At 56.2% G+C, this 50,522-nt stretch carries 55 protein-coding genes, 2 tRNA genes and 1 pseudogene; 22 read left to right on the top strand and 36 right to left on the bottom strand.

Annotation, left to right across the window (positions count from 1 at the left end):
• Positions 1-184, top strand: a 184-nt coding sequence (locus V6N04_RS17505; RefSeq protein ID WP_371171483.1) for a hypothetical protein, incomplete at its 5' end; no start/stop codon positions are given.
• A 61-nt stretch (positions 185-245) separates the two neighbouring features.
• On the opposite strand, the gene V6N04_RS17500 is transcribed toward V6N04_RS17505, so the two are convergent.
• The 18 genes from V6N04_RS17500 to V6N04_RS17415 form a co-directional block, all read right to left on the bottom strand.
• A complete protein-coding gene (locus V6N04_RS17500; protein WP_371171482.1) occupies positions 246-686 on the bottom strand; it encodes a hypothetical protein in 441 nt (146 codons plus the stop codon).
• 24 nt (positions 687-710) lie between these two features.
• Complete coding sequence (locus tag V6N04_RS17495) at positions 711-1,355, bottom strand: SMI1/KNR4 family protein (protein WP_371171481.1); 645 nt, start codon at positions 1,353-1,355, stop codon at positions 711-713.
• Positions 1,356-1,554: 199 nt separating this feature from the next.
• Complete coding sequence (locus tag V6N04_RS17490) at positions 1,555-1,875, bottom strand: hypothetical protein (RefSeq protein ID WP_371171480.1); 321 nt, start codon at positions 1,873-1,875, stop codon at positions 1,555-1,557.
• Between the two features lie 3 nt (positions 1,876-1,878).
• On the bottom strand, positions 1,879-3,618 hold the full coding sequence (locus V6N04_RS17485) for a relaxase/mobilization nuclease domain-containing protein (protein ID WP_371171479.1): 1,740 nt from the start codon (positions 3,616-3,618) through the stop codon (positions 1,879-1,881).
• A complete protein-coding gene (locus V6N04_RS17480; protein WP_371171478.1) occupies positions 3,615-3,977 on the bottom strand; it encodes a plasmid mobilization protein in 363 nt (120 codons plus the stop codon). The genes V6N04_RS17485 and V6N04_RS17480 overlap by 4 nt, the downstream gene beginning before the upstream one ends.
• Positions 3,978-4,065: 88 nt before the next feature.
• Complete coding sequence (locus tag V6N04_RS17475; protein ID WP_371171477.1) at positions 4,066-5,544, bottom strand: type IV secretion system DNA-binding domain-containing protein; 1,479 nt, start codon at positions 5,542-5,544, stop codon at positions 4,066-4,068.
• Between the two features lie 12 nt (positions 5,545-5,556).
• Positions 5,557-6,267 (bottom strand): helix-turn-helix domain-containing protein, encoded by a 711-nt coding sequence (locus tag V6N04_RS17470; protein ID WP_371171476.1) that lies wholly within the window; start codon positions 6,265-6,267, stop codon positions 5,557-5,559.
• A gap of 615 nt (positions 6,268-6,882) precedes the next feature.
• A tRNA-Phe gene (locus V6N04_RS17465) sits at positions 6,883-6,957 on the bottom strand.
• An 80-nt stretch (positions 6,958-7,037) separates the two neighbouring features.
• Entirely contained in the window at positions 7,038-7,232 is a 195-nt protein-coding gene (locus V6N04_RS17460; protein WP_371171475.1) for a DNA gyrase inhibitor YacG, read from the bottom strand.
• Positions 7,229-8,272 carry a ribonuclease E/G gene (locus V6N04_RS17455; RefSeq protein ID WP_371171474.1) on the bottom strand — a complete coding sequence of 348 codons (1,044 nt, stop codon included), beginning with the start codon at positions 8,270-8,272 and terminating at the stop codon, positions 7,229-7,231. The genes V6N04_RS17460 and V6N04_RS17455 overlap by 4 nt, the downstream gene beginning before the upstream one ends.
• Positions 8,269-8,856: a Maf family protein gene (locus V6N04_RS17450; protein WP_371171473.1), complete on the bottom strand. Its 588-nt coding sequence runs from the start codon at positions 8,854-8,856 to the stop codon at positions 8,269-8,271. Before V6N04_RS17450 ends, V6N04_RS17455 begins: the two co-directional genes overlap by 4 nt.
• A 12-nt stretch (positions 8,857-8,868) precedes the next feature.
• Entirely contained in the window at positions 8,869-9,087 is a 219-nt protein-coding gene (infA, locus tag V6N04_RS17445) for a translation initiation factor IF-1 (RefSeq protein WP_108856989.1), read from the bottom strand.
• A 105-nt stretch (positions 9,088-9,192) separates the two neighbouring features.
• On the bottom strand, positions 9,193-9,657 hold the full coding sequence (locus V6N04_RS17440; RefSeq protein WP_371171472.1) for an arsenate-mycothiol transferase ArsC: 465 nt from the start codon (positions 9,655-9,657) through the stop codon (positions 9,193-9,195).
• A 3-nt stretch (positions 9,658-9,660) separates the two neighbouring features.
• Positions 9,661-10,143, bottom strand: coding sequence for a UPF0262 family protein (locus V6N04_RS17435; protein WP_371171487.1), 483 nt, complete (start codon positions 10,141-10,143; stop codon positions 9,661-9,663).
• A gap of 16 nt (positions 10,144-10,159) precedes the next feature.
• Positions 10,160-11,461, bottom strand: coding sequence for a histidinol dehydrogenase (gene hisD / locus V6N04_RS17430; RefSeq protein WP_371171471.1), 1,302 nt, complete (start codon positions 11,459-11,461; stop codon positions 10,160-10,162).
• Positions 11,462-11,464: 3 nt separating this feature from the next.
• The gene (locus V6N04_RS17425; protein WP_371171470.1) at positions 11,465-11,953 is read right to left on the bottom strand and encodes a DUF2948 family protein; all 489 of its coding nucleotides are present in this window, start codon (positions 11,951-11,953) and stop codon (positions 11,465-11,467) included.
• Positions 11,950-13,215, bottom strand: a complete 1,266-nt coding sequence (gene murA / locus V6N04_RS17420; protein ID WP_371171469.1) for a UDP-N-acetylglucosamine 1-carboxyvinyltransferase — start codon at positions 13,213-13,215, stop codon at positions 11,950-11,952. Before murA ends, V6N04_RS17425 begins: the two co-directional genes overlap by 4 nt.
• Positions 13,216-13,228: 13 nt before the next feature.
• A complete protein-coding gene (locus tag V6N04_RS17415; protein ID WP_371171468.1) occupies positions 13,229-13,390 on the bottom strand; it encodes a hypothetical protein in 162 nt (53 codons plus the stop codon).
• A gap of 91 nt (positions 13,391-13,481) precedes the next feature.
• On the opposite strand from V6N04_RS17415, the gene V6N04_RS17410 reads away from it, so the two are divergent.
• A tRNA-Thr gene (locus V6N04_RS17410) sits at positions 13,482-13,556 on the top strand.
• Between the two features lie 145 nt (positions 13,557-13,701).
• Here the strand turns inward: V6N04_RS17410 and V6N04_RS17405 are convergent.
• Positions 13,702-14,502: a hypothetical protein gene (locus V6N04_RS17405; protein ID WP_371171467.1), complete on the bottom strand. Its 801-nt coding sequence runs from the start codon at positions 14,500-14,502 to the stop codon at positions 13,702-13,704.
• A gap of 302 nt (positions 14,503-14,804) precedes the next feature.
• Between V6N04_RS17405 and infC the strand changes: the two genes are divergently transcribed.
• Positions 14,805-15,350: a translation initiation factor IF-3 gene (infC, locus tag V6N04_RS17400; protein WP_371171486.1), complete on the top strand. Its 546-nt coding sequence runs from the start codon at positions 14,805-14,807 to the stop codon at positions 15,348-15,350.
• Positions 15,351-15,447: 97 nt separating this feature from the next.
• Here infC and V6N04_RS17395 read toward each other — a convergent pair whose 3' ends face one another.
• A complete protein-coding gene (locus V6N04_RS17395) occupies positions 15,448-16,089 on the bottom strand; it encodes a class I SAM-dependent methyltransferase (protein WP_371171466.1) in 642 nt (213 codons plus the stop codon).
• Positions 16,090-16,185: 96 nt separating this feature from the next.
• Between V6N04_RS17395 and V6N04_RS17390 the strand changes: the two genes are divergently transcribed.
• The 11 genes from V6N04_RS17390 to V6N04_RS17340 all read left to right on the top strand — a co-directional run bounded on the left by V6N04_RS17390 (position 16,186) and on the right by V6N04_RS17340 (position 27,631).
• A complete protein-coding gene (locus tag V6N04_RS17390; RefSeq protein ID WP_371171465.1) occupies positions 16,186-17,085 on the top strand; it encodes a LysR family transcriptional regulator in 900 nt (299 codons plus the stop codon).
• A gap of 410 nt (positions 17,086-17,495) precedes the next feature.
• Positions 17,496-18,584: a glycosyltransferase family 2 protein gene (locus V6N04_RS17385; protein ID WP_371171464.1), complete on the top strand. Its 1,089-nt coding sequence runs from the start codon at positions 17,496-17,498 to the stop codon at positions 18,582-18,584.
• 131 nt (positions 18,585-18,715) lie between these two features.
• Positions 18,716-19,660 (top strand): phosphoadenosine phosphosulfate reductase, encoded by a 945-nt coding sequence (locus V6N04_RS17380; protein WP_371171463.1) that lies wholly within the window; start codon positions 18,716-18,718, stop codon positions 19,658-19,660.
• Between the two features lie 68 nt (positions 19,661-19,728).
• Entirely contained in the window at positions 19,729-20,103 is a 375-nt protein-coding gene (locus tag V6N04_RS17375; protein WP_371171462.1) for a hypothetical protein, read from the top strand.
• Between the two features lie 51 nt (positions 20,104-20,154).
• Complete coding sequence (gene pyrC / locus V6N04_RS17370) at positions 20,155-21,198, top strand: dihydroorotase (RefSeq protein WP_371171461.1); 1,044 nt, start codon at positions 20,155-20,157, stop codon at positions 21,196-21,198.
• An 18-nt stretch (positions 21,199-21,216) separates the two neighbouring features.
• Complete coding sequence (locus V6N04_RS17365) at positions 21,217-21,897, top strand: orotate phosphoribosyltransferase (protein ID WP_371171460.1); 681 nt, start codon at positions 21,217-21,219, stop codon at positions 21,895-21,897.
• A gap of 155 nt (positions 21,898-22,052) precedes the next feature.
• Positions 22,053-23,546, top strand: coding sequence for a replicative DNA helicase (locus V6N04_RS17360; RefSeq protein ID WP_371171459.1), 1,494 nt, complete (start codon positions 22,053-22,055; stop codon positions 23,544-23,546).
• 10 nt (positions 23,547-23,556) lie between these two features.
• Positions 23,557-23,964 carry a VOC family protein gene (locus V6N04_RS17355; protein WP_371171458.1) on the top strand — a complete coding sequence of 136 codons (408 nt, stop codon included), beginning with the start codon at positions 23,557-23,559 and terminating at the stop codon, positions 23,962-23,964.
• A 157-nt stretch (positions 23,965-24,121) separates the two neighbouring features.
• Complete coding sequence (purB, locus tag V6N04_RS17350) at positions 24,122-25,429, top strand: adenylosuccinate lyase (RefSeq protein WP_371171457.1); 1,308 nt, start codon at positions 24,122-24,124, stop codon at positions 25,427-25,429.
• A 90-nt stretch (positions 25,430-25,519) separates the two neighbouring features.
• Positions 25,520-26,620 (top strand): flagellar motor switch protein FliG, encoded by a 1,101-nt coding sequence (locus V6N04_RS17345; RefSeq protein WP_371171456.1) that lies wholly within the window; start codon positions 25,520-25,522, stop codon positions 26,618-26,620.
• Between the two features lie 129 nt (positions 26,621-26,749).
• Positions 26,750-27,631, top strand: a complete 882-nt coding sequence (locus tag V6N04_RS17340; RefSeq protein WP_371171455.1) for a lysophospholipid acyltransferase family protein — start codon at positions 26,750-26,752, stop codon at positions 27,629-27,631.
• A 16-nt stretch (positions 27,632-27,647) separates the two neighbouring features.
• Here V6N04_RS17340 and V6N04_RS17335 read toward each other — a convergent pair whose 3' ends face one another.
• On the bottom strand, positions 27,648-28,379 hold the full coding sequence (locus tag V6N04_RS17335) for a DUF1223 domain-containing protein (protein WP_371171454.1): 732 nt from the start codon (positions 28,377-28,379) through the stop codon (positions 27,648-27,650).
• A 229-nt stretch (positions 28,380-28,608) separates the two neighbouring features.
• Between V6N04_RS17335 and acnA the strand changes: the two genes are divergently transcribed.
• Positions 28,609-31,299 (top strand): aconitate hydratase AcnA, encoded by a 2,691-nt coding sequence (acnA, locus tag V6N04_RS17330; protein ID WP_371171453.1) that lies wholly within the window; start codon positions 28,609-28,611, stop codon positions 31,297-31,299.
• A gap of 106 nt (positions 31,300-31,405) precedes the next feature.
• Entirely contained in the window at positions 31,406-32,116 is a 711-nt protein-coding gene (locus V6N04_RS17325) for an SDR family NAD(P)-dependent oxidoreductase (protein WP_371171452.1), read from the top strand.
• 290 nt (positions 32,117-32,406) lie between these two features.
• Here the strand turns inward: V6N04_RS17325 and V6N04_RS17320 are convergent, their stop codons facing one another.
• The 9 genes from V6N04_RS17320 to yajC form a co-directional block, all read right to left on the bottom strand.
• On the bottom strand, positions 32,407-32,961 hold the full coding sequence (locus V6N04_RS17320) for a DsbE family thiol:disulfide interchange protein (RefSeq protein ID WP_371171451.1): 555 nt from the start codon (positions 32,959-32,961) through the stop codon (positions 32,407-32,409).
• A complete protein-coding gene (gene ccmD / locus V6N04_RS17315) occupies positions 32,954-33,112 on the bottom strand; it encodes a heme exporter protein CcmD (RefSeq protein WP_371171450.1) in 159 nt (52 codons plus the stop codon). The genes V6N04_RS17320 and ccmD overlap by 8 nt, the downstream gene beginning before the upstream one ends.
• Positions 33,102-33,836, bottom strand: coding sequence for a heme ABC transporter permease (locus tag V6N04_RS17310; RefSeq protein WP_371171449.1), 735 nt, complete (start codon positions 33,834-33,836; stop codon positions 33,102-33,104). The genes ccmD and V6N04_RS17310 overlap by 11 nt, the downstream gene beginning before the upstream one ends.
• A 67-nt stretch (positions 33,837-33,903) precedes the next feature.
• Positions 33,904-34,560 (bottom strand): heme exporter protein CcmB, encoded by a 657-nt coding sequence (gene ccmB / locus V6N04_RS17305; RefSeq protein ID WP_371171448.1) that lies wholly within the window; start codon positions 34,558-34,560, stop codon positions 33,904-33,906.
• Positions 34,557-35,198 (bottom strand): heme ABC exporter ATP-binding protein CcmA, encoded by a 642-nt coding sequence (ccmA, locus tag V6N04_RS17300; protein ID WP_371171447.1) that lies wholly within the window; start codon positions 35,196-35,198, stop codon positions 34,557-34,559. Before ccmA ends, ccmB begins: the two co-directional genes overlap by 4 nt.
• Positions 35,199-35,207: 9 nt before the next feature.
• Positions 35,208-35,561: an Mth938-like domain-containing protein gene (locus V6N04_RS17295; protein ID WP_371171446.1), complete on the bottom strand. Its 354-nt coding sequence runs from the start codon at positions 35,559-35,561 to the stop codon at positions 35,208-35,210.
• 21 nt (positions 35,562-35,582) lie between these two features.
• Positions 35,583-36,338: a sulfite exporter TauE/SafE family protein gene (locus V6N04_RS17290; protein ID WP_371171445.1), complete on the bottom strand. Its 756-nt coding sequence runs from the start codon at positions 36,336-36,338 to the stop codon at positions 35,583-35,585.
• Complete coding sequence (secD, locus tag V6N04_RS17285; protein ID WP_371171444.1) at positions 36,331-38,961, bottom strand: protein translocase subunit SecD; 2,631 nt, start codon at positions 38,959-38,961, stop codon at positions 36,331-36,333. The genes V6N04_RS17290 and secD overlap by 8 nt, the downstream gene beginning before the upstream one ends.
• Positions 38,962-39,019: 58 nt before the next feature.
• The gene (yajC, locus tag V6N04_RS17280) at positions 39,020-39,349 is read right to left on the bottom strand and encodes a preprotein translocase subunit YajC (protein WP_371171443.1); all 330 of its coding nucleotides are present in this window, start codon (positions 39,347-39,349) and stop codon (positions 39,020-39,022) included.
• 156 nt (positions 39,350-39,505) lie between these two features.
• On the opposite strand from yajC, the gene serS reads away from it, so the two are divergent.
• Positions 39,506-40,798 (top strand): serine--tRNA ligase, encoded by a 1,293-nt coding sequence (gene serS / locus V6N04_RS17275; protein ID WP_371171442.1) that lies wholly within the window; start codon positions 39,506-39,508, stop codon positions 40,796-40,798.
• A gap of 47 nt (positions 40,799-40,845) precedes the next feature.
• On the opposite strand, the gene V6N04_RS17270 is transcribed toward serS, so the two are convergent.
• The 5 genes from V6N04_RS17270 to V6N04_RS17250 all read right to left on the bottom strand — a co-directional run bounded on the left by V6N04_RS17270 (position 40,846) and on the right by V6N04_RS17250 (position 44,809).
• Entirely contained in the window at positions 40,846-41,640 is a 795-nt protein-coding gene (locus V6N04_RS17270) for an ATP-binding protein (protein ID WP_371171485.1), read from the bottom strand.
• A gap of 44 nt (positions 41,641-41,684) precedes the next feature.
• Complete coding sequence (tatC, locus tag V6N04_RS17265; RefSeq protein ID WP_371171441.1) at positions 41,685-42,587, bottom strand: twin-arginine translocase subunit TatC; 903 nt, start codon at positions 42,585-42,587, stop codon at positions 41,685-41,687.
• Positions 42,584-43,213: a Sec-independent protein translocase protein TatB gene (gene tatB / locus V6N04_RS17260; RefSeq protein ID WP_371171440.1), complete on the bottom strand. Its 630-nt coding sequence runs from the start codon at positions 43,211-43,213 to the stop codon at positions 42,584-42,586. The genes tatC and tatB overlap by 4 nt, the downstream gene beginning before the upstream one ends.
• A 27-nt stretch (positions 43,214-43,240) precedes the next feature.
• The gene (locus V6N04_RS17255) at positions 43,241-43,465 is read right to left on the bottom strand and encodes a twin-arginine translocase TatA/TatE family subunit (RefSeq protein ID WP_371171439.1); all 225 of its coding nucleotides are present in this window, start codon (positions 43,463-43,465) and stop codon (positions 43,241-43,243) included.
• 222 nt (positions 43,466-43,687) lie between these two features.
• Positions 43,688-44,809, bottom strand: coding sequence for an ABC transporter ATP-binding protein (locus V6N04_RS17250; RefSeq protein WP_371171484.1), 1,122 nt, complete (start codon positions 44,807-44,809; stop codon positions 43,688-43,690).
• Between the two features lie 205 nt (positions 44,810-45,014).
• Here V6N04_RS17250 and V6N04_RS17245 point away from each other — a divergent pair, with 205 nt between their 5' ends.
• From V6N04_RS17245 to V6N04_RS17225, 5 genes are all read left to right on the top strand, one after another.
• A complete protein-coding gene (locus V6N04_RS17245) occupies positions 45,015-46,286 on the top strand; it encodes an MFS transporter (protein ID WP_371171438.1) in 1,272 nt (423 codons plus the stop codon).
• A 35-nt stretch (positions 46,287-46,321) separates the two neighbouring features.
• A complete protein-coding gene (locus V6N04_RS17240) occupies positions 46,322-47,566 on the top strand; it encodes an Hsp70 family protein (protein WP_371171437.1) in 1,245 nt (414 codons plus the stop codon).
• An 85-nt stretch (positions 47,567-47,651) separates the two neighbouring features.
• Positions 47,652-49,370, top strand: coding sequence for a methionine--tRNA ligase (gene metG, locus V6N04_RS17235; protein WP_371171436.1), 1,719 nt, complete (start codon positions 47,652-47,654; stop codon positions 49,368-49,370).
• An 80-nt stretch (positions 49,371-49,450) separates the two neighbouring features.
• Entirely contained in the window at positions 49,451-49,861 is a 411-nt protein-coding gene (locus V6N04_RS17230) for an NUDIX hydrolase (RefSeq protein ID WP_371171435.1), read from the top strand.
• A gap of 84 nt (positions 49,862-49,945) precedes the next feature.
• On the top strand, positions 49,946-50,407 hold the full coding sequence (locus tag V6N04_RS17225) for a DUF1178 family protein (RefSeq protein ID WP_371171434.1): 462 nt from the start codon (positions 49,946-49,948) through the stop codon (positions 50,405-50,407).
• 6 nt (positions 50,408-50,413) lie between these two features.
• Here the strand turns inward: V6N04_RS17225 and V6N04_RS17220 are convergent.
• Positions 50,414-50,522: pseudogene (locus tag V6N04_RS17220) on the bottom strand (IS5-like element ISCARN85 family transposase); the annotation flags it as partial.

Below are 50,522 nucleotides of genomic sequence, written 5' to 3'. Positions count from 1 at the left end.
CGGCGGCGTCTTTCGATGTAGTCGGCTTCTTCGTCATCTCGATCTCCTAATCGATAAGATGAACCAGAAATCCTCCTCTATTCAAATCCTCAAATCTGTCCAACGGGTGCTGACGTCAGACACTGTTCATGTTACCTTCGCTGCATCGCCGAGCCTGCAGGAAGGTGATGAAGTAGGCGGTTGAAACTGTCGCAAAGCCGAAATTGCCTGGCGCATAGAAAAGCAGACGGACCGTCTCAACGCGCTCAGCGATTTCGCAAGAACGTTCGACCAATGCTAATGCTGACCAAGACGCTCCCGGCAACCAAGCTCGGAATGTCGACCGTAGGAACGAGCGACAGTGGGAAATCCCCTGCTGCTTCGCCTTCGAACTGGGTGTAGAACTGCGCTGTGACCCCAAGATAGGCCAGACCAATGCCGCAAATAATTGCGATGAGATCGATTGGCAGCAGTACGTGACCAATTGCCTGATCTTGTGCCTGATCAGCCTGCCCATTTATCCATTTTTGCGACAAGCCTCTGAATGCAAACAACAAGTATAAACCCACCGGCAATATGAAGAGTGATTGCACCACAACGTCTGGAACCAAAATGATCGCCGCCAAGATGCTGGCCGAAAGAAACGCCAAGAGCGCGGCTATTGCGAGTAACAGAATGAAAGTGCCTCCTTGCCAGGCGTCAAGCATGCCGACGCGAGATTGATCTGCAGGTTATTTCAGCGGCTTGATCGGACCGGATGCATTGAAAGACACGTCCAACGCCGGCAGAAACTCGTCGATCTCGTGAAACTCGTCCATCTGCTCCAACGGCGTGGTATCATGATAGCTGAGTGCTGCCTGAAGAAAGGTCTCAAGGTCTCGTGCGATGATCGGTCGATACTCCCAATCGTGGTAGACTCTCAGAATCTGATTGGCGTCACCGGTATGAACACCCTGAAGGTCGATCACCAGATAATCACCGCCACCATTGTGAAACAAAGGCAACCAAGCCGGATTCCACCAGTTTTCCAGTGTAAAGTCGTATCCAATCATTCCGTCCAGTTCGGCTTTCGTCTCGAAAACTTCTGACAATGGCTGGAGCGTCATGTTGTTTACAAACGTCTCAAAGCGAACAGGATCCTGACCGTCATGCCAGAGGTAAAGCGCCTTCACCGCATCCGGCAGAACGATCCGATACTTGTTTTCCAGACTTGCGATCTCGTCAACTGAAACTGGAGGACGAAAACTTTCCATGAGGGCTGGTCGCTTAGCCTCCAAGAGCAGCTCAAGCTCTGACAAAAGATTGGGGACAGTTGTTTCGGCCAATGTGGGTGATGGGCCAAGAAGCGCGGCAAAGAGTGCTAACAGCTTGTTCATTGCAAACGACGCTTCTCACTTGTGGACTAAGAGGGCATCTGGTTTGCCGACCTTCGCAGCGTTACCAAAAAAATGCAAGATGGGCTCACTGAAGACCTTCTCTGCATGTTGTCCGAACGGCCGATCCGGCGCTGGCGTACTATTTCGCCCTCAGCCGTAAGCGACCCCTAGAACATGACAGCGGAATTCGAGAAGTCGGTTATCGGCGCTTGCTAGAAGCCAAGGTCTGGCGAACCCAATGGACAGTGGACTGATCGCCGTGATCTTCGGCATCACTGACCTGCTCGACAAGCTCCGCAAACGCCCAAAGAGCATTGACTTGCGCCTCTGGCATACCGCGTGTTTCCAAACTGACGCTCAAATACTCGTATTTCTTGTGGCATTGCGCGCTGCCGCCACATGCCTTGGCCAGAGTTTCAATTGTATTGGCAAGCACGTCCCAGCCCGGACGGTCTGGCCATCGATCCTTGATTTTATCTTCCCTGACTTTGCCTTTGCTTCCGCAGATTTCGTCGTCCATCGTTCAACGCTCCCTGTCTTGTGTTTTCGCTTTTGCCACAGAAGGCCTCTGAGATCGCAGTCCCGCTAGTGCATCCTTGGCCTTAGACTGTGCCAAGGATTTGTCCTGAAGCGAACGCTTCTCGGCTGCCCCCCGGTCCTTGGCCGCTGCTTTCTCTTTCGCGTGTTGCTGTCGTGCCTTTTGTGTGGCTTGGGCGGCCCGGCTTTGAGCCTTTGCTTGCGCATCGACTCTTTGCTCCAACTGGGTCTTGGCCGCGTTTCTGTCTTGCTCGCCTTGTTTTCGGGTAGCTTCGCGGAACTTGGCGTTCCTTTCCTCTAACTGGTTATCCCGCTGTTCCGCCTGCATCTTGGCCGACGGGCCTTGTGACGGTGATAGTTGAGTAGCTGGTTTCGACTTGTTTTCAGTGCCTTGCACGTCATTGTTCATTATTCTTCCCTCCATACCATCTCTAAGCGTTTGCAAAGGTCGGGCTTCGCCGTCACCGGTGGCTCTCGTTTCCTGCCGCATACCTCGATCATTCCGCCGCTCGGCGTTTCGCCACTGAGATTGAAGCTCGCCGCGTTCCACTTTCTGCCGTGTGATGAGGTCGGCGCGTTCTTCCTGGAACCGAGCATAAAGATCGCGGTGATCCTGCGCCCGCGCCTCACTCAACTTGTCGAGGCGTCGGCGTAAAGGGCGGTCGTACCAATCCTTGAAATTTGCCAAGTTTTGCTTCTCAAGACCAAGGATCGTCGCATTTCGCAGCCGCGCGTTTTGGAGGTTAACCCAAGTGAGTTTGGCCAACCCGATATCCTTAAACGCTGGATCGCCTGACGCACGTTGCAACCGCGCTGTTTGAATCGAAAGCGACAACCGACCGTAGAACGTGCTGTCAAGCTTGTCGAATTCACGTTTACGCCGCCACTTGTCGCGGCCGTATTGCTTCCACAGGCCTTTGTTTGCCGCGTTATATACCTTCCGCTCATTCCGTATCCGTGCCTTCCATCGGTCGCGCAGATGCCCTTTCCTCGCTTGATATCTTATGCTCAGATCAGCCCATTCCTGTTTGTGCTTCGCAGTCTGCTCCTTTGAGCGCTTGCGAAGGTCTTGGCGCGCGCTTGAACGCGCTCTTTCAGACTTCTTCTGCCGAACATGGTTGCGCCGCTCGTCTGCACTATACCGCTTCTTCATGCAGTCCTGCCGCTCGTGCTTCTCGGCGCGGTTATGGCTCACGATGTTGCCCCGGTCGCGCTCGTATTCGTAGGCCCAGCGATCCAAGGCGCGGGTTTGATTTGGTCCGCACGTTGCCAGTTTTCCGTTCTCAGGGTTCACCCGGTTCACTACGATATGGACATGGGGATGACGGGTGTCGTTGTGGCAGATAATGATCGCTTGATGCTTCTCCATACCGATGGTCTTGAGGGCTTGATTAGCGGCGCGCTCCATCTCGGCGCGGTCGAGCGATGCAGCCTCCTTCGGGTGCCATGATAAGGCAAAGGTCTTGACCGGCAACTTAGCCTTACGGCCAGTCGCCTTCTCTCCCGCCTGGCGTTTAAGACGGTTGGCGTCCCTCGCTGTCGAAATCATGATCGCTGTTGCGACGTCGGTTCGGTCGGTCGCAAGGTTGCGCATGGATGTCCATTCGACGCGGTCCGCGCTTGTGCGATGCTCCGTTTCGCCAAGCTCTTTTCGGTCGTGCAGGTAGTAATCCATTGCCCCCTTGAAGCTCATGCCGGGGGCGTGATCCGCGAAACTACAATTCATGGATCATGACCCGCAGCAAGCCGCTCCACAGCCGCAAGAACAGCGCTGAGAGTTTCGGGGAATGACCGCGGCAACGGCTCGCCTCGATTGGCAACACGGGCGATCTGGTTGAGATTGACTCCTACGCGGTTCAACTCGACCAGCGCTGTGGTGTTAACCTGCTGGGGTTCGGTCGATGCAGTGACCCGATGACCAAGGATCGCGCGGCGGCAATAGTCAGACAGAGAAAGCCCAGACCGCGCCGCCTTGGCCTCCACACCCGCCCGCTCGAAGGTTGTCAGCCGCACACCGACCACCGCCACACGACCCTCCCCCGGCGCGGCCTTCGGGCGACCAATTGGCTTGCCCAAATCACTCATGCCCGGCCTCTGATCGTGGCTCGCGTCGCGCAGCGACAAGCGTTTTTGTTTACAAAAACTATGCTTGCTACCCTAAGTCCAAAACCGGTCATGGCTGGTAAACCGGTATGGGCGTCAGGTAGGTCGTTTCCTCACCGGCCAATTTGACGAAGCCTTGAAGGGTGGGCAGCGCGGTGATTTCAGAAGCCAGAACAACGCGCACGACTTCTTCTTTAACCGACTGCGTTGTCGAACGTTTTCCATCGGTGCCGGAAGATTGGCCGAGCGACATGACCTGATAGCGCGCATCGCCGATTAGCTTGGATTGCCGCTCTGCAGAGTTCGCATCAGTGGCCCGTAGGATCACTTTGTTAGACAGGCTATTGGTGATCGTGATGGCACCGTTCCGACCGTAGAGAAGCTCCACTTGTTCGAAGTTCTGGATACCTGCGACGACGCGAAAACCAGTCTTTCGTAGCTCGGTAACAGCGGTTTTCAGAGACGGAATTTCGCCGAGGCCTGATAGCTCATCAATGATGATCCAGACCCGATTGTCGCGGTCTTCGCCAAGGTCGCAGGCGGTGGTAATGATCTGATCCAACCAGCACGAGATCAGATTCTTGGCCTCTGGTAGTTCCCGCTTCCGATACGGAATGAAGATCGACGGGCGGTCTTTGCCTTGCTCAACCCATTCGCGGACGGAGAAGCCACCTGGGCGCAGATGCTCCCAGAATTTCAAGGTCTCAAAGTACGTCATTCTGACGTTGTTCAAAGCCTTATCATTGATCCCAAGCGATGCCGCTGCTGTTCCATGAATGAAAGGGGCCAATGCCTCGGCCTCTGCCCCCGTCAGAAGGTGGAAGAGTTCTGAGTGATCGAAGGTGTCACCTGCCTCCTCGACAATCCGCTGGTAGCCGCGTGCAGTCGCCGAAAACATCGCCTTCGCCATTTGGTGCCACTGTGCGGCCTCGCCCACGCCGTCGCCAATGAACGACTGGGCAAGCGCCGACCAATCCGACGGCGCGCGCACCTCGTTCATCGGCAACCAACCTGGAAACGCTGGATCAAAGGGCGACAAGATCACATCGTCTGGCTGATTGAAGGCGGTCCACATATCGTAGTTGGTATCGACCACAACAACGGTATCTCCGCGTGCTCTGAGATGAGCCACCATGTTCTTGAGTAGCTGGGTTTTACCAGTACCCGTCGCCCCTTCGATCAGCATGTGCAACGATTCCAAATGCTCTGGGAGGCGCACGTTACCAAGCGGAACCCCTTCGGCTTCCATGGGTGCGTCCAAACGGCTCACCTGCGCTCCGCCCTTGTGGCGACGCTGGATGGCAGGTCTGCCGGGGCTCGCTGTTAGGCAGATCAGCCCAGCGATCCCGCCGAACACAACGCCAAGCGCCATGAGAAATACTCCCGGCCAGCCGCTATGATCGTTGGCACCGGTTAGCCCCATCAAGAAGCCCAGACCGGCAAGCCCTGCAAACGGCATGACCCCAAACTTGAGCATGAATTTGCGAAACTGAGCTTGCGCTTCAAGCCCTGCACGGTGGGCTGTAACATCATCTTCTCTGGTAATCATTGTCTGCCCTCCTCAAGCCGCGACAGCGAGTTCAGAAGCATTGCGATGAACTTCCATCAGTTGTTTGACCAACAGGATTTGCTGGTCCCTTAGCGAGCTTCCTCGCCTTGCCGGACAGCGGTCAGGGAGAAGGTAGCCTTTCTGTCCATCATTGATGATTTGAGGCAGCGCCCTGTGCAGCGAAGACAAGCCGTAGGACCGCAGCGCATCGTCCCATTCGCGCTCGAAGTACCCCCCGCCGCCTGGCACAAACCGCAAGGCTTCGCCGGGCTGCCCTTCATGGGGCAAGTCCGGCGACGGCGAAAGCCGCGCCTTTTGTTCTTTTGATTGTTCTTTATAGGAAAGCTCATGAGTGGACACTTTCTGAGCCACCTGTGAACCCTTTTCCTTGGCAGAAAGGCTCGCTTTTGAACCCTTTTTCTTGGGGCGAAACGGAACGATCTTGCACGGTGCCAAGAGCTTGTAGTACGTGTAGTTGCCCGCACCGCGCCCTTCGCTGCGTGACAACCAGCCCGCATCGATCAACTGCCTTATGGCGCGTTTCAGGGTTGATAGCGGCAGACCAAGAAACTCCATCAAGGTTGCCAAACCAGGACTAAGCTGGCCGGTTTCGTCGTTGGCGAACTGGACAGACAGGGCAGAAGCGACAAGCTTGGCTGTCGAATTCAGGTTTCTGACTTGCAGGACGGCCTTCTGCCATTCAAAGCGGTTTAGCCTAGACATTGGCACCTCCCGCGATTGCGTTGAGGGCCGCGAACGGGTAGAAGGTGAATGTAGATTGAAGACCAAAGCCGTTGAGGTGGGTGGCCGCCCCCTCGACGGTTTTTCCCTTTTTGGGGCTTGCATCAGCCCGGAAACCGTTTACCGTCTCCTTGTAAGTTGTTGATTTCTCGTCGTGAACAAACGGGGTCCGTTTACAGAAAAATCGTTGAAAAACAGTCCGCACATGCGGATTGCAAATCCGTGTACACCGGTTCGATTCCGGTACTCGCCTCCATTTATTTTCAAGCATCTCACGTTCACCCAACATGAGTAGAAATCCAGTTTTCACCCAACTTCCACGAACTCATGCTCACTTCATGTTCTGATCTTCTGCCTTATGTGCCAGTTGGCTTGCCAGAAACTGATCCCAAGTAGTCCCTATGTGTTTCCATCATTTGAACACGACGAATGAGTACAGTAACTGACAAACTTGCCACGAAACGCACGAAAGTCGGCTGAAATGGAGGGGGATTTGATGGGTTCATATGTGGCAACAAGTGAGTGGAATAAATGTAGCCACACCAACTCCTCTAAGCACAATATTCAATATGTGATTAGCTACTTGAAAAGCAAGAGTGGTGCCCGGGGGCGGAATCGAACCACCGACACGAGGATTTTCAATCCACTGCTCTACCCCTGAGCTACCCGGGCACGGGTGAACGGTTCATCGTTCGGGTGGGCGGGTTGTAGACGCGGGGTCGGGCGGTGTCCAGAGGGAAAATGCAGGTTTTTCAGTGCGGACGTCGAGTTTGTTTCTGCTCCTGCTGAGACAGTGCATCAGCCGCTTCATTCAGGTCCTCAGGGGCCTCGGCTGGGACGGCGTAAGAGCCATTCAACCAGCGCCCCAGATCTACGTCCGAGCAGCGGCGTGAGCAGAAGGGGCGATACTTTGGGTCAGCTTCCTTTTGGCAAACTGGGCAGCTCACGACACGCCCTCCAAACAACTGCTCAGGCTCATACGCTCGCGCTTTCTTTGCAGCTCGAAGTGGCCCAGAGTGGTCCAGCCGACCAGCGACGTCTCGATGCCATCTGCGCGAAACGCGGTGCGGAGGGCTTGCTCGATCTGTCGGCGGTCTTTCTTTGGGCTGGGGGCGAAATCGACAACGATTTGTCCACCCAATCCGCGACATCTGAGCGCACGTGGCAGGGCCTTCGCCGTTGCAATGTTCGCTTTCAGTCCTGCGGCAGGGGTGGTGTCACTTCCCGTATTCACGTCGACAGCGACAAGCGCCCGCGTGGGTTCAACGAACGCAAATGCACCACCAGACAATCGCACGAACGGGCCTTTCGCAAGATCGACCAGATCAGCGACACCGTGGCGCATAAATGCTCCTTCGGCATCATCCAAACGATCGGGTTTGGGCCACTCTCGCCAAGCCTGATGATGCGGATCAGCCCCGTCAATCAACAGCTCCGGCGTCGTCCCGTCGGCGTCCTGCCTTACAGTACGCGACAGCTCGAGCATCTGGGCAATGTCATTCGCAATCTCGTCATCTGAGCCGGTGATGGAAACTGATCGCAGGATGAGCCCTTCTTGAGCGTCGCCCATAACCTCATGCGCGATTTCCAGCAAACGGACGCGCTCATCATCATCTTTGATCGAGCGGCTGACGTTAATGCCCGGTGCATCCGGCGTGACGATGGCAAATCGGCTTTTGAACAGAAGCTTTTGCGTCACCGGCGTCGCTTTACCATCCTCGGCAAAACCAGTCACCTGTACCAAAATGGGTTGGCCGGGTTTCAGCCCCTTGCCTTGACGCAGGAACCCAGTCTCTTTCCCTGGCAGGCGCAACATCATACCGCCCTGCCCTTTCAGTGGCCGGTCACAGATCGCGCGGAAAGTTGCTCCGGGCAGAGTCACATTGTCGGGCGGTTCGATCAGTAAGTCCTCTAATTGACCATCAACGATATGAGCCGCGGCCATGCGACCTTGATAGTGATCGAGTGCAATCACACTGCCTTTCATGAGCCTTCTCCGTAAAGCGGGTATCCTGCGGCAACCAATAGCGATGCCGTTTCGGCGACCGGCAAACCAACCACGCCGGTATAGCTGCCTTGCAGCCAAGTAACGAATGCACCTGCCGGGCCTTGAATGGCATAGCCGCCTGCCTTCCCACGCCAATCATCCGAGGCAAGGTAGGCATTAAGCTCTGCATCAGAAAGCCGCTTAAACTTAACTGTAGTCACAACATCACGCGCCCACGTTTGGTCTGTATTGCGGACAACCGCTGACGTGATAACCCTGTGGCGCCTTCCAGAAAGGGCCAGCAGAAACTCGGCCGCCTGCCCAACATCTTCCGGCTTTCCCATAATGCGACGGCCCAGCGCGACGGTGGTGTCCGCACAAAGAACAACCTCGTCCGAAGCGACGGACATCGCGTCGGCTTTAGCCGCAGCGATTCGGCGGCAGTAGTTCAGCGGTATTTCGCCCTTCAATGGCGTCTCATCCACATCGGGCGGGCGGACGTCATCTGCGACAAGGCCGAGTTGCTCCAGCAACTCGGCCCGTCTTGGGCTGCCTGAGCCCAGAATCAGTTTAGGACGCGTCATGCGCGGCCGCGCTTACTTAAAGCGGTAGTTGATCCGACCTTTGGTCAGATCATAGGGGGTCATTTCGACCTGCACCTTGTCGCCTGCCAGAACACGAATGCGGTTTTTACGCATCTTTCCTGCCGTATGAGCGATAATCTTATGGCCGTTTTCCAGCTCGACCAGAAATGTCGCATTCGGCAGGAGTTCCTTAACGACACCGGGGAATTCGAGCAGTTCTTCCTTGGCCATGTTCACTCCTGTATTTTCGCCCACCCTTCGTAGGCGCCACCTAAATGGGGCTAAACCGCTCGGTTTTCAAGGGTAATTCGGTCCGCAACGGGTTTAGGTCGCGGTTTAGGCACCTGCACTGGTCGGGGGGCCGAACCGACCAAGGATTTTTTCGCGTATTTGGTCACGTGTTTGCCGGTAAGCTGCAAGCTTTTCGTCCCGGCGTGTACCCAACCCGGTTGGGTCCAAGATGGGCCAATACTCAACTTCCAGATGGAACACCCGTGTCAGTTCCAAAGCGCGCCGCTGGCTGGCTGGAGACAGCGCGATCACAAGATCAAAGCTCGACAAATCGTCGCCCCATTGCTCCATCTGGTCAAAACTGCGCACACGGTGGTTTGACAGCACAATATCCAGCTCTCCACAGACCGAGATCGAGAAGCCATCAATCTCCATATCACTATGGACGCCAGCAGATTGAATATAGATGTCATGGCCATAGAAAGCCTTCATCATCCCCTCGGCCATCGGTGAGCGTACTGCGTTGTGATCACAGCAAAAAAGCACCGATTGGGGACGATCAGCTACCATTCATTATCCCCAGTGCAACACACAGATCAGGGTGAACAGGCGACGCGCCGTATCAATGTCGATATCTGCTTTGCCCTCAAGCCGTTCCTGCAGCACCCTCGCGCCTTCGTTATGTATACCGCGACGCGCCATATCGATAGCCTCGATTTGGCTGGGTGGCAGTTTCTTAACCGCATCGAAGTAACTTTCACAGATCGCAAAATAGTCCTTTACGACCTGGCGAAATGGGCCGAGCGACAGGTGGAACTCGGCGGCCGGATCGCCTGTTTCGGTCTTGGTATCAACCACAAGACGCTTGTCGCGTATCGCAAGCCCAAGATGGTATGGGCCGTCGGGCGGCGTTTGGCCATCACGCCCTGTCAGCTCGAAGCTGTTATCCTCAAGCAAATCAAATATCGCCACTTTGCGTTCTTGTTCGATCGCAGGTGTTGGGGCGGCCAGCCCCGTATCATCAATTTGGATGTCGGTAATTCGGTGTGTTGTCATTGGAGCCATCAGAGGGTCAATCGTTTAAGGCGTCAAGTCGGGCCCGCACGGATAATCCGTGCGCTTCCAAACTTTCGGAAATAGCGAGGGTCTCGGCGGCTGGTCCCACAGCCGACAGTGCGGCTGGCGTCATGCGCGCCAATGTCGTGCGTTTCAGAAAATCCATGACCGACAGGCCGGAACTGAACCGGGCAGATCGCGCGGTGGGAAGAACGTGGTTAGGACCGCCAACGTAATCACCGATGGCTTCTGGGGTCCATTGACCCAAGAAAATCGCGCCTGCGTGGACGCATTTGACGGACAGCGCTTCTGGGTCGGACACGCAAAGTTCCAAATGCTCAGGTGCGATCCGGTTGGACAAGGCTGCCGCTTCGTCCAGATCAGAAACCGTGATGACGGCTCCAAAATCGCGCCAGCTCGCGCCTGCGATCTTTCGCCGGTCGAGTGTCTTTAGGCGTGCGTCGACGGCCTGCGCCACTTTTCGGCCAAAAGCTTCATCCGTCGTGATCAACAAGGATTGCGCGCTTTCGTCATGCTCCGCCTGACTCATCAAATCCAAAGCGAGCCAATCGGGGTCATTGTCTGCATCGGCGATCACAAGAATTTCCGAGGGGCCCGCGATCATATCAATCCCAACCTTACCAAACACGCGGCGCTTTGCGGCCGCAACGAAAGCGTTCCCCGGACCAGTGATCTTGTCGACGGGCGCGATGGTGTCGGTCCCATAGGCCAAAGCGGCCACTGCCTGCGCGCCGCCGATCCGGTAAACCTCGTCCACGCCCGCGATTTTTGCCGCCAGCAACACCAATGGATTTGCGATCCCGTCAGGCGTAGGCACAGTGATCGCCAGACGATCGACGCCAGCAACCTTCGCCGGAATGGCATTCATCAATACCGAAGACGGATAGCTCGCCAGTCCACCAGGAACATATAGACCGGCAGCAGAAACCGGCGTCCAGCGCCAGCCAAGCTCTGCCCCTGCTTCGTCTGTCCAGCGTTGGTCATCCGGCATTTGGCGCGCGTGATAGGCGCGAATACGGTCAGCGGCCAATTCAAGTGCCGCCCGATCCGGATCCGAGACTTTAGCGCATTCTGCCTCGATCTCTTGGGCGGAATACCGCAATGTCTTGGGGGTTAGATCCAAACGATCAAATTTCGACGTCAGCTCAATCACCGCTGCGTCACCCCGCGCACGCACGTCCGCGATGATCCCGGCAACGATGTCGTCCACCTCTGGGCTGTCTTCGCGCTTCATAGACAAAAGCTCGGTGAACCGCGCCTCAAAATCGGCATCGGAGGAGTTCAGAAACTGCGGCATGATCTATTCCGGGTGCTCCGGTGTGTGCTTTGATGGGGCAATATAGGGGCGTGTCACATCTTGAAGTGTGACATCCAGTGTCTCGACCTCCAGTGCGATGGCGCCATCGCCCGCCAAGACCAGTTCCAACCGGCCCATTCCGTCCTCGCCCTCAGCGAAAGACAGGGACAAAAGCGATAAGATCATGTCCTTGTCGCCGCGTTCGATCCCCTGACTTTGCACTTTCAGAACATCGGATACCGAAAGTACAGATTGAACACGTTCGACCGGGCGCGCACGTTGATTTGCGGCAATCACGTCTTCCCAACGAAAGCGGTTCAGCAGAAGCGAGAACCGCCGATGCTTTGCGTCCCACCCCATCTCGTTTGCTGGGAACACGGCGTCCTGCACCAATGTGCTGACGACCTGCAAGTCTTCCTGATCCATCGCAAGAAGGCGCAGGGCGTCTTCGCCACCATCTTCAAACTTTGCGTCTTGTGAAGTGTCGCTCATTCTTTGATCCGTTCGATTTTGGCCCCGATTGAGGACAGTTTACGCACTACTTTCTCATACCCACGATCAAGGTGATAAACGCGGCTCACAACCGTTTCACCCTCGGTGGCCATCCCGGCAAGGATTAAAGACACAGATGCCCGCAAATCCGTGGCCATGACCGGTGCGCCTTTCAGCTTATCAACGCCGTGAACCGTCGCCGTACCGCCTTGCACTTCGATATTCGCGCCCATCCGGGTCAGTTCCGGGGCGTGCATGAAGCGGTTTTCGAATATGGTTTCGTGTAGAACGGATGTGCCCGCAGCCGTACAAAGCATCGCCATCATCTGCGCTTGCAGATCGGTCGGGAAGCCGGGGAACGGTTCGGTGGTCACGTCAACCGCAGACACACGCCCGTTCTTACGCGCGACCTTAAGGCCGCGTTTGGTTTCTTCGACCTGAATACCCGCCGCATCCAGCTTTTCAACGAAGCTTTTCACAAGATCAATTCGACCGCCAAGGCACTCGACCTCTCCGCCCGCAATCGCAGGGGCCAGCATATAGGTGCCAAGCTCGATCCGGTCGGTGACAACGGGATGCGTGGCCCCATGCAGACGATCCACACCTTGGATCACAATCTCAGAGGTGCCGTCGCCCTCGATCTGGGCACCCATTTTTCGCAGGCAGTCCGCCAGATCAACGATTTCGGGTTCGCGAGCCGCGTTCTTAAGAACGGTCGTTCCCTTGGCCAATGTGGCCGCCATCAAGATGTTTTCGGTCGCACCAACGGATGCGAAGGCCAGTTCAATTTCTGCGCCCTTCAAACCGCGCGGCGCTTTTGCATGAAGGTAGCCGTCTTTCAGTTCAATCTCGGCCCCAAGCTTTTCCAGCCCAAAAATGTGCAGGTCCATCGGGCGTGCACCAATTGCACAGCCTCCGGGCAGCGAGACGACAGCGTGTCCCAACCGCGCCAGCATCGGGCCCAGAACCAAGTTAGACGCACGCATCTTGCGCACGATGTCATAGTCGGCCACGTGGTTGTTGATATCATGGGACGACATCGCCAGAACCTGCCCGTCTTGCATCGAGGTCGCCTCTGCCCCCAATGATGCCAGCAATTCGGTCATGGTCTTGATGTCTGACAGACGCGGTGCATTGGTCAGCGTCAGCGGCTCCTCTGACAACAATGTCGCGGGCATCAACGTCAAACACGCGTTCTTTGCCCCCGCAATTGGAATTTCGCCGTGCAGTTCACCACCACCAGTTACAACTATCGAATCCATCTGCCCGCCTTTTCTATTCTTCTTGCGTGTTCTGCGACTGCTCAACACCCTGATCCGATCGCGCACGCGCCTGAGATTTGCGCCGTGCCATATTGGCCTTCAGCGCAGCCTTCAGCCGTTTTTCGCGATCCGCCCCTTTTTTCGGGGGATTCTCAGATGTCTTCTTACGCTCCATAACCCCTTCTGTAACGCAGGTATAAAAAAGGGTCCAGAATGCGCTTGCGTCGCGCGCAGATTAGGGCTACTCAGCCGCCCACGAACAAGATGCTGTGGTAGCTCAGTGGTAGAGCGCGTCATTGGTAATGACGAGGTCGGGAGTTCAATCCTCCCTCACAGCACCACCCAATCAAACTCACTCTCCACCCTGCAACACGCAAAGCAATCAGTCTTGCCGTGCGTCGACCCATTCGCTCTTGATGGCGCCGGCATAAAAAACGCCGCGCAGATTCCTGCACGGCGTCTCTTCTGTTGTGTAGTATAGCTCGCTTACATGCCCAGCGCTGTTTTCACCTGAGTCAATGCAGCTTGAAGCAACGCAGGGTTTTTCGATGCAGCTTCAACAGCGGTTTTCAACGCCGTTTTCTTTGCATCATCCAGCGATGACCCATCGATCAGTTCATTGACCGTATCAGCATTGAACCCTTCTGGGGTCAGTGCGGTCACCGCATCGGCCGTTGCAGCATCCGTACCGGTCACGGCATCTGCCGCCGCTTCCGTTTCGGCAGTCGCATCGGAAACCGCTTCGCTTGTGGCCTCTGCTGCAGTGTCTGCGGCCGCATCAGCTGTTGTTGCGGCACCCGTCACCGCATCTGTCGCTGATTGAACAGCACCTTCAACGGCATCCGTCGCTGCGCCAGTGGCTTGATCCAACACTTCTGAGACAGCTCCGTTTTCACCAATAACACCTTCCACAGCGTCGCCAACAGCATCGGCTACACCCTCGACAGCGGTGGTCGCGGCTTCAGTTGCTGCATCTGCAGCACCTTCTACGGCGTCTGTGGCTGTTTCTGCGGCTGCGGCGGCCTCTGCTGCGGCTTTCTCAGCTGCTTCCTTAGCAGCAGCCTCGGCGGCAGATGCTTCAGCGGCGGCGGCCTCTTCAGCAGCTTTGGCTTCAGCGGCAGCTTTCTCAGCCGCTTCAGCTGCGGCCTTTTCGGCGGCTTCCTGTGCGGCTTTTGCATCTGCAGCAGCCTGCTCGGTAGCCATTTTTGTTTGATTGTTATCGTACCAGACATAACCACCCACGGCAGCCACCCCCAGAATAACAAGAGCAATGATGGTATTTTTCATGTCGACATCCTCAACTTGTCTATACATGCGCTGCACAGATTTGTGCCGCGTCACGAAGGGATTTGCGGTTTTGGACAACCGAACGCAAGGGGAGTTTCCCGCAATGCGCATCAAAACGCCAACTTCTTTGAATTGATTGCGAAAACCGGCTGGTCTTGGCGCAAAGATCGCCCATCTGCCGGCAAAAAAACAGGACATGGCCAACAAAGACCCCCGATTTGACGTTATCCGCTTGAAACACGAGGGGTTGGGCCTTACCTTCCGCTTCCAAAGTTAACTGAAACGTCAGAAGGAATGGCACAATAGCCCGCAGACCTCATAACGCGCCTCCACAGCGCGACACCGGCCCCCGCGTTAACGAACGCATCAAGGCCACCGAAATCCGCCTTATCGGCGCAGATGGTGAAAATGGCGGCGTCGTGTCGCCCGCTCAGGCCATGGTATTGGCCGCAGAAGCTGGCCTTGATCTGGTTGAGATTTCGCCAAACGCCACCCCACCCGTGTGTAAAATCATGGACTTCGGCAAGTTCAAATATGAACAGCAAAAGCGGGAAAGCGAAGCGCGTAAGAAGCAAAAGACCATCGAGGTCAAAGAGGTCAAGTTCCGCCCGAACACCGATACACATGACTACGAAGTCAAAATGCGCAACGTGTTCAAATTCCTTGAGAACGGAGACAAGGTGAAGGTTACGCTTCGTTTCCGTGGTCGTGAAATGGCGCACCAAAACCTTGGGCGTGAGCTGCTAGAGCGGGTTGCTGAAGACACCAAAGAAACTGGTAAGGTTGAGAACATGCCGAAGATGGAAGGTCGTCAGATGGTTATGATGATCGGTCCTCTTCCCAAGTAACCCAACTTCAAAACAGAAAAAACGCCCTGCATCTGCGGGGCGTTTTTTTGTGGGTGCCTCGAAATCAGGTGAAAAGCCCACCTATCCTCGGATCGCTTCAAGCAACTGGCCGTCGCGCAACAATGTAGCGACGCAGCTCTTTGGCAGGATAGCTTCCGCTTTCTATGATCTCGAAACCCTGTGCGGTTATTGCGCCCTCCAGTTCTTCAATCGCCAAAAACAGTACATTCGGCGCCTTACCCAGAAGCTTCATCACCGGAAGCGCAAGACACATGGCGTAGTAGATTGCAGGGCCGAAGCCTCGTGGTTTGCAAAAGGTCTTTGAGACAAAAGTCCCGCCCGGCTTCAGGAGGGCATGCGCGCGGCCAAGAGTAGAGGGTAAATCATCCACAAGATGCAGAACGTTGTGCGCCAACACGGCATCGAACGGGCCGTCAATGTCGCGCAACGCAGCACTTGCGACTTGGAACGACACGTTTTCGATCCCGTGCGCCTTAGCCTTTTTTTGACCAATCTCGATCATTTTTGGCGATATGTCTGTCGCTGTGATATGGGCCACGTTGGGCGCCAAATCCATCGCTGTCGATCCTGTGCCGGAACCAATCTCTAAAATGTAGTCTTGTGCGCCCAAGTAGGACCGTGTCCGCTCAAGCGTATACCTGTAGCTTTCTTCATCCTTAATTGGGGTCTTGGCGTATTTCGGGGCAGCATCGTCCCAGAATTTTGCAGAACTGATCATCGGTCACTCCTTTTTTCCGGACCTTTTCGCTGACAGTACCCATACGCATGATCGATAGAAATTGCCTAAATTCGCAGTTGGTCTATACATATTTGCATGAATTGGCAGGCAATCTCATTCGATTGGAATCAGGCGCGGGCATTTCTGGCCACCGCCGAAGAAGGCTCGCTATCCGCTGCTGCGCGCGTTCTAGAGCAAACACAGCCCACAGTCGGCCGTCAGGTGGCAGGTCTAGAAGACAGGCTGGGTATCGCACTGTTTGAGCGTGTCGGCAGGGGATTGGTTTTGACGCCGGCTGGACGATCACTGCGAGAGCATGTGCGCCACATGGCCGATGCGGCGGCTCAGGTCTCGCTTGCGGCGGCCTCACACACTCAATCCATCGAAGGTCTGGTGCGGATCACCGCCTCGGACGTTTATGCGGCTTATCTGCTGCCCCCCGTCCTGCGCCATCTACGTGATATCGCCCCGAAGCTCGAGATCGAGATCATCGCCGCAAATGACATTCGCGACATTCAGCGACGCGAGGCCGATATCGCGATCCGCCATGTCAGACCAGAACAACCAGAGCTCTATGCGCGGCTGGTTCAGGATGCCACCGCGCATTTGTATGCCGCGAACGATTATGTTGCCCGTCGAGGGCGGCCGACCACCAAAGCCGAACTGTCACACCACGATTTTGTTGGTATCGGGGAGACCAGTGAGATGATTGGTTATCTGACCCCATTGGGGATCAACCTTACGCCGAACAACTTTCACATCGGAAGCAATAGCGGCGTTGTCGCGTGGGACTATGTTCGTCAGGGGCTCGGCATCTCGTTCATGTCTGACGAGGTCGCAAACGTGACAAAGGGTGTGACTCGGATATTGCCCGAAATGGAGCCTGTGGTGTTTCCGGTTTGGCTGATCACACACCGTGACCTTCACACCAGCAAGCGTATCCGCCTGATCTTTAATACGTTGTCGGAGTTTTTGTCGCGCAACCTAAAGGCCTGACAGGCGCACAAAGTAAAAGTAGATGGGCCGTCTGAATTCTCAGACGACCCAATCATGGAGTATACCGTTTACCAAACATGTCTCATTCATCTGATCGCAGCAGACGCGCCAGACGAATCCGACCGCTTTCAAACTCGACGTCTCGTCGGAACAAAGCGATCAAACGGCCAATGCAAGTGATTCCTGTATTCGCTGTGGTTGCAAATTGCCATTTCACACGCAACGACTGCAAGCGAAATACACGTTCCGCCACGTCAAGACCACTTTAGCGATAGGCAGGTGCACCTTACCGTTGGAAGATCGGGCAATTGGTGCTGCATTGACGCATTTCCGGTGCTCTGCCACAGTTGCGGAAACCACCGGCAGATAAACCAAATATAGGCCAACCATATGCAATCGCAGACAAAACTATGCGTGTTATTCGACGGCGCTTTCGGGGCTGGGTCGTGAACCTACGCGTCACCGCCGTGACCTGCGTAAAGAACGAAGGCGCGTTCTTGCTGGAATGGCTGGCCCATCACCGCGCGATCGGCTTCACTGACTTTGTCGTTCTAAGCAATGATTGCGATGATGGTACCGATCTGATGCTCGATCGGCTCGGCCAGATGGGGGTGCTAAGCCATATTCGCAACGAGGGCCCCTACGATCAGGGTGGCGTCCAGTGGACTGGCTTCAAGATTGCCGACAAACATCCCGCAGTACGCGACGCCGACTGGTTGATGACATTGGATGTCGACGAATTTGTGAATATTCATACGGGTGATCACACGCTAGCCGCGCTGATTGCTGCCTTGCCCGACGCCGATGCAGTCACTCTGACATGGCGATTGTTTGGCAACGCCGGTATCGCCAGCTACGCCGACCAACCTGTGACCGAGCAATTCGTTCATGCCGCACCCGAAGTTATGGCCTGGCCTTGGCGTGCCTTCATGTTCAAGACCCTGTTTCGCAACCGCGGAGCATACAAGAAACTCGGGGTTCATCGACCGCGCGCGCCGGTTGATGGCAAAGCTGACCAAGCGCGCTGGTTTGACGGGCATGGACGCGAGTTGCCCGCTCATTTTCAACGCGGGCAGATATTCTCACCTTTCAATCGTCCCAATTACGGTTTGGCCCAATTAAACCACTATCCCTTGGGCGCTATGGAAAGCTTTATTCTGAAATGCGACCGTGGGCGCGTTAACCGATCAGAACAGCCGATTGGCATGGATTATTGGTGCGAGCGAAACTGGAACGCTATCGAGGACCGATCCATACTCAACACCATCGACATTCGCAACGCCGCCCTGCACCAACTGACCGCCGATCCGCAGCTTGCCGAACTTCACACGTCAGCGGTCCAGTGGCGAAAGAAGAAGTTCGTGGCCTTGATGCAGGAGGAGCCCAACAGAGCTCTTTTGGGACGTCTCATGACAACACCTTACGCGAATCCCATCACTGAAGATCAAGCGCGCTTTCTCTACCGTTTTGTACAATCACCGCAGGTCGCTAGGGATTAGGCAACGCCGCGCAACAGTGGCGTAGATTATTAACACTTCATCAACATTTTGCCGCAATGCGCGCAAATTCGCGCCGGGTTTTGCCCCCAAATCATAGATGGGGATAGGACGAATATGAGTGAGTGGGTGAGATGCAGGGAGAAACGCCAGCAGGCGGTGGGTCAGTAGATCTGGCCACCGTCTCGAATGAAAAATGGTTGGATGTGATCGAGGATTTGGGCGAGGAGCGAGGGTATTTCGAGCCGCTCGGCGCCAAACATTCCGCCATCCTAACCGATGAGGGGTCGACGCTTGTCGTCACCTTCGAGACAATTGAAGAAATCCGCAAGTCAACGCCGCTTCACCAGCCGCGTGGCTGGGACATCGTGCGTGGCAATGGGTGGTCAAACCTCTGCGTTCTGGCCCACGAAGACACATGGTTTCGTGACCGGGCCGTCTATGGATTCTTTGATCGGCTGATCGAAGACGGTTTCTTTGAAGAGTTCGAGAAAGTGATTTTCTACGGCGCAGGCATGTGTGGATATGCAGCGGCAACATTCTCGATTGTCGCGCCCGACGTCACGGTTATTGCCGTACAACCGCAGGCAACTCTTGATGCCACTCGGGCAGAGTTTGACCGGCGGTATCCCACGTCGCGCCGCCTTCGCTTTGATGACCGGTACGGCTTTGCTCCGGACATGATCGAGCTTGCTCAAGACGTGTTCATTTTGTTCGATCCGGCGATATCTCAGGACACGGTTCATGCCAGCGCTTTCGAGCAAGGCAATGTGCGCCATATTAGATGTCGCAGGCTGGGTCGGTCACTGGGACGCGCCCTTTGGAACATGGGTGTAACGCAGCGGTTGATAGAGCAAGCCGCTGAGGGCACGCTTTCTCGCATGTCATGCTATCAAACCCTTCGCATTCGCCATCGCTATATGCCGTACTTACGCAACCTTCTTACGGGGGTCGAGGCCAAGGGAAAGCCACTGATGGTAAGACGTCTGGCTGCCCCGGTCGTGGCACAGCGCAACGCGCCACATTTCAAGCAAGCGCTAGAGCGGGCCAACGCCGCATTGGGGGAAACCGGCGACTGATTTCCTGTCCCCACACAATAAAGCGCGATGTTAAACCGTCATTAACCCTGATGGCCAATAGTGACGGTATGAAACAACTACGCAAACCCCTTACGGGGACGCCACTCCCACCAAGTTCCGCATCAGGGCCTGCCGGCCCCCTGCACCCCGCCGATGAGCTGGCCGCGCTGCGCCGGGCGCGGGTACAAATTGACGCCCGCGAGCAGGTTCTTCTGGACCATTTTCGCGACTTAGGTGTTTCAAGCCGGGCAGGTACTTCAGATCTAAGGGGCACATCCCACAGGATTGATCTGATCCAGCATCAAAAACAGGTTCTGGACATCACGCGCCTACCACAGACCATCGTGTCGAATGCCGCATACTATCGAACCCAACGGTCAGTATTTGTCACGACACGGCGGTTAGAGCAGGATCATCAATCGACGCACATTCTGACGCGCTGATCTACCGAATCATCTGGTGCGAAACGTGGGGCTGCGTTATGCCCGGTTCCGATGACCCAGACACTGACACTCCGCCGTCCCGATGACTGGCACCTGCATCTGCGCGACGGCGCGATGTTGAACGCCGTTCTGCCTGAAACCGCTCGTCATTTTGGCCGCGCCATCATCATGCCGAACCTTGTGCCGCCCGTGGTCACAAGTGCCGCCGCCAGCGCTTATCGCGATCGCATCATGGACGCCCTGCCCGATGGGATGCGTTTTGAGCCATTGATGACGCTCTACCTGACCGAGGATACCGACCCAGTGGATGTTGCGGCAGCGCACGCCTCGGGTCTGGTTAAGGCGGTCAAACTCTATCCCGCTGGTGCGACGACAAACTCGGCCTCGGGCGTCCAAGATTTCGACAAGGTTCGTCCCGTACTCGAGAAAATGGCCGAGATTGGCCTGCCGCTTTGCGTTCATGGCGAGGTTACCGACCGCGAGATCGATATTTTCGATCGCGAGGCAGTGTTCATTGATCGTGTGCTTGACCCGATCCGCCGCACCACCCCGGAATTGCGCGTTGTGATGGAGCATATCACCACCAAAAACGGTGCGGACTATGTAAAAGCAAACGCGCGCAACATTGGTGCGACCATCACGGTTCAACACCTGATCTTGGATCGCAACGATATGTTGGTGGGCGGGATGCGCCCTCATTATTATTGCCTGCCCATCCTGAAGCGCAGCACACATCGTGAGGCCTTGATGGCGGCTGCGACGTCGGGCGATGCGCGGTTCTTCCTTGGAACAGACAGCGCGCCCCACCCGACCCATGCCAAAGAGGCTGAATGCTGCGCGGCGGGCTGTTTCACAGCGCCCAATGCCCTGTCGATCTTGGCCGAAGCCTTTGAGGGTGAGAACGCATTGGACAAGCTCGAGGGGTTCACCTCGCTTCACGGCCCGGCCTTTTACGGTCTCCCCGTGAATACGGACACGATCACCATGACCAAGGGCGACCCCGTCGCCTATCCTGAAACGATAACGGCCGGCGACCACACCGTTACCGTCTTCGACCCCGGCTTCCCGCTTTATTGGCGGGTCAACGATACGTAAAAGAACAAGGACGCTGCCATGATCCCTTCAACCTTCCCCACCAAAGACGAAATCGCCCGTCTCACCGCCCGGATGCTGTTGGAGATCGGGGCCGTAAACTTCAACACAGATGAGCCGTTCACATTGGCCTCTGGCCTGCCCAGCCCGTCTTATATCGACTGCCGTAAACTGATCAGCTTTCCCCGCATCCGTTCGACCCTGATGGATTTCATGGCTGTCGAGATCATGCGCGAAGCAGGGTTCGAAGCCTTCGACAACATCGCCGGTGGGGAAACCGCAGGCATCCCGTTTGCGGCAATGGTCGCGGAACGCCTGGCACTGCCGATGACCTATGTGCGCAAGAAGCCCAAAGGCTACGGTAAGAACGCCCGAATCGAAGGCGCGATGAGCGAGGGCGAACGCGTGCTTCTGGTCGAGGATCTGACCACCGATGGCGGCTCCAAGCTCAGCTTCGTCGATGCGATTCGCGACACGGGCGCGTCCTGTGGCGCGACCGCCGTGATCTTCTATTACGACATTTTTCCTGAAACCGAAAAAACGCTTTCGGATCATGGTGTTCAGCTCATTCACCTCTGCACATGGTGGGATGTTCTGGCAGAAGCCAAAGCACAAGCCACGTTTTCCACTGACACATTGGATGAAGTCGAACGGTTCCTGAAAGACCCGCGCGCCTGGCAAAAGGCGCGGATGGAAGCCTGACTGCCACTATCTATAGGTACAACTTTGCGAGGCTCCACCAAATATGGTAGGGTCTCGTGTGCTGTCGGCTTATCCACAAAGATAACCACAGAAACATACATTTTGCTTTGGCCACGCCAAAAGCCTAGAACAATCCCCCAAAGGGGCAGGCAGTCATGAACGAGATCAGCAGTTTTCAGCAGGGCACAAATGCAGGTGACGGCGAGGTGCAAGACGCCCTGCCCCATCACATTGAGGCTGAGCAGCAGCTTCTGGGTGCCGTGTTGACCAACAATGACGTCTATGACCGTGTGGCGTCGATCATCAACGCAGGTCACTTTTACGAACCCGTCCATGCACGCATCTGGGAAATTGCCGCCAGTCGCATCTCGAAAAACGCGCTCGCCAGCCCGGTGACGCTGAAAGCGTTTATGGAGGATGACGAGGGCTTGAAAGAGCTGGGCGGCCCCGCCTATTTGGCGCGTCTAGCCGGTGCAGCGATATCCAGCTTTGCCGCGCGTGACTATGCACAGATGATCTATGATCTGGCGATCCGACGGCAGTTGATCCAGCTTGGGCGGGACATCTCGACCAAAGCACAAAAGGTCGACATCTCGTCCGAACCCAAAGAGCAGATCGTCGAGGCAGAGCAAGCGCTCTATAAACTTGGCGAGGCTGGCCAAACCGATAGCGGCTTCCAAAGCTTCCTGAAAGCCGTGACCGAAGCCGTGCAGGTCGCCAACGCCGCCTATCAGCGCGAGGGTGGTCTGGCCGGTATTTCGACCGGCCTGTCAGACATGGACACCAAGCTCGGTGGGCTTCACCCGTCCGACCTCTTGATCCTTGCGGGTCGCCCTTCGATGGGGAAAACGTCGCTTGCCACCAACATCGCGTTCAACGTGGCCAAGGCCTATAAGAAAGGCACACGCCCGGACGGCTCAGAGGGGGCGATTGACGGTGGTGTCGTTGGCTTTTTCTCGCTTGAAATGTCCGCCGAACAGCTTGCGGGTCGTATCCTGGCCGAAGCCTCCGAAATCTCGTCCCACAAAATCCGTCAAGGCGATATGGATGAAGGTGAGTTTCGTCGTTTTGTGCAAGCCGCGAAAGACCTTGAAAGCTGCCCGTTGTTCATCGACGACACGCCCGCGCTGCCCATCAGCCAGCTCGCCGCCCGTGCCCGCCGTCTGAAACGGACGCACGGGTTGGACTTGTTGATCGTCGATTACCTGCAACTTTGCCGCGGCACCGCCGAGAACCGCGTAAACGAGATTGCCGAGATTTCGATGGGCATGAAGGCCATCGCCAAGGAACTGGCCATCCCGGTCATCGCGCTCTCTCAGCTGTCGCGCCAAGTTGAAAGCCGCGACGACAAACGGCCACAGCTTTCTGACTTGCGTGAATCCGGTTCAATCGAGCAAGACGCCGACGTCGTCATGTTTGTGTTCCGCGAAGAATACTACAAGGAACGCGAAAAACCCGGCGATCACGAGCTTGACCGCATGGCCGCTTGGCAAGACGAAATGTCGAGCCTACATGGCAAAGCCGAAGTCATCATCGGCAAACAACGTCACGGCCCGATTGGGACGGTCGAGCTGTCGTTCGAGGCCCAGTTCACCCGCTTCGGCAACCTCGTCAAAGCATGGCAACAAGGTGCGAACGACGGCTTCTGATGATGATCACATGACAATTACAGGCGTCAATCACATCACGCTTGCGGTGACCGACCTCAACCGGTCCCTCGCATTTTATACATCCTGTCTGGGCGCCACGCTCCACGCCAGTTGGGCACGCGGAGCATACCTTACGCTCGGCGACCTCTGGTTTTGCCTGTCACTCAACGATGCTCCTGTAAAGCCGCGCACCGACGACACCCACCTCGCCCTGTCATGCGCACCGGAAGATTTCGCGGCACTTAGCACCAAAATCACCCAGCGTGCTGACATCTGGCAGGAAAACCGCTCTGAAGGCGCATCGCTCTATTTTCTCGATCCTGACGGACACAAGCTCGAACTCCATCTCGGAGACCTCGCCTCACGCCTCCACCACTATCGCCAACGCCCGGCAAAAGGTGTGCAGGTCCACACCTGAAATCCCCATTTTCTTTCCAGAAATATCCTGGGGTGAATGCGCGCCAGCGCAGAGGGGCAACGCCCCTTCATCCCCACACCGCAAGCACTCTCTTGTTTGCTGCAACGCAGCGGTTTATGACACGCGCATATCTGCTCCAACTCAAAAAGGCTGCGACATGATCCCACGCTATTCCCGCCCCGATATGGTTGCCATCTGGTCCCCGGAATCCAAGTTCAAAATCTGGTACGAGATCGAGGCTCACGCTTGCGACGCCATGGCCGACTTGGGTGTCATCCCGCGCGAGAATGCCAACGCTGTTTGGAAAGCCAAGGATGTCGAATTTGACGTCGCCCGCATCGACGAAATCGAGGCCGTCACCAAGCATGATGTCATCGCCTTCCTGACCCATCTTGCCGAACATGTGGGCAGCGACGAGGCACGGTTTGTCCATCAGGGCATGACCTCATCTGATGTGTTGGATACCTGCCTGAACGTGCAATTGGTCCGCGCCGCCGACATCCTTCTGGGCGGAATGGACAGGGTACTGGCTGCGTTGAAGAAACGCGCGCTGGAACATAAAGACACTGTGCGCGTGGGCCGCAGCCACGGCATCCACGCCGAACCCACCACGATGGGCCTGACATTCGCACGCTTCTACGCCGAGATGGACCGCAACAAGAACCGCTTGGAAAAGGCCCGCTGGGAAGTTGCCACTGGCGCAATTTCCGGAGCCGTCGGGACATTCGCCAATATAGATCCGGCTGTTGAAGAGCACGTATGCGAAAAACTGGGCCTGCGCCCCGAGCCGATTTCAACACAGGTTATCCCGCGCGACCGCCACGCCATGTTTTTCGCAACCCTCGGCGTGATCGCCAGCTCGATCGAAAACATTGCCGTCGAAATCCGCCACATGCAGCGTACTGAGGTCCTGGAAGGGGCCGAATTCTTCTCGATGGGCCAAAAGGGCTCGTCCGCCATGCCGCACAAGAAGAACCCGGTTCTGACCGAAAACCTGACGGGTCTGGCCCGTTTGGTTCGTATGGCAGTGGTGCCAGCGATGGAGAACGTGGCGTTGTGGCACGAGCGCGACATCTCACACAGTTCGGTCGAGCGCGCCATCGGACCAGATGCCACGATCACCTTGGACTTTGCACTGCATCGGTTGGCTGGTGTCGTGGAAAAGATGCTGATCTTCCCGGACAACATGCTGGACAACATGAATAAATTTCCTGGCCTGGTGATGTCGCAGCGCGTGCTTCTTGCCCTGACACAAGCCGGTGTCAGCCGTGAAGATGCCTATGCGATGGTGCAACGCAACGCGCTCAAGGTGTGGGAAGAACGTCTGGATTTCCGTGAGCTATTGCTTGCAGATAACGAAGTTGTTGCCGCTTTGGGAGAAGAGGGCGTCAATGAAAAATTCGACATGGGGTATCACACCAAACACGTCGACACGATCTTCAAGCGGGTATTTGGTGACAGCTAAGCCCGTTTCATTCCGACGCTAATTCGGCTCACGTAAATCCTGTCTTAACCCCCTCCGTGCAATCTGTCCCCAAGCAGACCGGAGGGATGCGTGGAGACCGCAGTTACAACAAGGCCCAATGACAACTACGTCGGTGAAATCTTATCAGACTCGGCCAACGATGGGAGTGTGAACCGGTTTTCCGCCCGCACGCCCAGACTTGGAAAGCGGCAAAAGGCAGCGATCATCGTGCGCCTTTTGCTCGCCGAGGGTGCGGAGCTGTCCCTGCGCGACCTGCCAGAAGCCCTCCAGACCGAGATGATTCGCCAAATGTCGGCGATGCGATACATCGATCGGGCAACATTGAAGCAGGTCATTGAAGAATTCGTGTCCGAGATTGAGGATATTGGCCTTGCCTTCCCGAATGGTATCGAAGGCGCGCTGACCGTTCTGGACGGCGTAATCAGCCCGGCCACGGCTGCGCGGGTGCGCAAGATGGCCGGGGTAAACCTGTGCGGAGATCCATGGGAAACCATTGCAGAGCTAGACCCGGAAATGCTGTTGCCACCATTGCAAACGGAAAGCACCGAAATCGCCGCTGTGCTTCTTTCGAAGCTAAGGGTTTCTGTCGCGGCGGATCTTTTGGGGCAATTGCCCGGGCCACGCGCCCGAAAGGTCGCCTACGCTGTGTCGCAAACAGGAGATATCGCCCCAGAAGTGGTGGAAAAAATTGGCAGGTCGCTTGCCGACCAATTGGGCGCGCGCCCGCCCAAAGCGTTTGATGACGGGCCGGTGGAACGTGTTGGGGCAATCCTCAATGCCTCACTTGCTGGAACACGCGACGACGTGCTGGACGGGCTAGAGGCCGATGACCTGGGGTTTGCGACGGCGGTGCGCAAGGCGATATTCACCTTCGCAGATATCCCAGCCCGCCTTGAACCAAAGGATGTGCCGAAGGTTACCAAGGATATCGATCAGGCCGTGTTGATCACCGCGCTCACCGCCGCAACGGACGAGATGCAAACAGTTACCGACTTCATTCTGGGTGCGATGTCCAAGCGCATGGCCGAGCAAATCCGCGAAGAAATGTCGGAACGTGGCGCTGTGAAGACCAAGGATGGCGAAGCAGCCATGAGCGCGGTGGTGAACAACATCCGCGCGCTGGAAACCGCAGGAGAGGTCACGCTGATCGTCGAGGACGAGGAAGACTGACCCCAATATCTCAAACGAACTTCGCCTCCGCCTAACGCTTGCGACTGTCGCCCGCGGCAGCTATGTCTGGCCTTCGATAACAGCCACAAGCGCAGCGTAAATCTGTCTGCGCCATTGGAGACAAACAGGATGGTGCAGGAAAAACGAGGTGTCGGTCCATATCTGACTCATTTGGCCTTGTCCGCTGTGCTAAACTTGCCCCGGCTTCTGCCATACCGCTGGCGCCTGCCGACGGTTGGTTGGCTCGCCGCTCGCGTGATCGGCCCGGTCGCAGGCTATGACAAACGTATCCGCAGCAATCTGGCACTAACTTGCCCCAACATGTCTGACTCAGACGCAAAGAAGCTTGAACACGCCGTACTGAAGAATGCAGGGCGGTTTCTGGCTGAAATGTGGTCGGGCGATGCATTTTACGACCGGTTGAAGTCCACCAAGCTTTCTGGCCCAGGTGTATCTGCATTGGAAGAGGCCAAAGCCGCCGGCCGTCCAATTATTGCCATTTCGGGCCATTTCGGAAATTACGACGCCGCCCGTGCAGTATTGATCCAAGCTGGCTTTCAAACCGGGGCACTCTACCGTCCGATGTCCAATGCCTATTTCAACGAAAGCTACAAGGCACGTATGGAGGGGTTTGAAGGTAAAGCTTTTGAACAATCCCGTCGCGGAATGGCCGAAATGGTCAAGCACCTACGCAAGGGTGGGTTGCTGGCGATCCTTCTGGATCAACGCGAGGATCAGGGGGCCAAGCTTAACTTTTTCGGCCAACCTGCCATGACCACGCTTGCTGTCGCGGAAATGGCGCTGAAATACGATACGCTCTTTATTCCTGCCTTTGCGATCCGCAAGGAAAACGGGCTCGATTTCGATGTCGTGATCGAAGAGCCGATCACCCACAGCGATGCCGAGACCATGATGCAAGAATTTAACGACCGGTTCGAAGCGCAAGTGCGTCAGCACATGGATCAATTTCTTTGGATCCACAATCGATGGCAGATGCCCAAAGATCAGTAAGCCTTACTTGTTCCGATCAATCCAGCTTTATGGCCGCCAGAATTTCCCCCGGATAGCCCCGGCTTTTTGACGCCTGAAGAAGTATCGCAGCCCCCTGCCCGTCCGGTGTCACCGGGATCGGCAGCGCAAAGTCTGCGTCAGTCTTGCCGTTCCAACTGCCAATGGTCTGCACGCCCGTGACGACATTGGTCGAAGTTATGGAACGGCCAGCGTTCTCGCCACGACTGACCGCGACCTTAGCTTGCGGAATGAAGGTCACCAATTGAACACGCATATCGTCCGGTAAATCCAAATGCGTCATGGGTTTGACCCGCACGACCTGACCCGCATCCGTTTTCACAACGAGCAGGTCGACCTGTGCTGTCTTCTCCTGATGGTGATGTAGGATATTCATAACCTCGACAGCATGACTGCCGACCACCTGATCGACCCCTCCGATGATCATCTGAGGTGTATAGATCGAGCGGGTACCAAAGCTGCCCGCATAGTTTTTCTGTCGGTTGGTAAACGCGGCCTGCGCAAAGGTGTCTTTCCACCCGATATAGTCCCAGTAATCGACATGAAACGCCAATGGCAGGATATCATTGTATTCGGCAAGCTTGCCGAGCAGCTCGTCAGCCGGCGGGCAGGATGAACACCCCTGCGATGTAAATAATTCGGCCACCGTGACCGGGTGCTGATCGGCATTGGCCGAAGTCGCTCCGAGCCACAAGGCGCACGCGAAGAAGGGGGTAAGAACTGCTCTCATCGGGTCTCTATTCCATTTGTGTTAATACCTAGATAGCCCGCCGCCTGCACACCTTCCAATCAAGGTTTTGCGAGCGGTATGTTACAGTTTTCGCCGTTAAGTGGAGGTCGCGCTCGATTTTTGGTGTACAATCGCATACAATTTACCGGATTCCCCTTGCATGACGCCAATATGTAAGGCACATGCAAGCCAGCAAAACCCTGTATCCTGACCATAAGGGAGCCACCCAATGACCATTATCGTAGGTTCAGACACCGCCAAAACGCGTAAAACGCTAAAGGCAGGTGCATCCTCCATCGCCTATTACTCCATTCCTGCGGCAGAAGCCGCCGGGCTTGGTAACTTCTCGCGCCTGCCAGCCGCGTTGAAAGTCGTTCTTGAAAACATGCTGCGCTTTGAAGATGACGGACGCACCGTCAGCGTCGAAGATATCAAAGCGTTCTCGGAATGGGCCGAAAAGGGTGGGAAAAACCCGCGCGAGATCGCGTATCGCCCTGCCCGCGTTTTGATGCAGGACTTCACCGGCGTTCCAGCCGTTGTTGACCTTGCCGCCATGCGTGATGGCATCAAAGCTTTGGGTGGTGACGCACAGTTGATCAACCCGCTGAACCCCGTCGATCTGGTCATCGACCACTCGGTCATGATTGACGAGTTCGGCAACCCCCGCGCGTTCCAGATGAACGTTGATCGCGAATACGAACGTAACCTAGAGCGTTACACCTTCCTGAAATGGGGTCAGTCGGCCTTTAATAACTTCCGTGTTGTGCCCCCCGGCACCGGCATCTGTCACCAGGTGAACCTTGAATATCTGGCCCAAACCGTATGGACGGATGAGGATCAGAACGGTGAACAGGTCGCTTACCCTGACACGCTTGTCGGCACGGACAGCCACACCACAATGGTTAACGGTCTGGCCGTTCTGGGTTGGGGTGTTGGCGGGATTGAGGCTGAAGCCGCCATGCTTGGTCAACCGATTTCGATGCTGATCCCCGAAGTTGTCGGCTTTGAACTGACTGGCGAGATGGTCGAGGGCACCACCGGCACTGACCTTGTTCTGAAGGTCGTCGAAATGCTGCGCGAAAAAGGCGTTGTCGGCAAGTTCGTCGAATTCTACGGTGAGGGTCTGGATCGTCTGCCACTGGCTGACCGTGCAACCATCGCCAATATGGCACCGGAATACGGCGCAACATGTGGTTTCTTCCCGATCGACGGTGAAACCCTGCGCTACCTGCGCACCACCGGTCGTGACGAAGATCGCATCGCATTGGTCGAAGCCTACGCCAAGGAAAACGGGTTCTGGCGCGACGCAGACTATGCGCCCATCTACACCGACACCCTGTCGCTCGACATGGGCACCATCGTGCCTGCGATCTCAGGCCCCAAACGCCCGCAAGACTATGTGGCGCTGACCAATGCTAAATCGGCCTTCCGCAAAGAAATGGAAGAGACCTTCAAACGCCCGATGGGCAAAGAAGTGGCGGTCAAAGGCGAAGACTACACGATGGAATCTGGCAAGGTCGTGATCGCGTCGATCACGTCGTGCACCAACACATCGAACCCATATGTGATGATCGGCGCGGGCCTTGTGGCGCGTAAAGCGGCCGCACTTGGAATGAACCGCAAGCCTTGGGTGAAAACCTCACTGGCGCCGGGAAGCCAAGTTGTGTCTGCCTATCTTGAAGCGGCAAACCTGCAAGAAGATCTGGACAAGATTGGCTTCAACCTCGTCGGCTATGGCTGCACCACCTGTATCGGTAACTCTGGCCCGATCCAGGCCGAACTGTCCGAAGCAATTGCCGAAGGCGATCTGGTCGCCACCTCGGTCCTGTCGGGCAACCGGAACTTCGAAGGGCGCATCTCGCCTGACGTACGTGCCAACTATCTGGCCTCACCGCCCTTGGTCGTGGCCTATGCATTGGCCGGCACGATGGACATCAACCTGGCCTCTGACCCAATCGGTCAGGACAAGGATGGCAACGATGTCTATCTGAAAGACATCTGGCCCTCGACCCAAGAAGTGGCAGAGCTGGTCGAACAGACCGTCACCCGCGAAGCGTTCCAGTCGAAATATGCGGACGTCTTCAAAGGCGATGACAAATGGCAATCGGTTGAGACCACTGGCGACGAGACCTATGATTGGCCAACTGCTTCGACCTACATCCAGAACCCGCCTTACTTCCAAGGCATGTCCAAAGATGCGGGCGTGATCTCGGACATCGAGGGTGCAAAAGTTCTGGCCGTACTGGGTGACATGATCACCACCGACCACATCTCGCCTGCCGGGTCGTTCCCTGTGTCATCGCCTGCCGGTCAGTACCTGACCGAGCGTCAGGTCGCCCCGCGTGAGTTCAACTCCTACGGCTCGCGTCGCGGCAACCACGAGGTCATGATGCGCGGCACGTTCGCCAACATCCGCATCAAGAACGAGATGCTGGACGGTGTTGAAGGTGGTTACACCAAGGGGCCCGATGGCAAAGAGACTTCGATGTACGATGCGTCGATGGCCTATCAAGAGGCAGGCACCCCGCTTGTCGTCTTCGGTGGTGAGCAGTATGGCGCTGGTTCCTCACGTGACTGGGCCGCTAAAGGCACAAACCTTCTGGGTGTCAAAGCCGTAGTCGCCGAAAGCTTTGAGCGTATTCACCGTTCAAACCTGGTTGGCATGGGCGTCATCCCGTTCGAATTCACCGGTGGCGACACGCGCAAAACGCTTGGTCTGACTGGGGAAGAAACCGTCTCGATCACCGGGCTGGCAGGCGATCTGAAGCCGCTTTCGAATGTACCTTGCACCATCACCTTCGCGGATGGTTCGGCTAAGGAGATCGAATTGAAGTGCCGGATCGACACCGAAGTCGAGATTGAATACGTCGAAAACGGCGGCGTTCTGCATTACGTGCTGCGTAATCTCGCGAAATCATAAGTTCATACCTATGAAAACCAACGAAAACGCGCCTTCAGGGCGCGTTTTTTTGTGATTGCTACGGGAATTGAAGCTGTTAACACTGCCGATTGATGGGGGCGCACTTATGAAGAAGGTTGTCCTAGTAACCGGTGGCGCACGTGGCATTGGCCGCGCGATTGCCGATGATCTGTCGCAAGATCATCAAGTGGCAATCACCTACCTAACCGGTCACAAAGAAGCTGAAGATTTTACTTCGTCTTCAATTGATAGGCTTGCGGTCCAGGCCGATCTAATTGACTCAACGGCACCTGAAAAGATTGTTGCTCATGTGATCGAGCGGTTTGGCCGGATTGATAAACTGGTGAACAATGCCGGAGTTGTCTCGGAAACGTCTCACGAGGAGGTCGATCCTGAACATCATGCCCGCATGTACCAGGCCAACGTGATTGCACCTGCCGCAATGCTGGCTGCTTGTTTACCTTTCATGCAGTCTGGATCTGCGGTTCTGAACATTGCGTCTGTCAATGCGGCCTCTCCCCCTGCCACCGCTGGGGCCTATGGCGCATCGAAGGCGGCGCTGGTGGCAATGACAATTGCGCAAGCCAAGGCTTTAGGAGAGAGTGGAATTCGTGTGAATGCCATTGCCCCTGGGGCCATTGAACGCGACTACTGCCCCAGACCCACCGACGTGCAAGAGATGATCAGAACTGACAGCGCTTTGCCCCGAAATGGTACGACACAAGACATAGCCGGCCCCGCACGGTTCTTGCTTGGTGACGATGCCGGATTTGTCACCGGCGAGACCCTGACAGTCAGTGGTGGCTATCGCATATAAAGCTGGCGGATATCTGCCGATGTATGTGATGCACGGCACATCGACCAGATTACTTATTGCGTTAACTTTGATTAGGAAACAAACTGATTTTAGGCAAAATCCACTGGATCAATTTGTCAGAAAATTGTAAGGTTCCGTAAGGTCAACATATTACACTGACTTTTTTGATTTAGTAGTTTTAGACATAATAAGAAGCAGATTACCATGCAGCGAATTACGCGCCACATATCTCTACCTGTTCTTGAAACGCTTGCGTTCAGCGCCTTTATCCTGATGTTACATTCGGCCGGTTAACGGTCAGAGGCCTCGGCCATTGCTGGCCGGATCACGTTTTCCAGAATGCTCTCGGTTATCGGACCGGCAAAACGTTTCACAACCGTTCCGTCACCCGCAATGATGAAGGTCTCGGGCACGCCATACAGGCCCCAATCCAGTCCTGTCCGGCCGTCGCTATCGGCCATAAGCGCCGCGTAAGGATTGCCAAGCTGATCAAGGAACCGCGCCGCATTTGCCGGTGTATCCTTGTAGTTGATACCCTTGATGTCGACGCCTTCAGCCGCCAGGGTTTCGAGTTGCGGGTGTTCCGCGCGACATGGTGCACACCAACTGGCCCAGAAATTCACAAGCTTTACGCCTCCTGAAGTCAAGTCGGCATGAGTGAAGCTTGGCGCGCCCTCAAATTCCGTGACCTGAAGCGCTGGGACCATGCCACCTTCGCGGGTTGACGGTAAGGCATTCGGGTCGTCGCGGTTCATTCCCCACAAGAACATCACAGCCAGGCCGACAAATATCACGGGCGGGATAAAGACCAACCATGAGATGCCCTTTTTCTTCTCGTCAGTCATTGCCATTCGCCCTTTTCTCAGCCGCATTGAGTGTCTTCTTCACTTGGGCCGAACGGCGCCAAGACACAAGGATCAACACGATCAAAAGTCCGAGAGTGATGGCCCAAGAGGCCAAAATCGCGTCAGTGTACTTGCCAAGCTCAAGCATCATTCATCCTTTCGCGGATTTCCAAACGGTGCAGGCGCACCAGTCGTAGTTCGGTCCGCGTACGGATCAGCACCAAGGCGACAAACAGCAAGATGAACCCGGCGATGCACAGCAAAAGTGGTACGTAATAAACATCCGAGACGTTTTCCTGCTTATCCAGCGAAAGGGACGCCCCTTGATGAAGTCCCTGATTCCAGAAATTCACAGCGTATCGGCTGAGAAGTGCGAATACTGAACCGACGATGCACAGGACCGACGTCAGGTCTGCAGCCGTATCCGGGTTATCGATCGCCGCCCAAAGCGCCATATAGCCGAGATAGAACAAAAACAGGATCAGAAAGCTCGTAAGTCGCGGGTCCCATGCCCAATAGGTACCCCACATAGGCTGCCCCCAAATCGCACCCGTGACCAGCGCGATCACAGTCATTGTCACGCCAATCAAAGCCGCCGCTTTCGCAGCCCGCACCGACACATGGTGCCTACGCACAATCCAGATCAACGACGTGACCAACATCATCACCCAGATGTTGATCGCCATCATGGCAGACGGCACATGTACATAAATTATCTTGACCGAATTTCCGAAGTTCGCTGCAGCTGGCGTAAAGAAAAAGCCCCAGACCAACCCCGGTATCAAGGTGATTACCGTGAGTCCGATCACCCAAGGCAGAACTCTGCCGCTGAGCGCCATGAACTTAACCGGGTTTGCAAATTCCCAAAGTGACATAAGCTTCCTCTATTCGGTGGCTATGATTTGCGCAAGCATAGTAGGGTTTTCCTCACGGCGACTTGACCTATCTCAGGTTAATCCGAAGGGCGGCGGCGGCGGCAAAGGGCAAAAGCGCGATTGAGCCTGCGGTGATCCCAGCCATCATCAAAAGTGGCGTTGTTGCGGGTAAGCCCGCAGTGCCGCGAGTGGCAGCCTCTGCACCAAAGATAAGCGTTGGAATATACAGCGGCAGGACAAGCAAGGACAAAAGAAGCCCACCCCGTTTCAATCCCACGGTCAACGCGGCACCGAACGCGCCGATCATCGACAGCGCGGGTGTGCCGATCAGCAGAGTGACGAACATCCAATAATGGCCGGGGCTTTCAAGATGCATAAGCGTGCCAAGGATCGGCGCAGCCAAGGTCAGCGGCAACCCGGTGACCAGCCAATGGGCCAACGCTTTGACGGCGACCGTACCCTCCATCGGGATGGGCGCCGTCGCAAGCAAGTCCAGAGATCCGTCTTCGAAATCCAATTGAAAAATCCGGTCGAGCGACAGAAGACAGGCCAGCAGAGCACCGACCCACAGGATACCTGGTGCAATCCGGCTTAGGATGGCCGCCTCGGGGCCAACACCAAACGGCACAAGGGTCGAAACGATCAGGAAAAACGCAAGCCCCAGCCCGAACCCTCCGCCGGCGCGCATGGCAAGCCGTAGATCTCGAACCAAAAGCGCAATCATTGGAACGCCTCATCGAAATCAGCATAGCGGTCGCGGCTTTGTGCGTCCCGCATACCGTTCGGGTCAGCTTTATAGGGACCAACGTCAAACGTCTCGGCCTCGAGCCCAAGATCAATATGGGTCGCGATCAGCGCCGCACCACCGCTTGCAACATGAGCGCGCACCGCATTTGCAAAGAGCGTCACCGATGCCGCATCAAGTGATACGGTCGGCTCATCCAAAAGCCAGATCGGCCGCCCGGTGACCAACAGGCGGGCCAACCCCAAACGGCGCTTCTGCCCAGCAGATAAATTTGCCGCCGGGCGGTGGGTCAGCCCGGCCAGATTGAAGTTCTGAACGGCGGGCGTGATATCCGCGACCCCATGAACCGATGCCCAGAACCTCAAATTCTCTTCAACAGTCAGGGTGGCCTTCAGCCCATCCGCATGTGCGCCGTAGGTGATATGTTCGGGGTCAACGGAAATGGTGCCAGCCACCGCGGGCTGTAGCCCCGCCAGTGTTCTGAGCAATGTGGTTTTACCCGAACCATTTGGCCCCCGCAGGATCAGAACCCGCTCTGCTAACAGCGTGAAGGTCAGCCCTTCAAGCACCGGCACGCCACCGCGCGCAACAGACAGGTTGTCGACCCTCATTTCCATGGTGAAGGCTTAGACCGGCAGGGCGGCCAAAGCAATGCGACGCCCCTCGGCCACCAGTACATTATAGGTGCGGCATGCAGGCGCAGACGCCATAGCTTCGATACCAATGTCCAACGCCTCAAGTGCCGCAACCAAGTCGGCCGGGGGATGGGCGACTTCGGCTCCAGTTCCGTAAAAAAGGACGTCAATCCGGCCCGCAAGCGCTTCTAGTGGGGCAAGATCGTCGGGACCACGCCAACTAACGGCAGCGTCCTCTGTGACGAGGACCGCGCCGTCGATCACCTTACCGGCGATGCGAAAGAACCCGGGGCCGTACCCATCGACCGGCTGCGCATTGTCGTATTTGACTTCGTGAAACTGCATAACGGGCCCCTGCGATCTTAGCTAGCTGATCGTCGCATAAAGCCCGGAAAGGCTGGAAATCGCAATGATCAGATAAGCCGCCCATCGATAAAGTGCTTCATGGCGAGGATTGAACAGAGCGCCACCTATCAGATTGCCGGCGAGGTTGGGAACCATCGCGAGGACGCCAAGCATAACAGGAAGCCCAAGCAGCCGACCGGCAAAAAGAAAACCGATCAACATCATAATATCGTAAAAAAACAAGAACGCCGTGATGTTTGCCCGGATCACCCGCGCCGGGTGGGTCGAGGCCATATAGAGCAAAATGACCGGCGGGCCCGGAATGCCGGCTGCTCCACCCAAAAATCCCGCTCCGCCGCCTGTTGCCCAAACAAGGCGGGGCGTGACGACCCCATGATAACGCAGCCCGGTCATCAAAAGCGCCAGCATCACTAGGCTCACCGCCGATACCACAAGCTTGAAAACCTCTGGATCAATTGCAAATAGTGCAGCCAACCCGAAAGGCAACGCCAGGGCGGTGCCGCCAAGCAACCGCATTAGATCCTTGGGGTGGCCATCTTTCAGCGCACGCGGAATGGCCGGGGCCGGCCCGGCGACATCCATGACAATCAAGACGGTGATAGCCCAAACGGGGTCAATCACTTGCGCCGCGATGGGCAGAAAAATCAGTGCCGTACCAAAGCCCGAAAACCCCCGGACAAGCCCTGCGGCAAAGGCAGCCAACACCAGCCAGCCAAGCCCCGGCAGCGCCAGGGCTTGTGCCAGAAGATCAGGCATCCACGTTTGCGAACTGGTTTCCAGCGGTCGCGTCAGGCTTTGACCAATCGCGTTTTACGCCCAGCTTCAACAGAATTGCTGAGGCCACGAAGATCGAGGAATACGTCCCGACGACAACGCCCCAGATCATCGCAAAGACGAAACCCCGGATCACATCTCCACCCAACACATAAAGCGCGATCAGCGCCAGAAGTGTGGTGACGGACGTAATCATGGTGCGCGACAATGTCTCGTTGATCGACAGGTTCAGAACCTCTTTCAGATCCATCTTCTTGTATCGACGCAGGTTTTCACGCACCCGGTCAAACACAACCACCGTGTCGTTCAAAGAATAACCCACAATGGTTAGAAGGGCCGCGATGATCGCCAGATCAAACTTGATACCCAAAAGCGCAAATACCCCGATGGTCAGCACCACGTCATGCACAAGCGCCGCCACAGCACCCAGTGAAAACTGCCATTCAAACCTGAGCCAGATATAGACCAAAACCGCTGCAATCGCCGCGACGACCGCCAGAACCGCAGTGGTGATCAACTCGCCCGAGACCTTAGGCCCCACACTCTCCACACTTGGGAAGGTGATGGCGGGGTCTACGTTCTGTAAAGCGCCTTCGATCAATTGAATGGTTTCGGGCGTGATCGCCTCTTGGCCTTCTTGTGCTTCGATACGGATCTGGCTGACATGCTGGTCGGCGCGGAAGTTCACGTCATTGACCTCGACTATCGAAATGTCACCAAGGCCCAGCGGGGTCAGGGCATCGCGGTAAGTGCCAACGTCGACGGCCAAGGTGCTTTCGGTGCGGATCGTGGTACCGCCGCGGAAGTCGATGCCGAAATTCAACCCGATGATCAGGAACAACATCACCGAGGCGACCATCGCCAAACCAGACGCACCCAAAGTGGTTACGGAATGTTTGAAGAAATCAAACACGCGGCCTTTCGGTGCCCTGCGGATGCCTTTGATGTCCAGCTGACGTGGGCGTTTACGCTCAAACCACATCACAATGATCAGACGGGTCAGGAAAATCGCAGTGAAGACCGAGGTGATGATGCCCAGCCCCAAGGTGACCGAGAACCCGCGCACCGGACCCGACCCCATGACGAACAAAATCACAGCGGTAATGAAGGTCGTAATGTTGGCATCCAGAATGGCCGACAGAGCTTTTTCATACCCCAATTCGATGGCCCGGGCTGGGCCCCGACCCGCCTTTAGTTCTTCGCGGATACGTTCAAACACCAACACGTTGGCATCGACCGCCATACCGATGGTCAGCACGATACCGGCGATACCCGGCAACGTTAGGGTGGCCCCGATCATCGACAGAAGACCAAAGATCATCCCGACGTTCAGAATCAGCGCCACATTGGCAATCACACCGAACCAGCCATAGGCCAGCACCATGAAGATCAGGACAGCCGCAAATGCTACGACCGAGGCGATTTTGCCTGCGTCAATGCTGTCTTGCCCCAGTTCAGGCCCGATCGTGCGTTCTTCAACATACGTAAGCTCGGCGGGCAACGCGCCTGCGCGCAGAAGCACGGCAAGATTGGTCGATTCCTCAATTGAGAAATTGCCAGTGATGATGCCGGAGCCGCCACAAATCTGTTCGTTGATCCGCGGTGCGGAAATAACCTCTTTGTCCAGTACAATGGCAAACGGCGCACCAACATTGGCACCGGTATAGTCACAGAACTTACGCGCGCCGGTCACATCAAACCGGAAGCTTACTGCGGGTCGACCGTTTTGGTCGAATGAAGGCTGCGCATCCGCGAGCTCTTCTCCTGTTACAACAGGTGTTTTCTCAAGCTCATAACGCACGCCTTCTTCATCCAGCGAAGGAAGAATTTCGGTGCGTGGCCCCGGTGTTGCGGCCGGGTCCGTTGTACGTCCAACGACAGGGTTAAAGGTCAGTTTCGCGGTTTTGCCGATAATCTCTTTCAGCTCAGATGCACTGCCGATGCCCGGAACCTGGATAAGAATACGCGTATCACCCTGACGCTGAATCGTCGGCTCTCGTGTACCCACTTCGTCCACACGACGGCGAATAATCTCAAGGGATTGCAGGATGGTGCGGTCGTCTGTCGCCACCTTTTCGGCCTCGGACAAAGTCACCACGAACTCGCCTTCACGACCCGCGTTCACCTCAAAGTCAGTTGATCCGACGCCAGACAGACTGACCACAGGCTGTGCCAGTGCGCGGGCCAATTCGATGGCCTGCGGCAATGCCTCTGGGTTCGAGATTTTGATCCGAAGCTCGTCTGGCGCGCTATCTTGCCGACGAATGGTGCCAATCGTCCCGCGTTCACCTCGCAATGCATCACGAACTTCTGGCCACAGCGAATCCATACGCGCGCCGTAGACATCCTCGACTTTAACTTCGGCCAGCAAATGCGCGCCGCCGCGCAGATCAAGCCCAAGGTTCACAAGCGAGTTTGGAGCCCAGTCGGGCCAAGCTGACTTGTCCGCCTCCAACTCGGGCGTCGCCCCGGTTTCGGCGATCTCTTTGACCGCATCGTTATGCACCTCGACGCGGTTATAAAACCCGTTCGGCGCTGCAAAATACAAGCCAAGGGCGACCAGCCCCCAGATCACAAGACGTTTCCAAGTCGCGATTTGAAGCATAAGCCCCTGCCTTATAAGCCTTTGAGAATATTATGTAATGGCGGAGTATCCGCGCAGATCAGCTTTCGACCGGTTCGGTCTTGCCAATCACTTTGGAGATCGTGCCGCGTACGACGCGCACCTTCACGCCAGATGCGATCTCGACTTCAACTTCGCTGTCGTCCTTGACTTTGACGACCTTGCCGATCACGCCGCCCTGCGTGACCACCTGATCACCCTTGCGCAATGCGCCCAGCATCGCTTGATGCTCTTTCATCTTTTTTTGCTGTGGGCGGATCATGAAGAAATACATGATCCCGAACACCAAAAGCATTGGCACCAGCATAGAATTCAAAAGCCCTCCGGCGGGCGCGCCCGCGGCCTGTGCGAAAGCAGGTGTGGCAAACATGTGCATATCCCTTTTTTGTTGGGCCTCAGGCCCCATTGGTCGGCGCACACTATATGGGGGTTCTGGGGTTGGCAAGCAAGCGGATGCGATCATTTCCCCTTCCCCCGCCTGCCCCCTTCTGGCATATGCGGTTTGAGATAATGAAAGGAGCAATCCATGCACGATATTCGCCTGATCCGCGACAATCCCGAAGCTTTCGACGCCGGAATGGCCCGTCGGGGCCTGTCGTCATTGTCGGGCGAGATTTTGTCGCTGGACGAAGCACGCCGCGGGGCCATTCTGGCCGCGGAGACCGCGCAAGCGGATGCAAACAAAGCCGCAAAGTCGGTTGGGGCTGCGAAAGCATCAGGTGATGAGGCCGGGTTTGAACGCCTGCGCGCCTTGGTTGCCGAGAAGAAAGCCGAGATTGGCACGCTGAATGACGAGGCCAAAGCGTTGGACGCGAAGCTGACCGATCTTTTGATGGGCTTGCCAAACATTCCCGGCGACGACATCCCGGATGGCGCTGACGAAGACGACAATGTCGAGATCAACCGCTGGGGCACTCCGGGCGAATTTGATTTCAAACCGCTGGAGCATTATGAGCTTCCGGCCGTCAAAGCGGGCATGGATTTTGAGACCGCCGCCAAGCTTTCCGGCTCGCGCTTCATGGTGCTATCTGGCGCCGTCGCGCGCCTACACCGTGCTTTGGCCCAGTTCATGATGGACGTTCATACCGAGGATAACGGTCTGACCGAAACCTGGACCCCGGTGCTGGTCAAAGAAGAGATGATGTACGGCACAGGTCAATTGCCGAAGTTTGGCGAGGACAGCTATCAAACCACCAACGGTTGGTGGCTTGTGCCAACGGCCGAGGTGACACTAACCAACATCGTAAACGGCGCGACCATCGACGAAAGCTACCTGCCCCGCCGCTATGTCGCCCACACCCAGTGTTTCCGATCCGAAGCCGGATCTGCCGGACGAGACACGGCGGGCATGTTGCGCCAACACCAGTTCGAAAAAGTCGAGATGGTGTCCATCACCAAACCCGAAGACTCGACGGCTGAACATCAGCGCATGACCCGACTGGCTGAAGACATTTTGGAACGCTTGGGGCTGGCCTATCGCACGGTGGTCCTTTGCACAGGCGATCTGGGCTTTGGCATGAAACGCACCCATGACATCGAAGTCTGGTTGCCCGGTCAGAATATGTACCGAGAGATCAGCTCGGTCTCGGTCGCAGGCGATTTCCAAGCCCGCCGTATGAACGCGCGTTATAAACCAGCAGAAGGCGGAAAGCCGCAGCATGTTCATACGCTAAACGGGTCCGGTTTGGCGGTAGGTCGCGCGCTGATCGCCGTGCTTGAGAACGGTCAACAAGCGGATGGATCGGTTCATCTACCTCAGTCGCTGCACCCGTATCTGCGTGGAAGAACGCGGATCACGGCAGATGGCGAACTGGTCTGAACAGAAATCGATAAGAAGAAGCGGCGCCCAGTGAGGCGCCGTTTTTATTAGATCGTTACGCCTTGTCGACCGGCAAGATCGACAAAATACTGCCACGCCACACGGCCGGACCGCGCGCCACGCGTGGCCTGCCATTCTATGGCCTCAGCCCGCAGCGCTTCATCATCAATCGTGACCCCATAGGCGTCGCAATACCCTCGGATCATCGACAAGTACTCATCCTGATCACAGGGATGGAATCCAAGCCACAGCCCAAACCGATCGGACAGCGAGACCTTCTCCTCCACCGCCTCGGATGGGTTGATCGCCGACGAACGCTCATTCTCGATCATATCGCGCGGCATCAAGTGGCGGCGGTTTGACGTGGCATAGAACACCACGTTATCAGGCCGCCCTTCGATCCCACCATCCAAGACAGCCTTGAGGCTTTTGTAATGCTGATCATCATGGCTAAAGCTCAGGTCGTCACAAAAGAGCATGAACCGGTACGGTGCGTCCCTCAAAAGACCAAGCAGGCGCGATACGGATGGCAGGTCTTCCCGTTGAAGCTCGACGATTTTGAGCGCCTCGCCCCGGTTCAACACTTCCGCATGCACCGCCTTCACAAGGCTGGATTTCCCCATCCCGCGCGCCCCCCACAAGAGCGCATTGTTCGCGGGCAGACCACGGGCAAATTGCAACGTGTTTGCCAAAAGGGTGTCACGCGAGCGATTCACACCGATCAGCAGTTCAATCGCCACGCGGTTGACGTTCTTGACAGGCTCAAGACGATCCGGCGCAGTGTGCCAGACAAAGGCGTCGGCGTTAGAGAAATCGGGCGCAGACAGCGGCGCGGGTGACATCCGTTCCAACGCATCAGCGATCCGGCTTAGGGCGTCGGTGTCACTCACGCGTCTTTCTCCGGCTTCTCCTCGCTCTCGTCTTCATCAAACTCAGCCATCAACTCATCATCGTCAGCTTCATCCACATCATCATCTTCGAACCAAAGACCTTGCGCACGCAAATCGGCCTCTCGCTTCTTCTCGACACGCTTCACCAACTGGATGGATATCTCGTATAACCCGTAGACAACGACGAACAGGATCACCTGAGTGATGACGTCAGGCGGGGTCACCAAGGCTGCAAGCACCAGAATGCCGACCACCGCGTACTTGCGCATATCCGACAGGCCTTGCGCGCTGACAAGTCCGGCTTTCCCCATCAAGGTCAACAAAACCGGCAGCTGGAAACAAAGCCCAAACGCCACGATAAACTTGATCGAAAGTCGTAGATACTCCTGAACGGAGCCCTGGAAATCAATCGAAGCCTCAACCCCTGTTTCGGCCACGCCGCCTTGCTGCTGGAAGCCCAGAAAGAAGTCGAACGCCAGAGGCATCACGACGTAAAACGCAAAGCTCGCCCCAATCAAAAACATGATGGGCGACGCGAGCACAAACGGCAAAAACGCGTTCTTTTCGTTCTTATAAAGACCCGGCGCGATAAAGCGCCAAAGCTGGTAACTGATATAAGGGAACGACAGCACAAGCCCGCCAAACAGCGAGATTGAGATCGCTACAAAGAAGCCCTCTTGCAGCTTGATCAGGATCAGCCCGCAGCTTTCCTGCCCCCGCTCTGCCATTGTTTGGCACAGAGGATCGGTCAGGAAATTGAAAATCGGGTTCCAGACGGTGAAACAAATCACCATGCCAACGATAAATGCCAACGCCGAGCGGATAAGGCGCGAACGCAGCTCGGTCAGATGCTCGATCAATGGGGCCGAGCTGTCTTCAATCTCGTCAGTGTCGCTCATGCGCTAGATGTATCCGTGGGTTTGGTCTTGGATTTGGGCTTTGCCTTGGCCGCTGACTTCGCTGCTGGCTTTTTTGCAGACGCGGTTTTTGGCGGGGTTTTGGCAGCGGGCTTCTTAGCTGGCGTTTTCTTGGCCGCTGCAGGCTTTGCGGCGGGTTTCTTGGTCGCCGCGGCCTTTGGCTTTGCCGCTGCTTTGGCTGTCTGATCCGCCTTGGGCGCCTCGGCCGCTTTCGTTGTGGCCGCATGGATCTTGCGTGCAGCTTCGTCGCTGGCGCTTTCCAAAGCCGAGAGCTCTTCGGGTTTCGGCTTTGTCGCCTCGTCCGCAGCTTTCTGATCGCGAAGGGCTTTCGCTGGATCCCATTTCTCAAACCCATCAGCGGCTTTGTTCAAAGCGTCCAGCCCCATCGCCTTGGATGATGTGGCAGATTTGATGTTGTCAGAGATGTCCTTAACGCCAGATTCATCAGCCGCCTCGTTCATCGCCTGACTGAACTCACGCCCCATCTGGCGCGCGCGCGCGGTAAACCGCCCCAGCGTGCGGAACATTCCTGGCAAATCCTTTGGACCCACCACGATCAGGGCGACTACCCCGATCACCAATAGCTCGGTAAACCCGATATCGAACATGGGCAAAGCCCCCTAAAACGTCGCGGCTTACGCCTTTTCTTTGTCAGTCTCGGGGGTCACATCTTTTGCAGCTTCTGCTGCATCTGCCGCCTGTTCTTCGATCTCTTGCTTGCCATCATCAACGCCCTTCTTGAACGCAGTGATGCCTTTGCCGACTTCACCCATCAGTGACGAGATTTTGCCGCGGCCGAACAGAACCAGCACCACAACGGCGATCAGCAGAAGGCCCGGAAGGCCGATATTGTTGAGCATCTTATTCTCCCTAGTCGGAGGGGCGCGTCGCCCGTCCAAATCTATAACGCTTGAAACATTTATGGCTTTGCGGGCCAAGTTCAAAGCCCCAAAGCGAAAAACAGGTAGGAAATTGATGTGAGAAATGCGCGCAGGGGGTAAATTTACGCAATCAATGCGCGAGTAGACGGCGACACCTAACGAATATCACGCCAGCGATTCTTTCTAGCTGGTCGGACAGCTTCACACTGCAGGCAGGTCGGATCCAATGTCCTGACGGTGACGGAAAACGAAACACCGGTCGCGTCTAATCGCGATCCATAGGGGTGTACCCTGCTGTGGCAAAAACACAGATGGAACCGATGCAGTTAGTGTTGCACTGTCGTCCTCCATTCGAAAATCGACAAGGCTTTCTTTGCCTATGAACCGCGCTCGATCAACAAGTGCACGGGCCCAAACACCATGATCAGGTGTCGGGCTTGGGCCCTTGCCACCCCTGTCAAAGTCAATTTTCAGATGTTGCGGGCGGATGACGATGTCGACCATCGCTCCGTCTGGCACACCGGGCGCCAAAAACTGGCCGAACGCCGTTTCCGTCAATGCTCCCTGCACTTTCCCCGCAATGACGTTTACGTCAGAAAAGAACGCGGCGGCCTCCAGATCGGCCGGTGCGTTATACAGGTTATAGGGTGCACCACATTGAACGATCTCGCCATTGCGCATCAAGGCGATCTCGTCGGCCATGCGCATTGCCTCTTCTGGTTCGTGGGTCACCAGAAGAACGGCAGCGCCTTCTTCCTTCAGGATGCTCAGCGTTTCATCGCGAATGCCGTCACGTAGCCGATTGTCGAGCCCCGAGAACGGTTCATCCATCAACATGATCGATGGGCGCGGCGCGAGTGCGCGCGCCAGCGCGACGCGTTGCTGTTCACCGCCAGAAAGTTCATGCGGATAGCTGTCGATAAAACGGACCAGCCCAACTTTCTCCAGTAATTCGCGCACCCTCAATCGTTTTTCAGTGCGCGAGCCTGTTAGTCCGAACGCCACATTCTCGGCTACTGAGAGATGTGGGAACAGCGCAAAATCTTGAAACATCAGACCGATATTGCGCCGCTCTGGCGGCAAAAACACGCCCGGTCCCGCAACCTGCTGTCCGTCGATCCAAACCTCGCCGGCCGTCTGTTGGTCTACGCCGGCGATGATCCGCAATGTCGTGGACTTTCCGCAGCCCGAGGGGCCGAGCAACCCTGTCACTTGTCCAGCCTGCAACGATAGCGAAATACCACGCACGACAGGACGCCCCCCAAACTCCCGCCGAAGATCGCGAATTTCCAAGCGTGCAGTATTGGTTTTGGCACCGTCCATGATTGCAGGCAAATCCCTTGCTGTCTTAGCCGTGCGCACGGCATACCCGATGAAATCCATCAGGTTTTCATCGGCATATCAGGACAGTTTTTCGCCCGCAAGCCATCTCTCGCCCGCAAACGACGCGGAATTGTCGCAATCCAACACGCGCTGCTCTATGCTCTGACTTCAGATAGGGATGCGGATACTTGTCAGGAAAGCCATTATGCGTCTGTTGATTTCCTTTGCTGCATTGCTTCTGTCAGTTGTCTTACTTCAACTCAGCACAGGTGGCGTTGGCCCGTTGGACGCCCTGTCCGGTCTGGCCCTTGGCTTCACCACATCCGAAATTGGCTTGTTGGGATCGGCGCATTTTGTCGGGTTCTTCATAGGATGCTGGTGGTCGCCGCGCCTGATGGGCAGCGTCGGTCATTCGCGCGCATTCGCTGTGTTCACAGCCTTGGGCGCGATTGGGCTTTTAGCTCACACACTTGTTTTCAACCCCTACGCATGGGCTGTGATGCGTGTGGCCTCAGGCTTGTGTGTGGCCGGTGCCTACACGGTGATCGAGGCGTGGATGAACGCCAAAATCACCAATGAGACACGCGGGCGCGCGATGGGCGGATACCGCGCGGTCGATATGGGAGGCTCCTTGGCCGCCCAGCTTCTGATCGGCGTCCTGACCCCCGCCCATTACGTCAGCTACAACTTGCTCGCGCTTATCTGCTGCGCGGCGATCCTGCCATTGATGCTAACCCGCGCAAGCCAGCCAGAAACCCCCAAGGCCCCGCGCCTTCGACCCGGTCTTGCATGGCGTTTGTCCCCGCTTGCCGCGGCAGGATGTGTTGTCGCCGGGATCACCTCGGCGGCCTTTCGGATGGTGGGTCCGATATATGGGCAAGAGGTCGGGCTTGAAACCCAGCAACTTGCGTGGTTTCTGGCGGCCTTCGTGCTTGGCGGTGCCCTTGCGCAGATCCCAACTGGTTGGATTGCCGACAAATACGACCGACGTTGGGTTTTGATCTGGCTATCCGTCGCCGCCATCGTAAGTTGCACCCTGACGGTCAGCGCCAGTGGTTTGGGCACCCAGATGGCTTTTCTGACCGCAATTCTGTTTGGCTTCACAACCTTCCCGATATTCTCGGTTTCCGCGGCCCATGCCAATGATTTCGCCACCAGCGCAGAGCGGGTCGAGCTTTCCGCAGCCCTCATGTTTTTTTATGCCATCGGTGCGATCGCATCGCCGTGGGTGTCTTCCAACCTGATCGCGCTCTACGGTCCTCCAGCTCTTTTTACATTCATTGCAACTGGACACCTTGGGCTGATCATTTTTGGCCTCACCCGTATGCGCGCGCGCCCGACGGTCGAGGACAAAACACCTTATACCTATACGCCGCGGACGTCGTTCTCGATGGGCCGCCTGTTTGGACGAATGCGCGACACGACAAGCGACACGGTCGGAGGCAAAAAGGTTGACAGTAATATTCCCGGCAAGTAGTCACGCGCCCTTTCTGTATTAAAAGGATCGTGGCCATGACGTCCCCAATTCTTGCCGTAGATTTCGGAACATCGAACTCCGCCGCCGCCATTTTGGACGGAAACGTTGTTCACCGCATCGCCATCGAGGCCGAGGCCGACACCTTACCCACTGCCGTGTTTTTCCCGACCGAAGGCGGCATGCGCATCGGTCGGGCGGCCAGTGATGCGCTGATTGACGGCGATGACGGGCGTTATATGCGAGCCTTAAAAAGCATCTTGGGTCACGACCTGCTGCACGAAAGCCGTCTCGTTGGCGGCAAACGCCAAACTTTGGCCGACGTCATTACATCGTTCCTAAGCGCAGTTAAATCCCGTACTGAGACAGCGACTGGCCATACATTTCAACGGGTCCTATCGGGGCGGCCAGTGCAGTTCCATTCCGACAATCCAACCCGCGATCAGCAAGCCGAAGCTGATCTGCGCGCATGTTACCATGCCGCGGGGTTCGAGCAGGTCGATTTCCTTTACGAACCCGAAGCCGCCGCCCATGCCTGCCACGGGATGGGTGGCGCAGGTCAGACCGGACTGATTGTCGATATCGGCGGCGGCACGTCAGATTTCAGCATTTATCGTAGCGACGGCGACACAGTAACGATCCTTGCCAGCCATGGTATTCGTCTTGGCGGCACGGATTTCGACCAGAAAATTTCGATGTCTCATGTGATGGCGTTGCTGGGGCATGGCGGGCAATTGCGGCGCACCTTCGGGGCGGGCCTACAACCCATGCCGAACGCTATCTTTCAGGACTTGGCGACATGGGCCAAGATCCCGTTTCTGTATTCGCGCGAGACTGAGCGCAAAGTTGATGATCTGCTACAACATGCTGTTGAACCAGCCAAGTTAACACGACTGCGCGACGTCATTGAGGACCGACTGGGGCACGAGCTTGCCTTCGCAGTTGAAGCCGGGAAAATTGCCGCCAATGCCCGCGTTGGAAACGCACGGATCGACATGGAGTTTGTCGAACGCGGCCTGGAGAAACCGATCACACCCGGCACGATGAACGCCGCATTGCTGGGGTTCCGGGATGATCTGAAAGCCGCCATCCACGAAACGCTGCTCCGGGCGCAGATTGCGCCGGTTGGAATTGACGCGGCCGTTCTGGTCGGTGGGTCCAGCCTGATGCAACTCGTCTCCGACGAGGTGCTGGCGGTTTGCCCGAATGTAACGTTGCATCAATCCGAGGCGTTTACGGCCGTGGTGGATGGTTTGGCTTTGGCGACCAAGTCACAGGTCTGACGCCCTGGATGGCAAAGTCACGCTTGCTCTGGCCCTTTTTACGATTTCCGCCTAAACAGCCACAAACCTGATATCCGGAGACATCATGAACCGCGTCCTTATCACTTCGGCCATCCCCTATATCAATGGGATCAAGCACCTGGGCAATCTGGTCGGCTCGCAGCTGCCAGCTGACCTTTATGCCCGCTATAACCGGGGCCGCGGGCGCGAAGTCATGTTTATCTGTGCAACCGACGAACACGGCACACCGGCTGAACTGGCGGCGGCCAAAGCAGGTAAGCCCGTGGCCGAATTCTGCGCCGAAATGCACGCGATCCAGGCAGAGATTGCCGAGGGGTTTCGTCTGTCTTTCGACAATTTCGGCCGCTCGTCGTCGCAACGAAACCACAAGCTGACCCAACATTTCGCGGGCAAGCTGGCCGACAATGGCTTGATCGAGGAGGTTTCGGAGAAGCAGGTCTATTCAAACGCTGACGGGCGTTTCCTGCCAGACCGGTACATCGAAGGCATCTGCCCCAATTGCGGTTACGATGGCGCGCGCGGCGATCAATGCGAAAACTGCACCAAGCAACTGGACCCGACCGACCTGATCGAACCCCGCTCGGCCATTTCGGGATCAACCGATCTTGAAGTGCGCGAGACCAAGCACCTGTACCTCAAGCAATCGGCGCTGAAGGACAAACTGGACGCCTGGATTGACACCAAAACTGACTGGCCGGTGCTGACAACCTCGATCGCCAAGAAATGGCTACATGACGGAGACGGCCTGCAAGATCGTGGTATCACGCGCGATCTGGACTGGGGTGTGCCGGTGAAAAAGGGCGACGCGGATTGGCCCGGTATGGAAGGGAAGGTTTTCTATGTCTGGTTCGATGCGCCCATAGAATACATCGCCGCAACAGCCGAATTGGCGGACAAGCTGGATGAAGGCGACGACTTCTGGCAGCGCTGGTGGCGCACCGATAAAGGTGCCGATGACGTGCGCTATGTGCAATTCATGGGCAAGGACAACGTCCCTTTCCACACCCTGTCATTCCCCGCAACGATCATGGGCTCACAAGAGCCGTGGAAGCTGGTCGACTACATCAAATCCTTCAACTACCTGAACTATGATGGCGGGCAATTCTCGACCTCTAAAGGGCGCGGCGTTTTCATGGATCAGGCACTGTCGATCCTGCCTGCAGATTACTGGCGCTGGTGGCTTCTCAGCCATGCGCCCGAGAACTCGGACAGTGAGTTCACGTGGGAGAACTTCCAAACGTCCGTGAACAAGGACCTCGCCGATGTATTGGGCAATTTCGTCAGCCGTGTGACTAAGTTCTGCCGCTCGAAATTCTCGGAAGCGGTGCCCGAGGGCGGCGCATACGGCGAAGTGGAAAACGCTTTGATCGCAGACCTGACCAGCAAAGTCCGCGCCTATGAAGGCCACATGGAGGCTATGGACGTGCGCAAGGCCGCACAGGAACTGCGCAGCATCTGGGTGGCTGGCAACGAATATCTGCAAACGACGGCACCTTGGAGCACCTTCAAGACCGACCCGGATCAAGCGGCTGCGCAAATCAAGCTCGCCCTCAATCTGATCCGGCTTTACGCCGTGCTATCAGCCCCGTTCATACCGGACGCGTCGGCAACACTTTGCGCCGCAATGAATACGAATTTGGACTGGCCAGAGGACATCGACGAGGCTCTGGCCTCGTTGGAAGCAGGTCATGCCTTCACGGTGCCAGACAACCTCTTTTCCAAGATCACGGACGAACAACGTGAAGAGTGGCAGACCAAGTTCGCAGGCCAGCGCGACGAGTGAATCGTAAAGGGCAGTAAAATTTGAAGATCACCAAAAAACAACCACGCCCAATCCGTCTTTCGTTAAAGGACAAGCGTTCGGTGCGCACTCAATTTGGTGCGCTTCCTTATCGGATCAAAGATGGCAAGGTTGAGGTTTTGCTGGTCACAACGCGCAGGACCGGTCGTTGGATTATTCCGAAAGGCTGGCCCATGGATGGCGAAACCCCAGCAGGGGCGGCGGCAGTTGAAGCCTATGAGGAGGCTGGCGTTGAAGGCAAAGTGAGCCATCAAGTGTTAGGCTTCTACAGTTATGAAAAACAACTTGATGACGCGCGCTTGTCTTGTCTCGTGACGGTTTTCCCGTTGAGGGTCAAGAAGCAGCACAAGCAGTTCCCCGAGACCGGACAACGGCGTCGCAAGTGGGTTTCAAGAAAAAAAGCCGCGCGGATGGTTTGGGAGCCAGAGCTGCGCCGCATCATTAAATCATTTGATCCAAAAAAACTGGCGTAGTCCGATACCGGTATCCGTCAGGCGGGTTGCGTTGGGTCAAAGGCATCTCCATATTGATATGGCTATGAAGTTTCGGGAATACCCATGATCCGCTATGCACTGAAATGCGATCAAAATCACGCGTTTGAAAGCTGGTTCCAGAATGGTGCGGCCTATGATGGGCTGCGGGCCGCAGGACATGTGACTTGCCCCCAATGCGGGTCATCCGAGATCGCAAAAAGCTTGATGGCGCCGAAAGTACGTCCCGCGCGCACAGCTGCACAGGCTCCGTCACCGCCGATATCCGAAAAGGCAGAACCCAGCGTGCCAATGGCCGCACCCAACGCCGAGGTTGAAGCCGAAATTGCCAAACTGAGGGCCAAGGTCGAAGCCGAAAGCGATTATGTCGGTCAAGACTTCGCACAGGAGGCACGGGCGATGCATGTCGGCGATGCACCGGAACGGTCAATCTATGGCGAGGCAAATCTGGCCGAGGCCAAAGAACTTGTCGAGGACGGCGTGCCGGTGATGCCTTTACCCTTTCGACCAACGCGGAAGATGAACTAGGGCCTGTTAACACTTAATCATATCGACGATTAGGGCGAAATTCAGGAAAGCGCGGTACATGACGTCCAGCTTTTCGAACCTTGAGAAGATGCGCCGGTATCCTTTCAGCCTTCGA

This window comes from Aliiroseovarius conchicola, assembly GCF_041403445.1.
Lineage (GTDB): Bacteria > Pseudomonadota > Alphaproteobacteria > Rhodobacterales > Rhodobacteraceae > Aliiroseovarius > Aliiroseovarius conchicola.
Note: the sequence above shows the minus strand (reverse complement) of the source record. Positions and strands in the feature narration are given on the sequence as shown.

Bases quoted from the DNA above. Each gene is read 5' to 3' on its own strand.
- serS (WP_371171442.1), top strand. From the start codon at position 39,506: ATGCACGATATTCGCCTGATCCGCGACAATCCCGAAGCTTTCGACGCC.
- V6N04_RS17495 (WP_371171481.1), bottom strand. From the start codon at position 1,355: ATGAACAAGCTGTTAGCACTCTTTGCCGCGCTTCTTGGCCCATCACCC.
- tatB (WP_371171440.1), bottom strand. From the start codon at position 43,213: ATGTTCGATATCGGGTTTACCGAGCTATTGGTGATCGGGGTAGTCGCC.
- V6N04_RS17225 (WP_371171434.1), top strand. From the start codon at position 49,946: ATGATCCGCTATGCACTGAAATGCGATCAAAATCACGCGTTTGAAAGC.
- V6N04_RS17380 (WP_371171463.1), top strand. From the start codon at position 18,716: ATGCAGGGAGAAACGCCAGCAGGCGGTGGGTCAGTAGATCTGGCCACC.
- pyrC (WP_371171461.1), top strand. From the start codon at position 20,155: ATGACCCAGACACTGACACTCCGCCGTCCCGATGACTGGCACCTGCAT.
- V6N04_RS17500 (WP_371171482.1), bottom strand. From the start codon at position 686: ATGCTTGACGCCTGGCAAGGAGGCACTTTCATTCTGTTACTCGCAATA.
- secD (WP_371171444.1), bottom strand. From the start codon at position 38,961: ATGCTTCAAATCGCGACTTGGAAACGTCTTGTGATCTGGGGGCTGGTC.
- ccmD (WP_371171450.1), bottom strand. From the start codon at position 33,112: ATGATGCTTGAGCTTGGCAAGTACACTGACGCGATTTTGGCCTCTTGG.
- V6N04_RS17470 (WP_371171476.1), bottom strand. From the start codon at position 6,267: ATGTCTAGGCTAAACCGCTTTGAATGGCAGAAGGCCGTCCTGCAAGTC.
- purB (WP_371171457.1), top strand. From the start codon at position 24,122: ATGATCCCACGCTATTCCCGCCCCGATATGGTTGCCATCTGGTCCCCG.
- V6N04_RS17490 (WP_371171480.1), bottom strand. From the start codon at position 1,875: ATGGACGACGAAATCTGCGGAAGCAAAGGCAAAGTCAGGGAAGATAAA.
- V6N04_RS17450 (WP_371171473.1), bottom strand. From the start codon at position 8,856: ATGACGCGTCCTAAACTGATTCTGGGCTCAGGCAGCCCAAGACGGGCC.
- V6N04_RS17245 (WP_371171438.1), top strand. From the start codon at position 45,015: ATGCGTCTGTTGATTTCCTTTGCTGCATTGCTTCTGTCAGTTGTCTTA.
- V6N04_RS17295 (WP_371171446.1), bottom strand. From the start codon at position 35,561: ATGCAGTTTCACGAAGTCAAATACGACAATGCGCAGCCGGTCGATGGG.
- V6N04_RS17290 (WP_371171445.1), bottom strand. From the start codon at position 36,338: ATGCCTGATCTTCTGGCACAAGCCCTGGCGCTGCCGGGGCTTGGCTGG.
- V6N04_RS17360 (WP_371171459.1), top strand. From the start codon at position 22,053: ATGAACGAGATCAGCAGTTTTCAGCAGGGCACAAATGCAGGTGACGGC.
- V6N04_RS17340 (WP_371171455.1), top strand. From the start codon at position 26,750: ATGGTGCAGGAAAAACGAGGTGTCGGTCCATATCTGACTCATTTGGCC.
- V6N04_RS17325 (WP_371171452.1), top strand. From the start codon at position 31,406: ATGAAGAAGGTTGTCCTAGTAACCGGTGGCGCACGTGGCATTGGCCGC.
- V6N04_RS17480 (WP_371171478.1), bottom strand. From the start codon at position 3,977: ATGAGTGATTTGGGCAAGCCAATTGGTCGCCCGAAGGCCGCGCCGGGG.
- V6N04_RS17475 (WP_371171477.1), bottom strand. From the start codon at position 5,544: ATGATTACCAGAGAAGATGATGTTACAGCCCACCGTGCAGGGCTTGAA.
- V6N04_RS17440 (WP_371171472.1), bottom strand. From the start codon at position 9,657: ATGGTAGCTGATCGTCCCCAATCGGTGCTTTTTTGCTGTGATCACAAC.
- V6N04_RS17425 (WP_371171470.1), bottom strand. From the start codon at position 11,953: ATGAGCGACACTTCACAAGACGCAAAGTTTGAAGATGGTGGCGAAGAC.
- V6N04_RS17250 (WP_371171484.1), bottom strand. From the start codon at position 44,809: ATGGACGGTGCCAAAACCAATACTGCACGCTTGGAAATTCGCGATCTT.
- V6N04_RS17255 (WP_371171439.1), bottom strand. From the start codon at position 43,465: ATGCTCAACAATATCGGCCTTCCGGGCCTTCTGCTGATCGCCGTTGTG.
- V6N04_RS17395 (WP_371171466.1), bottom strand. From the start codon at position 16,089: ATGATCAGTTCTGCAAAATTCTGGGACGATGCTGCCCCGAAATACGCC.
- hisD (WP_371171471.1), bottom strand. From the start codon at position 11,461: ATGCCGCAGTTTCTGAACTCCTCCGATGCCGATTTTGAGGCGCGGTTC.
- V6N04_RS17415 (WP_371171468.1), bottom strand. From the start codon at position 13,390: ATGGAGCGTAAGAAGACATCTGAGAATCCCCCGAAAAAAGGGGCGGAT.
- V6N04_RS17485 (WP_371171479.1), bottom strand. From the start codon at position 3,618: ATGAATTGTAGTTTCGCGGATCACGCCCCCGGCATGAGCTTCAAGGGG.
- ccmA (WP_371171447.1), bottom strand. From the start codon at position 35,198: ATGGAAATGAGGGTCGACAACCTGTCTGTTGCGCGCGGTGGCGTGCCG.
- acnA (WP_371171453.1), top strand. From the start codon at position 28,609: ATGACCATTATCGTAGGTTCAGACACCGCCAAAACGCGTAAAACGCTA.
- V6N04_RS17455 (WP_371171474.1), bottom strand. From the start codon at position 8,272: ATGAAAGGCAGTGTGATTGCACTCGATCACTATCAAGGTCGCATGGCC.
- V6N04_RS17365 (WP_371171460.1), top strand. From the start codon at position 21,217: ATGATCCCTTCAACCTTCCCCACCAAAGACGAAATCGCCCGTCTCACC.
- V6N04_RS17390 (WP_371171465.1), top strand. From the start codon at position 16,186: ATGAATTGGCAGGCAATCTCATTCGATTGGAATCAGGCGCGGGCATTT.
- metG (WP_371171436.1), top strand. From the start codon at position 47,652: ATGAACCGCGTCCTTATCACTTCGGCCATCCCCTATATCAATGGGATC.
- V6N04_RS17405 (WP_371171467.1), bottom strand. From the start codon at position 14,502: ATGAAAAATACCATCATTGCTCTTGTTATTCTGGGGGTGGCTGCCGTG.
- yajC (WP_371171443.1), bottom strand. From the start codon at position 39,349: ATGTTTGCCACACCTGCTTTCGCACAGGCCGCGGGCGCGCCCGCCGGA.
- V6N04_RS17355 (WP_371171458.1), top strand. From the start codon at position 23,557: ATGACAATTACAGGCGTCAATCACATCACGCTTGCGGTGACCGACCTC.
- V6N04_RS17385 (WP_371171464.1), top strand. From the start codon at position 17,496: ATGCGTGTTATTCGACGGCGCTTTCGGGGCTGGGTCGTGAACCTACGC.
- V6N04_RS17240 (WP_371171437.1), top strand. From the start codon at position 46,322: ATGACGTCCCCAATTCTTGCCGTAGATTTCGGAACATCGAACTCCGCC.
- V6N04_RS17375 (WP_371171462.1), top strand. From the start codon at position 19,729: ATGAAACAACTACGCAAACCCCTTACGGGGACGCCACTCCCACCAAGT.
- infA (WP_108856989.1), bottom strand. From the start codon at position 9,087: ATGGCCAAGGAAGAACTGCTCGAATTCCCCGGTGTCGTTAAGGAACTC.
- V6N04_RS17335 (WP_371171454.1), bottom strand. From the start codon at position 28,379: ATGAGAGCAGTTCTTACCCCCTTCTTCGCGTGCGCCTTGTGGCTCGGA.
- ccmB (WP_371171448.1), bottom strand. From the start codon at position 34,560: ATGATTGCGCTTTTGGTTCGAGATCTACGGCTTGCCATGCGCGCCGGC.
- murA (WP_371171469.1), bottom strand. From the start codon at position 13,215: ATGGATTCGATAGTTGTAACTGGTGGTGGTGAACTGCACGGCGAAATT.
- tatC (WP_371171441.1), bottom strand. From the start codon at position 42,587: ATGAGCGACACTGACGAGATTGAAGACAGCTCGGCCCCATTGATCGAG.
- V6N04_RS17435 (WP_371171487.1), bottom strand. From the start codon at position 10,143: ATGACAACACACCGAATTACCGACATCCAAATTGATGATACGGGGCTG.
- V6N04_RS17310 (WP_371171449.1), bottom strand. From the start codon at position 33,836: ATGTCACTTTGGGAATTTGCAAACCCGGTTAAGTTCATGGCGCTCAGC.
- V6N04_RS17320 (WP_371171451.1), bottom strand. From the start codon at position 32,961: ATGACTGACGAGAAGAAAAAGGGCATCTCATGGTTGGTCTTTATCCCG.
- V6N04_RS17270 (WP_371171485.1), bottom strand. From the start codon at position 41,640: ATGTCACCCGCGCCGCTGTCTGCGCCCGATTTCTCTAACGCCGACGCC.